The 50,840-nt window shown below is 68.6% G+C and carries 63 protein-coding genes (2 of these 63 only partly in view); 20 read left to right on the forward strand and 43 right to left on the reverse strand.

Annotated features, from left to right (window positions below):
• Both AC3A6X_RS18125 and AC3A6X_RS18130 read left to right on the forward strand, forming a co-directional pair.
• A protein-coding gene (locus tag AC3A6X_RS18125; RefSeq protein WP_487843709.1) for a hypothetical protein crosses the window boundary here: on the forward strand, positions 1-21 show its final stretch. It extends 114 nt beyond the left edge of the window; only the last 21 of its 135 coding nucleotides appear in the window; the start codon falls outside the window, past its left edge; it ends in the stop codon at positions 19-21.
• Positions 22-227: 206 nt separating this feature from the next.
• Positions 228-1,034, forward strand: coding sequence for a transglutaminase-like domain-containing protein (locus tag AC3A6X_RS18130; RefSeq protein WP_487843491.1), 807 nt, complete (start codon positions 228-230; stop codon positions 1,032-1,034).
• Positions 1,035-1,187: 153 nt separating this feature from the next.
• Here the strand turns inward: AC3A6X_RS18130 and AC3A6X_RS18135 are convergent, their stop codons facing one another.
• The gene (locus AC3A6X_RS18135) at positions 1,188-1,346 is read right to left on the reverse strand and encodes a DUF3309 family protein (RefSeq protein WP_487843492.1); all 159 of its coding nucleotides are present in this window, start codon (positions 1,344-1,346) and stop codon (positions 1,188-1,190) included.
• On the reverse strand, positions 1,343-1,855 hold the full coding sequence (locus tag AC3A6X_RS18140; protein ID WP_487843493.1) for a hypothetical protein: 513 nt from the start codon (positions 1,853-1,855) through the stop codon (positions 1,343-1,345). The genes AC3A6X_RS18135 and AC3A6X_RS18140 overlap by 4 nt, the downstream gene beginning before the upstream one ends.
• 414 nt (positions 1,856-2,269) lie before the next feature.
• Here AC3A6X_RS18140 and AC3A6X_RS18145 point away from each other — a divergent pair, with 414 nt between their 5' ends.
• The 3 genes from AC3A6X_RS18145 to AC3A6X_RS18155 all read left to right on the forward strand — a co-directional run bounded on the left by AC3A6X_RS18145 (position 2,270) and on the right by AC3A6X_RS18155 (position 4,311).
• Complete coding sequence (locus AC3A6X_RS18145; protein ID WP_487843494.1) at positions 2,270-2,653, forward strand: hypothetical protein; 384 nt, start codon at positions 2,270-2,272, stop codon at positions 2,651-2,653.
• A gap of 104 nt (positions 2,654-2,757) precedes the next feature.
• Complete coding sequence (locus tag AC3A6X_RS18150) at positions 2,758-3,477, forward strand: Crp/Fnr family transcriptional regulator (protein ID WP_487843495.1); 720 nt, start codon at positions 2,758-2,760, stop codon at positions 3,475-3,477.
• A gap of 141 nt (positions 3,478-3,618) precedes the next feature.
• Entirely contained in the window at positions 3,619-4,311 is a 693-nt protein-coding gene (locus AC3A6X_RS18155; protein WP_487843496.1) for a Crp/Fnr family transcriptional regulator, read from the forward strand.
• A gap of 23 nt (positions 4,312-4,334) precedes the next feature.
• Here the strand turns inward: AC3A6X_RS18155 and AC3A6X_RS18160 are convergent, their stop codons facing one another.
• The 3 genes from AC3A6X_RS18160 to AC3A6X_RS18170 form a co-directional block, all read right to left on the reverse strand.
• The gene (locus AC3A6X_RS18160; protein ID WP_309960368.1) at positions 4,335-4,589 is read right to left on the reverse strand and encodes a DUF1488 family protein; all 255 of its coding nucleotides are present in this window, start codon (positions 4,587-4,589) and stop codon (positions 4,335-4,337) included.
• Positions 4,590-4,789: 200 nt separating this feature from the next.
• Positions 4,790-5,113 (reverse strand): DUF1090 family protein, encoded by a 324-nt coding sequence (locus AC3A6X_RS18165; RefSeq protein WP_487843497.1) that lies wholly within the window; start codon positions 5,111-5,113, stop codon positions 4,790-4,792.
• A 238-nt stretch (positions 5,114-5,351) separates the two neighbouring features.
• Positions 5,352-5,912: a GNAT family N-acetyltransferase gene (locus AC3A6X_RS18170; RefSeq protein ID WP_487843498.1), complete on the reverse strand. Its 561-nt coding sequence runs from the start codon at positions 5,910-5,912 to the stop codon at positions 5,352-5,354.
• Between the two features lie 191 nt (positions 5,913-6,103).
• On the opposite strand from AC3A6X_RS18170, the gene AC3A6X_RS18175 reads away from it, so the two are divergent.
• Entirely contained in the window at positions 6,104-6,343 is a 240-nt protein-coding gene (locus tag AC3A6X_RS18175) for a hypothetical protein (protein ID WP_487843499.1), read from the forward strand.
• Positions 6,343-6,708, forward strand: coding sequence for a DUF1161 domain-containing protein (locus AC3A6X_RS18180; RefSeq protein ID WP_487843500.1), 366 nt, complete (start codon positions 6,343-6,345; stop codon positions 6,706-6,708). Before AC3A6X_RS18175 ends, AC3A6X_RS18180 begins: the two co-directional genes overlap by 1 nt.
• A gap of 1 nt (position 6,709) precedes the next feature.
• On the opposite strand, the gene AC3A6X_RS18185 is transcribed toward AC3A6X_RS18180, so the two are convergent.
• Positions 6,710-7,648, reverse strand: a complete 939-nt coding sequence (locus AC3A6X_RS18185; RefSeq protein ID WP_487843699.1) for a GlxA family transcriptional regulator — start codon at positions 7,646-7,648, stop codon at positions 6,710-6,712.
• 164 nt (positions 7,649-7,812) lie between these two features.
• On the opposite strand from AC3A6X_RS18185, the gene AC3A6X_RS18190 reads away from it, so the two are divergent.
• Positions 7,813-8,613 (forward strand): SDR family NAD(P)-dependent oxidoreductase, encoded by an 801-nt coding sequence (locus AC3A6X_RS18190; RefSeq protein ID WP_487843501.1) that lies wholly within the window; start codon positions 7,813-7,815, stop codon positions 8,611-8,613.
• Between the two features lie 47 nt (positions 8,614-8,660).
• Here AC3A6X_RS18190 and AC3A6X_RS18195 read toward each other — a convergent pair whose 3' ends face one another.
• Positions 8,661-9,629 carry a DMT family transporter gene (locus AC3A6X_RS18195; RefSeq protein ID WP_487843502.1) on the reverse strand — a complete coding sequence of 323 codons (969 nt, stop codon included), beginning with the start codon at positions 9,627-9,629 and terminating at the stop codon, positions 8,661-8,663.
• 135 nt (positions 9,630-9,764) lie between these two features.
• Between AC3A6X_RS18195 and AC3A6X_RS18200 the strand changes: the two genes are divergently transcribed.
• Positions 9,765-10,640 carry a LysR family transcriptional regulator gene (locus tag AC3A6X_RS18200; RefSeq protein WP_487843503.1) on the forward strand — a complete coding sequence of 292 codons (876 nt, stop codon included), beginning with the start codon at positions 9,765-9,767 and terminating at the stop codon, positions 10,638-10,640.
• Between the two features lie 125 nt (positions 10,641-10,765).
• A complete protein-coding gene (locus AC3A6X_RS18205) occupies positions 10,766-10,957 on the forward strand; it encodes a DUF3606 domain-containing protein (protein WP_487843504.1) in 192 nt (63 codons plus the stop codon).
• Between the two features lie 27 nt (positions 10,958-10,984).
• Here AC3A6X_RS18205 and AC3A6X_RS18210 read toward each other — a convergent pair whose 3' ends face one another.
• The 10 genes from AC3A6X_RS18210 to AC3A6X_RS18255 all read right to left on the reverse strand — a co-directional run bounded on the left by AC3A6X_RS18210 (position 10,985) and on the right by AC3A6X_RS18255 (position 19,732).
• Positions 10,985-11,716: a DnaJ domain-containing protein gene (locus AC3A6X_RS18210; protein ID WP_487843505.1), complete on the reverse strand. Its 732-nt coding sequence runs from the start codon at positions 11,714-11,716 to the stop codon at positions 10,985-10,987.
• Positions 11,717-11,945: 229 nt separating this feature from the next.
• The gene (locus AC3A6X_RS18215) at positions 11,946-12,068 is read right to left on the reverse strand and encodes a hypothetical protein (RefSeq protein ID WP_258187288.1); all 123 of its coding nucleotides are present in this window, start codon (positions 12,066-12,068) and stop codon (positions 11,946-11,948) included.
• Positions 12,069-12,296: 228 nt separating this feature from the next.
• On the reverse strand, positions 12,297-13,211 hold the full coding sequence (locus AC3A6X_RS18220; RefSeq protein ID WP_309960387.1) for a LysR family transcriptional regulator: 915 nt from the start codon (positions 13,209-13,211) through the stop codon (positions 12,297-12,299).
• Positions 13,212-13,241: 30 nt separating this feature from the next.
• Entirely contained in the window at positions 13,242-13,580 is a 339-nt protein-coding gene (fdxA, locus tag AC3A6X_RS18225; protein WP_487843506.1) for a ferredoxin, read from the reverse strand.
• A gap of 25 nt (positions 13,581-13,605) precedes the next feature.
• Entirely contained in the window at positions 13,606-14,382 is a 777-nt protein-coding gene (locus AC3A6X_RS18230; protein ID WP_487843507.1) for an enoyl-CoA hydratase-related protein, read from the reverse strand.
• Between the two features lie 58 nt (positions 14,383-14,440).
• The gene (locus AC3A6X_RS18235; protein ID WP_487843508.1) at positions 14,441-15,613 is read right to left on the reverse strand and encodes a CaiB/BaiF CoA transferase family protein; all 1,173 of its coding nucleotides are present in this window, start codon (positions 15,611-15,613) and stop codon (positions 14,441-14,443) included.
• The gene (locus tag AC3A6X_RS18240) at positions 15,610-16,989 is read right to left on the reverse strand and encodes an FAD-dependent oxidoreductase (protein WP_487843509.1); all 1,380 of its coding nucleotides are present in this window, start codon (positions 16,987-16,989) and stop codon (positions 15,610-15,612) included. The genes AC3A6X_RS18235 and AC3A6X_RS18240 overlap by 4 nt, the downstream gene beginning before the upstream one ends.
• 59 nt (positions 16,990-17,048) lie before the next feature.
• Complete coding sequence (locus AC3A6X_RS18245; protein WP_487843510.1) at positions 17,049-17,900, reverse strand: ABC transporter permease; 852 nt, start codon at positions 17,898-17,900, stop codon at positions 17,049-17,051.
• Between the two features lie 13 nt (positions 17,901-17,913).
• The gene (locus AC3A6X_RS18250; RefSeq protein WP_487843511.1) at positions 17,914-18,696 is read right to left on the reverse strand and encodes an ABC transporter ATP-binding protein; all 783 of its coding nucleotides are present in this window, start codon (positions 18,694-18,696) and stop codon (positions 17,914-17,916) included.
• A 4-nt stretch (positions 18,697-18,700) separates the two neighbouring features.
• Positions 18,701-19,732, reverse strand: coding sequence for an ABC transporter substrate-binding protein (locus AC3A6X_RS18255; protein ID WP_487843512.1), 1,032 nt, complete (start codon positions 19,730-19,732; stop codon positions 18,701-18,703).
• A gap of 344 nt (positions 19,733-20,076) precedes the next feature.
• Here AC3A6X_RS18255 and AC3A6X_RS18260 point away from each other — a divergent pair, with 344 nt between their 5' ends.
• Positions 20,077-20,319: a DNA-directed RNA polymerase subunit alpha C-terminal domain-containing protein gene (locus AC3A6X_RS18260; RefSeq protein WP_068686305.1), complete on the forward strand. Its 243-nt coding sequence runs from the start codon at positions 20,077-20,079 to the stop codon at positions 20,317-20,319.
• Positions 20,320-20,359: 40 nt separating this feature from the next.
• Here the strand turns inward: AC3A6X_RS18260 and AC3A6X_RS18265 are convergent, their stop codons facing one another.
• The 10 genes from AC3A6X_RS18265 to AC3A6X_RS18310 form a co-directional block, all read right to left on the reverse strand.
• The gene (locus tag AC3A6X_RS18265; protein ID WP_487843513.1) at positions 20,360-21,574 is read right to left on the reverse strand and encodes a beta-ketoacyl-[acyl-carrier-protein] synthase family protein; all 1,215 of its coding nucleotides are present in this window, start codon (positions 21,572-21,574) and stop codon (positions 20,360-20,362) included.
• The gene (locus tag AC3A6X_RS18270) at positions 21,571-21,825 is read right to left on the reverse strand and encodes an acyl carrier protein (protein ID WP_487843514.1); all 255 of its coding nucleotides are present in this window, start codon (positions 21,823-21,825) and stop codon (positions 21,571-21,573) included. Before AC3A6X_RS18270 ends, AC3A6X_RS18265 begins: the two co-directional genes overlap by 4 nt.
• A gap of 33 nt (positions 21,826-21,858) precedes the next feature.
• Positions 21,859-22,566, reverse strand: a complete 708-nt coding sequence (locus tag AC3A6X_RS18275; RefSeq protein ID WP_487843515.1) for a phosphatase PAP2 family protein — start codon at positions 22,564-22,566, stop codon at positions 21,859-21,861.
• 93 nt (positions 22,567-22,659) lie between these two features.
• Positions 22,660-23,985, reverse strand: coding sequence for a fumarylacetoacetase (fahA, locus tag AC3A6X_RS18280; RefSeq protein WP_487843516.1), 1,326 nt, complete (start codon positions 23,983-23,985; stop codon positions 22,660-22,662).
• Complete coding sequence (locus tag AC3A6X_RS18285) at positions 23,982-24,791, reverse strand: cyclase family protein (protein WP_487843517.1); 810 nt, start codon at positions 24,789-24,791, stop codon at positions 23,982-23,984. Before AC3A6X_RS18285 ends, fahA begins: the two co-directional genes overlap by 4 nt.
• A 16-nt stretch (positions 24,792-24,807) precedes the next feature.
• The gene (locus AC3A6X_RS18290; RefSeq protein ID WP_487843518.1) at positions 24,808-25,581 is read right to left on the reverse strand and encodes an ABC transporter permease; all 774 of its coding nucleotides are present in this window, start codon (positions 25,579-25,581) and stop codon (positions 24,808-24,810) included.
• 52 nt (positions 25,582-25,633) lie between these two features.
• Complete coding sequence (locus tag AC3A6X_RS18295; protein ID WP_487843519.1) at positions 25,634-26,416, reverse strand: ABC transporter permease; 783 nt, start codon at positions 26,414-26,416, stop codon at positions 25,634-25,636.
• Positions 26,409-27,185: an ABC transporter ATP-binding protein gene (locus AC3A6X_RS18300; RefSeq protein ID WP_487843520.1), complete on the reverse strand. Its 777-nt coding sequence runs from the start codon at positions 27,183-27,185 to the stop codon at positions 26,409-26,411. The genes AC3A6X_RS18295 and AC3A6X_RS18300 overlap by 8 nt, the downstream gene beginning before the upstream one ends.
• On the reverse strand, positions 27,182-28,126 hold the full coding sequence (locus AC3A6X_RS18305) for an ABC transporter substrate-binding protein (protein ID WP_487843521.1): 945 nt from the start codon (positions 28,124-28,126) through the stop codon (positions 27,182-27,184). The genes AC3A6X_RS18300 and AC3A6X_RS18305 overlap by 4 nt, the downstream gene beginning before the upstream one ends.
• Complete coding sequence (locus AC3A6X_RS18310; RefSeq protein WP_487843522.1) at positions 28,123-28,866, reverse strand: TetR/AcrR family transcriptional regulator; 744 nt, start codon at positions 28,864-28,866, stop codon at positions 28,123-28,125. The genes AC3A6X_RS18305 and AC3A6X_RS18310 overlap by 4 nt, the downstream gene beginning before the upstream one ends.
• Positions 28,867-28,965: 99 nt before the next feature.
• Here AC3A6X_RS18310 and AC3A6X_RS18315 point away from each other — a divergent pair, with 99 nt between their 5' ends.
• Both AC3A6X_RS18315 and AC3A6X_RS18320 read left to right on the forward strand, forming a co-directional pair.
• Positions 28,966-30,984 (forward strand): acetoacetate--CoA ligase, encoded by a 2,019-nt coding sequence (locus AC3A6X_RS18315; RefSeq protein ID WP_487843523.1) that lies wholly within the window; start codon positions 28,966-28,968, stop codon positions 30,982-30,984.
• 109 nt (positions 30,985-31,093) lie between these two features.
• The gene (locus AC3A6X_RS18320; protein ID WP_487843524.1) at positions 31,094-32,308 is read left to right on the forward strand and encodes an MFS transporter; all 1,215 of its coding nucleotides are present in this window, start codon (positions 31,094-31,096) and stop codon (positions 32,306-32,308) included.
• 67 nt (positions 32,309-32,375) lie between these two features.
• On the opposite strand, the gene AC3A6X_RS18325 is transcribed toward AC3A6X_RS18320, so the two are convergent.
• Both AC3A6X_RS18325 and AC3A6X_RS18330 read right to left on the reverse strand, forming a co-directional pair.
• Positions 32,376-32,777, reverse strand: a complete 402-nt coding sequence (locus tag AC3A6X_RS18325) for a phage holin family protein (protein WP_487843525.1) — start codon at positions 32,775-32,777, stop codon at positions 32,376-32,378.
• Positions 32,778-32,794: 17 nt separating this feature from the next.
• Positions 32,795-33,391, reverse strand: coding sequence for a hypothetical protein (locus AC3A6X_RS18330; protein WP_487843526.1), 597 nt, complete (start codon positions 33,389-33,391; stop codon positions 32,795-32,797).
• Between the two features lie 552 nt (positions 33,392-33,943).
• On the opposite strand from AC3A6X_RS18330, the gene AC3A6X_RS18335 reads away from it, so the two are divergent.
• Complete coding sequence (locus AC3A6X_RS18335; RefSeq protein ID WP_487843527.1) at positions 33,944-34,750, forward strand: hypothetical protein; 807 nt, start codon at positions 33,944-33,946, stop codon at positions 34,748-34,750.
• 13 nt (positions 34,751-34,763) lie between these two features.
• Here AC3A6X_RS18335 and AC3A6X_RS18340 read toward each other — a convergent pair whose 3' ends face one another.
• The 6 genes from AC3A6X_RS18340 to AC3A6X_RS18365 form a co-directional block, all read right to left on the reverse strand.
• Entirely contained in the window at positions 34,764-35,651 is an 888-nt protein-coding gene (locus tag AC3A6X_RS18340; RefSeq protein ID WP_487843528.1) for a LysR substrate-binding domain-containing protein, read from the reverse strand.
• A 46-nt stretch (positions 35,652-35,697) separates the two neighbouring features.
• Positions 35,698-36,513, reverse strand: coding sequence for a phytanoyl-CoA dioxygenase family protein (locus AC3A6X_RS18345; protein ID WP_487843529.1), 816 nt, complete (start codon positions 36,511-36,513; stop codon positions 35,698-35,700).
• Between the two features lie 70 nt (positions 36,514-36,583).
• Positions 36,584-37,624 carry an MBL fold metallo-hydrolase gene (locus AC3A6X_RS18350; protein WP_106561078.1) on the reverse strand — a complete coding sequence of 347 codons (1,041 nt, stop codon included), beginning with the start codon at positions 37,622-37,624 and terminating at the stop codon, positions 36,584-36,586.
• 14 nt (positions 37,625-37,638) lie between these two features.
• Positions 37,639-38,298, reverse strand: coding sequence for a peroxiredoxin (locus AC3A6X_RS18355; protein ID WP_487843530.1), 660 nt, complete (start codon positions 38,296-38,298; stop codon positions 37,639-37,641).
• A 170-nt stretch (positions 38,299-38,468) separates the two neighbouring features.
• Entirely contained in the window at positions 38,469-38,633 is a 165-nt protein-coding gene (locus AC3A6X_RS18360; RefSeq protein WP_309960442.1) for an FmdB family zinc ribbon protein, read from the reverse strand.
• Positions 38,634-38,744: 111 nt separating this feature from the next.
• Complete coding sequence (locus tag AC3A6X_RS18365) at positions 38,745-39,668, reverse strand: LysR substrate-binding domain-containing protein (protein ID WP_487843531.1); 924 nt, start codon at positions 39,666-39,668, stop codon at positions 38,745-38,747.
• Between the two features lie 174 nt (positions 39,669-39,842).
• Here AC3A6X_RS18365 and AC3A6X_RS18370 point away from each other — a divergent pair, with 174 nt between their 5' ends.
• From AC3A6X_RS18370 to AC3A6X_RS18380, 3 genes are all read left to right on the forward strand, one after another.
• Complete coding sequence (locus tag AC3A6X_RS18370) at positions 39,843-41,039, forward strand: acyl-CoA dehydrogenase (RefSeq protein WP_487843532.1); 1,197 nt, start codon at positions 39,843-39,845, stop codon at positions 41,037-41,039.
• A gap of 90 nt (positions 41,040-41,129) precedes the next feature.
• Positions 41,130-42,362 carry a CaiB/BaiF CoA transferase family protein gene (locus tag AC3A6X_RS18375; RefSeq protein ID WP_487843533.1) on the forward strand — a complete coding sequence of 411 codons (1,233 nt, stop codon included), beginning with the start codon at positions 41,130-41,132 and terminating at the stop codon, positions 42,360-42,362.
• 94 nt (positions 42,363-42,456) lie between these two features.
• Positions 42,457-43,587: a DUF4172 domain-containing protein gene (locus tag AC3A6X_RS18380; RefSeq protein WP_487843534.1), complete on the forward strand. Its 1,131-nt coding sequence runs from the start codon at positions 42,457-42,459 to the stop codon at positions 43,585-43,587.
• Positions 43,588-43,596: 9 nt separating this feature from the next.
• Here AC3A6X_RS18380 and AC3A6X_RS18385 read toward each other — a convergent pair whose 3' ends face one another.
• From AC3A6X_RS18385 to AC3A6X_RS18395, 3 genes are all read right to left on the reverse strand, one after another.
• Positions 43,597-44,055, reverse strand: coding sequence for a CopD family protein (locus AC3A6X_RS18385; protein ID WP_487843535.1), 459 nt, complete (start codon positions 44,053-44,055; stop codon positions 43,597-43,599).
• Between the two features lie 63 nt (positions 44,056-44,118).
• Positions 44,119-44,493, reverse strand: coding sequence for a VOC family protein (locus AC3A6X_RS18390; RefSeq protein ID WP_487843536.1), 375 nt, complete (start codon positions 44,491-44,493; stop codon positions 44,119-44,121).
• Positions 44,494-44,504: 11 nt separating this feature from the next.
• Positions 44,505-45,578 carry a threonine ammonia-lyase gene (locus AC3A6X_RS18395; RefSeq protein ID WP_487843537.1) on the reverse strand — a complete coding sequence of 358 codons (1,074 nt, stop codon included), beginning with the start codon at positions 45,576-45,578 and terminating at the stop codon, positions 44,505-44,507.
• Between AC3A6X_RS18395 and AC3A6X_RS18400 the strand changes: the two genes are divergently transcribed.
• Positions 45,577-46,044: an Lrp/AsnC family transcriptional regulator gene (locus AC3A6X_RS18400; RefSeq protein ID WP_487843538.1), complete on the forward strand. Its 468-nt coding sequence runs from the start codon at positions 45,577-45,579 to the stop codon at positions 46,042-46,044. The two genes, AC3A6X_RS18395 and AC3A6X_RS18400, sit on opposite strands and share 2 nt — an antisense overlap.
• Before the next feature lie 7 nt (positions 46,045-46,051).
• Here AC3A6X_RS18400 and pdxR read toward each other — a convergent pair whose 3' ends face one another.
• Complete coding sequence (gene pdxR, locus AC3A6X_RS18405) at positions 46,052-47,488, reverse strand: MocR-like pyridoxine biosynthesis transcription factor PdxR (protein ID WP_487843539.1); 1,437 nt, start codon at positions 47,486-47,488, stop codon at positions 46,052-46,054.
• A gap of 92 nt (positions 47,489-47,580) precedes the next feature.
• Here pdxR and AC3A6X_RS18410 point away from each other — a divergent pair, with 92 nt between their 5' ends.
• A complete protein-coding gene (locus tag AC3A6X_RS18410) occupies positions 47,581-48,318 on the forward strand; it encodes an NAD-dependent epimerase/dehydratase family protein (protein ID WP_487843540.1) in 738 nt (245 codons plus the stop codon).
• Positions 48,319-48,376: 58 nt separating this feature from the next.
• A complete protein-coding gene (locus AC3A6X_RS18415; RefSeq protein WP_487843541.1) occupies positions 48,377-48,892 on the forward strand; it encodes a cupin domain-containing protein in 516 nt (171 codons plus the stop codon).
• A 37-nt stretch (positions 48,893-48,929) separates the two neighbouring features.
• Here AC3A6X_RS18415 and AC3A6X_RS18420 read toward each other — a convergent pair whose 3' ends face one another.
• From AC3A6X_RS18420 to AC3A6X_RS18435, 4 genes are all read right to left on the reverse strand, one after another.
• Entirely contained in the window at positions 48,930-49,286 is a 357-nt protein-coding gene (locus tag AC3A6X_RS18420; RefSeq protein ID WP_487843542.1) for a hypothetical protein, read from the reverse strand.
• Between the two features lie 87 nt (positions 49,287-49,373).
• On the reverse strand, positions 49,374-49,523 hold the full coding sequence (locus AC3A6X_RS18425) for a hypothetical protein (protein ID WP_487843543.1): 150 nt from the start codon (positions 49,521-49,523) through the stop codon (positions 49,374-49,376).
• On the reverse strand, positions 49,520-50,647 hold the full coding sequence (locus AC3A6X_RS18430) for an XRE family transcriptional regulator (protein WP_487843544.1): 1,128 nt from the start codon (positions 50,645-50,647) through the stop codon (positions 49,520-49,522). Before AC3A6X_RS18430 ends, AC3A6X_RS18425 begins: the two co-directional genes overlap by 4 nt.
• A gap of 86 nt (positions 50,648-50,733) precedes the next feature.
• A protein-coding gene (locus AC3A6X_RS18435) for a tripartite tricarboxylate transporter substrate binding protein (RefSeq protein WP_487843545.1) crosses the window boundary here: on the reverse strand, positions 50,734-50,840 show its 3' end. The gene runs 877 nt beyond the window's last position; only the last 107 of its 984 coding nucleotides appear in the window; its start codon lies off the right edge, out of view — the gene reads right to left on this strand; its stop codon occupies positions 50,734-50,736.

The raw sequence follows: 50,840 nt of genomic DNA on the forward strand, positions 1-50,840 counted from the left end.
CTTGGTCTGGTCGCCAACTGAGATGGCACACGAACAGGACAACTCTCTGCGCGCGCTCCTCACTAAGGACCGGCTTCACGAGCTCGAAATGGCCTATTGCAGAGCGGCATCAGGAACTGACCCCCCGTTGTCACTCAAGATCTGATCTGCACGAGCAGGCGAGAATATTCTGCGACCCAACCCGAGCAGTTCCTGCGGAAGTGCGAATCTAGGCGCATCATGGGCTGATGAATATCCAGCTCGGTTTTGAAATCGCCTACCAGTTTCCCCGGCCGACGCCGATGATCCTGACCCTCAGCATTCATTACTCGCGCGCCTCGGATCTCCTGCGCCCGGACCATCTGCTCACGAAGCCGGCCGTGCCCACCACCGCCTACCGCGATCTGTTTGGCAACTGGTGCACACGCCTGGTCGCCCCCGCGGGCCGCTTTGTACTGAGTACGGATACCGTGATCCACGACAGCGGCGCGCTGGACATCGTCGTGCCCTCGGCGCCGCAGACGCCGGTGGAGTACCTGCCCGAGTCCACCTTGCTCTACCTGCTGGGTAGCCGCTACTGCGAAACCGACCTGCTGTCCGATTTTGCGTGGCAGCACTTTGGGACCGGACCGACCGGCTGGGGGCGCGTGCAGGCGGTCTGCGATTTCGTGCACCAGCACATCGAGTTCGGCTACCAGCACGCCCGGCGCACCCGTTCGGCCTTTGAAGCCTTCAAGGAAGGGCAAGGCGTGTGCCGCGACTATGCCCACCTGGCGATCACCCTATGCCGCTGCCTGAACATTCCGTCCCGTTATTGCACCGGCTACCTCGGCGATGTTGGGACCCTGCCGCCGTACGGCACGATGGACTTTGCGGGTTGGTTCGAGGCTTTCCTGGGTGACCGCTGGTACACCTTCGATGCGCGCAACAACGTGCCTCGCATCGGCCGCGTGCTGATTGCGCAGGGGCGCGACGCCAGCGACGTGGCGTTGTCAAGCACCTTCGGCCCCAACGAGCTGGATGGATTCAAGGTCTGGTGCGATGAGATTCAGTGATTGAAAAGGAAAGCAGCGAACCTCCGTCGTCAGCCTGCGCAATTTGTGACTCAAACGCAGCCGGCCATGTGAACCTCGCCACCTATATCGTCAGCAAGGGAAAGCCGCTCGTCGTCTTGGCCAAGTAGGAATTCCTGGCGACGATGGCCGTGGTTATATCTTGCCCATGAGCAGCAGAACGACCACGACCAGCAACACCAGCCCGATGCCACCACTGGGACCGTAGCCCCATCCCCGACTGTGGGGCCAGGTTGGAATCGTGCCGATGAGCAGCAGGACCACAATGATCAGCAGAATTGTTCCGAGTGTCATTTCATCTCTCCAGCCAGTGAGTCGTAGCAGCGCAGCGTCCGGGGAAACGCACGCAGCGCACCAATGCCGCTGTCCTCGGCGCGTCCGCACCAGTCTTCCAGCACGGCCGTCGGGCGCAAGGACCTCGCAAACTCGGCCAGCACGTCGTAGCGGTGGGTGATGACAGCCTGCACCGTACCCACGACGCAACGGGTCTTCGACGGGTCGTAGCGAACCCTCGGCGCGACGTTGCGCACCTTCGCCAGGTGGACCACTTCCAGCACACGGATGTACACCCAGCCGATGTCGAGCGCCCACCACCGGCTCGACAGCTTGGCGGAGGTCACATAGGCGTGGTGGCGCCACAGCCAGCAGCGGAAAAAGTGGCTGGCGAGCGGATGCAGTTCCAGCGCGCGGTGCGCTTGATGCCGATGCAGAAAAATAGTGACCGCGGCGATGGTGACTCGGGTCGAGCCCAGCGTGGCCAGCACAAGCCCCCACCAGGGCAGATCGAGCAGATTGAATTGCATCGCAAGGTCCATGCAAGACGACGCGGTGCCCCCGTCGATTCCGGAAGCCATCGCGACGCCCCGCCTTCGATGCTAGTCAAACGATGACGTTCGTCTGTGCGCTACCGCACGGTCAACCCATCGTGGCGTTCGCCGGATCTTGCGCTGGTGCACCGGTTTCTTGGGCCGTGCGCATGGCGGTGTGTGCGGCAGCGCACGGAGGAATTCGCTCGCCGGCGATAGGGTGGTGGCTTCCATTTCCCAGCGCCAAGGGGCGAGACGATGACCCCATTGCAACCATGGGCCGGTGCCGAGATGCATGACGCCGGCACCTGCATCCCACCCAGGGCTATCTGTACGCTAGCGCACCGACAGAAGATGCCGCGCGATCTACAAGGGGACATTAGGGCGCAGCCCGGATCCGAACAGACCCTCATGGAATACGACATCAGCGACGCGCGGCTTTCCTATCGCGGATGGGAGATACGCAGCCATCTCACATCCGTTTCAATCGACGGCACCGTGGGCGCGGGCGCGGTGCTGTTTGTCGGTGACGATTGCAAGTGCTACATCATCTCGTGCAAGCAATTCGTCAACGGCAGCGATGCCATCAGTGCCATCGAACAAAAAGCGACACGCTGGATCGATGTCCGAGAAGCCGGTTTGGAGACATCCCCGGTCTCGATCCAACCGGTCGCGTTGCGCCCATCCGAGCTGCACGAGCCGAACGGCAAACGCGTCGATCAGCCCGAGAGAGCACAGTGGCACCGGGAAGCGCCGGCAACGGCCGGCGCGTTGCAGGGCCTCGCGTCGGCCTGATCCGCTCTCCACGGCGGGCCGCACCATCGCTGCCTATTCTCTGTAAGCTCGAAGCAGCACCGCGTCGGCAATCCTCGATGCCAAACCCACCGGAGGACCCCCCGATGACCGCTTCGCCAGACCCAAGGAAGAACCGCCTGCTCGCGGCGCTTCCAGACGGCGAGTGGCAGCGCTGGCTGCCTCAACTCGAATGGGTCGAGATGCCGCTGGGCCAGGTGCTGTACGAGTCGGGCGGCACGCTCAGCCACGTCTACTTTCCGATCACCGCGATCGTCTCGCTGTTGTACGTGATGGAGAACGGCGCCTCGGCCGAGATCGCCGTCGTCGGCAACGAAGGCATCGTCGGCATCGCCCTGTTCATGGGGGGGCAATCCACGCCGAGCCGCGCGGTGGTGCAGAGCGCGGGCCAAGGCTTTCGGCTGAAGGCTCAGGTGATGAAGGAAGAGTTCGATCGGGCCGGTCCGGTGCTGCATCTTCTGCTGCGCTACACCCAGGCGCTGATCACGCAGATGGCGCAGACCGCGGTGTGCAACCGGCACCATTCGCTGGACCAGCAGCTGTGCCGCTGGCTCCTGCTGAGCCTGGACCGCCTGCAGGGAACCGAACTCGTGATGACGCAGGAGCTGATCGCCAACATGCTCGGCGTGCGCCGCGAGGGCGTGACAGAGGGCGCCCTGAAGCTGCAGCAAGCCGGCCTGATCCGCTATGCGCGCGGCCGCATCTCGGTGCTGAACCGGCCGGGGCTGGAGGAGCGTACCTGCGAGTGCTATGACGTGGTCAAGAAGGAGTACGACCGGCTGCTTCCGGAGAAGCTGGCGACCTGAGCCCTAGTTTGCTGCTCTGTGCGCCACCAGACAGTCACGTTGCGGCAGCTGCCGCAGACTGGTGGCACCGTCGGACATGTGTCCGATGGCAAAGCGATCCTGCGTCACCTGAAAGTGGTCGCAACACGCCGGAGAAACCCCGTGGCCACCGTCGAGAACCATCTCATCGAACTGCTTCCCCGCAACGATCGCCGAAGCTTGCTGGCCCAGTGCGAGCCGATTGAATTGGTGATGGCCGAGGTCCTGTGCGAGCCCGGCGAGCCGACCCGGCATGTCTATTTCCCCATCGACGGCTTCATCTCGCTCGTGGCGAAGATCGACGGCGATGCGGCGCTGGAGGTCGGCCTGGTCGGCCGCGAGGGGATGGTGGGTGCGCAGCTGGTACTGGGCGTGCCCACGGTGCCGCTGCATGCGGTGGTGCAAGGCCAGGGCGCGGCATGGCGCATCGCCGCCGCCGATTTCAGCCGCGAGCTGGTGCGCAGCGCGGCGCTGCGGCGCAGCATGAACCGCTACATCTACGTGTTGATGTCGCAACTGGCCGGCTCGGCCGCATGCCTGCGCTTTCACCTGATCGGGCCCCGCCTGGCGCGCTGGCTGCTGATGAGCCAGGACCGTGCCCACTCCGACAGTTTCCATGTGACGCACGAGTTCCTGGCGCTCATGCTCGGCGTGCGCCGAGTCGGGATCACGACGGCCGCCAGTGCCTTGCAGCGCGGCGGACTGATCGAATACCACCGCGGCGACGTGACGGTGCTCGACCGCGGTGGACTCGAGGCGATGGCGTGCGGGTGCTATGCCGCCGACCGGCGCAGTTACGCCGAACTGTTGCGCTGACCCGGCTCCGCGCGCGAACGCAGCTAGGCCGCAGGCAGGTCGAACTCTCGCAGCATCACCGGCTCCTTGGCACCTTGGGCCAGCCGGCGGCGAACGGCCGCCTCGATGTCCTCTGCGTGGCTTTGGTAGGTCTCCATCGGATCCTCGTCACGGCCATCGGGACGGTAGCGGTAGTGCAGGGTTTCCTTGCCGATGCTGGCACCGATCCACTGCGTATCGACTTGGACCCAGAAGCGCACGGTGCGGGAAGCCTCGTGGAAGAAGGGGGGCTGTGACATGACTGAACTCCAGATGGGACGGATCGACCGCCCGCCGTCGGTTCACGCCTGGGAGCGGCCCTGTGGCGAGCCACGAAGGCGCCTGCACCCGATTCGGCATGGCCGGCATTCCGGTGGTGCGCCCTTTGCGATCCAGGGTAGGGGCACGTAGGGTGCGCGTCTGTGCGGTAGCGCATGTTCGCATCGACGGGTGGCGCGTGCTAGTTCTTCACGGTGCGCAGTTGCTCTTCTGCGCGGTTGAGTTCCTGCCGCAGGTCCCGGATGACCTGCTCCAGCGCCTCGATGCGTGCGGCGCGGGTCTGCGCCGGATCGAGCGTCTTGCAACGCGCTTGCAGGGTGGCCAGGGCCTCGGCAAGCCGCTGCCGGTGCAGCATCTGCCCCTTGGAACGGGCAAGTTCCATGTTCCGCTCGATAGCGGCTTCCTCGGCCTTGCAATCGGCATTGCCCGCCGGGTCTGCGGGCTGAGCGATGGCGGGAACTGCCAGAGCCAATGCGATGGCCAGGACGTGCGGTTTCAGGATCATGACGCATCATGCGTCGGCAACGGACGCTTCCTCATCCTGTCGATGTTCGGGACAGTCGCCAGCATCGAGGATCCGCCCATTGCGGGCGAGCGCCGAAGCAACCTCTACCAGCGCCGGCAGACTGTCAACCGCAAGCATAGTCCGATCCTTCGCTTTCGTCGGTGCGCTTGCGCACAGTCGAAAAGCGTTCCAGGCGATAGCGTTGCGGCGCTGGACGCCCGGCACGACCCGGCCGCGCTCAGCGCGTGCGCAGGTTCATGCGAAACGCAATCACCGCCACATCGTCCACCACCGGCGACATCCCCAGGATGGCCGTGGCGCGCAGGTCGTGCTCGGGGCAGCGGACGAAGCCCATCTGGTGGTAGAGCTTGCAGGCCGTCGTCATGAACGAGGAGCTGTGGATGCCCAGCGTCAGCGCGCCAAGTTCGCGCGCGCGGTCCACGCAGTACTGCGCGAGCCGGCGCCCCAGCCCGCGGCCGCGGGCGTCCGGGTGCACCGCCAGCTTGCGGAAGCCCGCCCAGCCCTTGGGCAGGCCCATGCCCGCGAGGCCCGCGTCGGGGTAGAACACCACGCTGCCCACCACCCGGCCCTGCCATTCGGCGACCAGCAGCTGGGTGCCGTCCTCCGGCCTTTCGACGTGGCGCAGGTCGTCGAGGTACGCATCGAAGACGCCCGGAGCCGCGCTCTTGCGGTACTGGGAATAGGCGGCCATGCGGATCGATGCGATCGGCGTGGCCTCGTGGCGTGCAGCGGGGCGGATGCGGCTGCTCGCCGCCACGCGCCTCTCGAAATCCAGCATGGCTCTTTCTCCTTCACTCCCCGGGCGGTCGGATGACCGGCGGATGCAGTCAGCTTAGGCTTGCGCGCCGGCCCCTTCTTGAAGGAATGCGACATCTTGTCCGACAGGCGCATAGGCCATGCGGCCGATGTTCGCAGCCGCGCGCGTTGGCTAGATTGCTTCGGATACCGCAGAAGCCCCGGAGGATCTCCATGCTCGACACTGCCCAAAAAGCTTTGCTGCTGCGCCGCAACGGCGTTGCCGTTCCCGAGAGGCCGGCGGATGGCAGCATGGCGCGATGGCAGGCGGCGGTCGACGCACTTTTCGCCCAGTACGTGACGCAGCGCGCCGCCAGGAGCCTGCAAGAAGCCGAAGAGGCGCGCGAGCTCGAGCTGCTGAGCCGCCTCGCCGCCACCTCCTACCCGCGACGACGCAACACGAACTACGCCTGATGGTCATCACAAGTCGTTTCCTTATCGCCACGACGCTGTGGGTCTTCGCGGGCGCCACGCATGCGCAGGTCGCCGGCTGCGAGGCGCTCATGGCCCAGATCGACGCGAAGATCCGCGCGGGCGGCGTGACGCAGTTCACCCTCACCACGGTGGATGCCTCGGCCAATGCCGGCGGGCGCGTGGTCGGCACCTGCGACCTGGGCACCAAGAAGATCGTGTACGAGCCGGGGCCGACGCATGGCGCGGTCTCTGCGACCCGTCCGGCGCAGCAGCCGGCGCCCGCGCCCGCACGGCGGCGCGACGAGCCGATGCTGACCGAGTGCAGGGACGGCACGGTGAACCTGGGCGGCGACTGCCGCAGGTAGCTCAAGCCATCAGCCGCGCGCTGCGCCGGATGCTCTGCGGCGGCTGCCCCAGCGTGCGCAGAAAGGCCCGCCGCATCCGCTCCGGGTCGCCGAATCCCGCCTCGCGCGCCACCACGCCCAGCGCAAGCTCGCCCGCGTCGATCAGCGTGCGCGCAGCTTCCACCCGCAGGTTCTCCACCGCCTGCGCCGGCGACTGCCCGGTTTCGGCCTTGAAGGCGCGGCTGAACTGCCGCGGGCTCAGGTGCGCGACATCGGCCAGGTCCTCGACCGACAGCGGCTCGCGCAGGTGGGCGCGGGCATGGGCCAGGGTCTTCTGGATGCGGTCCGACTGCGGCTCCAGCTCCAGCATGGCGGAGAACTGCGACTGGCCACCCGGCCGGCGGTAATACACCACCATCTTCTTCGCGACGACGCGCGCGATCTCGGCGCCCAGGTCTTGCTCGACCAGCGCCAGCACCATGTCGATGCCGGCCGTCATGCCGGCGGAGGTCCAGACCGGGCCGTCGTTGATGAAGATGCGATCGGGCTGCACCTTGATGAGCGGATGGCGCTTCTGCAGCTCCTGCGCAAAGCCCCAGTGCGTGGTGGCGCGCCGGCCGTCGAGCAGGCCGGCCTCGGCCAGGGCGAAGGCGCCGGTGCAGATGCTGGTCACGCGCCGCGCCTGGCGCATGCCCGAGCGCAAGAAGCGGCACACCTTGGGGGTGATGGTGGTGGCGACCAGCGCGCCGGTCATCACCAGGGTATCGAAGCGCGCGGTGGTGAAGCGCCGGGAATCGACCGCCGCGCCGCTGGAGCTGGCCACAAGACCGCCGTGCTCCGACAGCATTTCGACGCGGTAATGCGCCTGGCCGAGCTGCATGTTGGCCAGCTCGAAGGCGGCGATGGCGGCCAGGTCGAGGATCTGGAAGCCGGGGAAGACGAGGATGCCGATGCGTCGCATGGGCTGGAGGGTACGTGCGGCGGGTCGGTTGGTCAATGGATCAGCATGTCCTGAAATGTGGGAAATATGGCATTCGGGACATCGCGGTGCAGCGCACACTTCGATTCAGCCCGTCGGTCGTTCGACGGCCCCGAATCCCGCATTCACCCCAAGGACCCGACGCCATGACTGCAGCAAACACCCGGGGCACCGCCCTCATCACCGGCGCTTCATCCGGCATCGGCGCCGTCTATGCCGACCGGCTGGCGCGCCGCGGCCACGACCTGATCCTGGTCGCGCGCAACCGCGAGCGGCTGCAGGCGCTGGCCGAGCGGCTCACCCGCGAGACCGGCCGCAAGGTCGAGACGCTGGTCGCCGATCTCAGCGACAAGGCCGACCTGGCGCGCGTCGAGGAGGTGCTGCGCAGCAACGAGAAGATCACGATGCTGGTCAACAACGCCGGCTTGGGCGCGACCGCGCCGCTGCTCGGATCGGACATCGGGAAGATGGAAGACATGATCGCGCTCAACGTGAATGCGCTCACCCGCCTGACCTACGCCGCGGTGCCGGCCTTCGTGAAGCGCGAGGGCGCGACGCTGGTGAACATCGCCTCCATCGTCGCGATCTCGCCGGAGACGCTGAACGGGGTTTATGGCGCGACCAAGGCCTATGTGCTGGCGCTGGGGCATTCGCTGCAGCACGAGCTGGCCGACAAGGGTGTGCGCATCCAGACGGTGCTGCCCGGCGCGACCGCCACCGAGTTCTGGGACATCGCCGGGCTGCCGGTGCAGCATCTGCCGAGCGAGATCGTGATGACGGCCGAGAACCTGGTCGACGCGGCGCTCGTGGGGCTGGACCGGGGGGAGGCGGTCACGATTCCGTCGTTGCAGGATGGGGCGGATTGGGATGTGTACGAGGCGGCGCGGCGGGCGATGTCGGGGCGGTTGTCGAGTTCGCAGGTGGCGCAGCGCTACGCCGCGGCCTGACCGCTCCCCGCCTTGTTCCCTCCCCCAGAGGGGGAAGGAGCAAGACATCAAGACGACGCGCGGCAAATCCCATCGACACGCGCCCTGACCGGCACAGCAGCAGCCTCCGCCGCCACCCGGCTCCCCGCCGTGTGAATCAACAACGCCCCCACCACCATCCCCATCCCCAGCAGCTCGCTCCCCGAAGGCAGCTTCCCCATCCCTACACTCATCAGCAGCGCCGACACCGGCACGAAGTTGATGAAGGCGGTGCCGGTTACTGTCCCCAGCGTGCGCACTCCGAAGTTGTAGGCCAGCACGGCAAAGGCCGAAGGAATGAGCCCCACGTACAGCAGCGCATGCCACGACAGCCGCAGCCCTTCCACCTGCGGAACCTCCGCCAGCCCGATCGCGCTCGCGCCCAGCGCACCGAGCACCAGCAGCGGCCAGGCGGCCAGCACGGTCAGCCCGGTGTACTCGACCACGTCCAGCTGCACCGCGAACTGCGTGGCGCCGCGCGTGTACCAGACCCAGCCCAGCGTGCCGGCGAAGGCGATGGCGTCGCCCCACGCGGTCGATGCCGCATCGCCGTTCGACGGCGCCAGCACGCCCGAGACGACGACCACGCCGGCCAGCGCCAGCGCGCTGCTCAGCAGCGTGGTGCGGGTGGGCCGCACGCCGTCGAGCACCCAGCGCAGCAGCTGCGTGCTGATCGGCGTGGTGGCCATGATGATGGCGCCGTGCGAGGGCACCGAATGCGCCAGGCCGGTCAGCAGCATCACGCTGAACACGCCGAAGCCGGTCACGCCGCGCAGGGCGAGCGGGCCGGCGTGGCTGCGCAGCTTGCGCCACGGCGCGGCCCCGCGCGGGGCCAGCAGCGCGGCGAAGATCAGGGCCGAGAGGCTGTAGCGGATCAAGGTGAACCAGAAGGGGTCGACGTGCCGCAGCACGTCCTTGCTGACCAGGAACATGGCGCCCCACGCGGAGGTGGCGGCGAGCAGCGCGGCGATGCCGAGCGGGGAGGATGGGGTACGCATGGGAACAAGCCTGAAGATGGATTCGATGCCCCGAAGAATGGGCGTCGCCCCTGCGGAAAACCATTCGTTTCTTTGGACGGGGGCCTCAGGATTTGCGAATGGCCCCGTGTGCGCGAGGCGCTCACAATCGCCGCCATGGAGCTCTACCAACTCAAGACCTTCGTCGCCATCGCCCGCGAAGGCAGCCTGACGCGGGCCGCCGAGCGGGTGTTCACCAGCGCGCCGGCGGTCAGCGCGCAGCTCAAGGCGCTGGAAGACGAGCTCGGCGTCAAGCTCTTCGAGCGCACGCCGCGCGGCATGGTGGCCACCGAGGCCGGCCAGACGCTGCTGGAGGAAGCCGAGCGCACCCTGGCCTCGGCGATGCGCATGCGCTCGGCCGCCGAGCAGATCCGCGGCGCAGCGCAGGGCGTGGTGCGCTTCGGCACGGTGGTCGACCCGGTGGCGCTGCGGCTGGGCGAGGTGCTGGTGAAGCTGGCGGAGCGCCATCCCCAGGTGTCGCTGCAGCTGCAGCAGGGCCTGTCGCATCAGACGCTGGCGGCGGTGCAGCGCGGCGAGCTGGAGTGCGCCTTGGCGCTCAACGACGCCGAGGCGATCGAGGGCCTGGCGCTGCATCGGCTGGGCGTGGTCGACCTGGTGGTGACGCTGCCTGCGGCACTGGCCGAGGCGAGGCCGGCGCTGAAGCTGGAGGATCTCACCGAGCTCTCATGGGTGGGCACGCCCAACTCCTGCGTGATGCGCAAGCACCTGGACCGCCTGTTCGCCAGCGCCGGCCGCGAGTACCGCCCCGGCCGCACGGCGGACAGCGAAGGCGCGATCCGCAGCATGGTCGCCAGCGGGCTGGGCCCGGGCCTGTTGCGCTTGGACCAGGCGGAGCAGGGCGAGCGCAACGGCGAGCTCAAGATCTGGCCGGGCTGGCGCTCGCACACCTGGCTGTGCTGGGTGGAGCCCGAGGGCCGGCGCGCGCCGGCGGTGGAGGCGGTGCGCACGGCGGTGCTGGAAACCTGGGCCTGATCCGGCGGGCCGGGCGCGCGTCCGCCTTTCGCGGGTAGGACGATGCAGGCTTTTCCTACGCGACCGGGCTCGGCGCCGGGGCACCCTGCGCAGTGAATTCAATTGAACTTCCACTGCCAGACGCCATGACCTCCGCCGCCCGCCTGTTCATTCCTTCCGTCGCCGACACGGCGAGCGTTCGCATCATCGACGTCACCGACCCGAGCGACGTCGACTATTGGACCGAGACGCTCGGCGTCAGCGAGACCGAGCTTCGGCTGGCCGTGGCCGCCGTGGGCAGTTCAGTGCAGGACGTGCGCGACCACCTCGGCAAGTGAACGCCTGGCGCCGGGCCAGGCTTCAGATCAGCAGTCGTAGCGCCGGTAGTTGACGTAGCAGAGCTCGCGGATGCGCTGCCGGTCGGCAGCGACCCGGCGCTGGCTCTCGTTGATGCGGCGTTGCTCGTCCGCCCTGAGTTCACTCGCCTTGCGCTGCTCTTCGCGCAGCTCGGCCGCGCGCTGCTGCGCGTTCAGCGAATCCTGGCGCGCCTGCAGGTTCTGCGCGCGCGCGATGGCGGCGTCGGACTCGCGGCGGAAGGCCCGGTCCTGGGCCAGCTGGTCCGCTTCGCGCCGGGCCTTCTCGCGGGTTTCCTGCTCTGCGGCCTGCCTGGATTCGGCTTCTGCGATGGCTTGCTGCCGGGCCGCTTCCAGCTGTTTCGCCGCGATCTCCGCCTGCGCCGCCTGACGGCGATGCTGGACGTACGCGCCACCCGCGAACAAGGCGATGGCCAGCAGGCCGATGATCACCAGGGCCCGAGGCATGCCGGATTCGCGCTCGATGACGGTGGCGGTGTAGGGGGCGGGGCGCGAGGGCGGCGACGAAGCCTGCCTGGCGAGCTTGCGGTCGTGCGCCTGCCGGGATTCCGGGTCGCGCAGCACCTTGTGGGCATCGTTGACCTCGCTGAGCTGCTCGGCAAAGCGCGGGTCCTCGGCCATCTTCTGCGGGGTGTAGAACGCGCGTGCGCGCTCGACGGCTTCCTCGATGTCGGCCGCGGTCGCGTTGCCCGGGACACCCAGGACCTGGTATGCAGACTTCACTCTTCTTCCTCGGTTTTGCTTGCTTTTCCAGCCCGATGCGGACCGACTCTTTCGCCCGCGGAGGATCTTATCGGGAGGGGGCCGAAAAAAGTAACGGAGAGTGAGTTTTGAGCAAGGCGCTGCGAGATTCGCAAGCGCGGGCGAGGCATTTCTCACACCCGCGGCCGGGAGGGGCGGGAAAGCACGCCAGCCGACAGCCGCGGACGGGGCCGCGGCTCAGGCGCGAGGTTCAGGCGATGGCCTGCAGCGAGGGCAGGGCGCTTGCCTTCGGCGGCTGCGGCTTGGGGTCGCAGGCGGACAAGGCGGCCATGGCGATGATGACGAACGCGAGGGTGATGCTTCGATGCTTCACGGTCCTCTCCTTGGTTGGCTTCTTCGCGACGGGTGATCGCCGTCGGTCTCCCTGGCGGGAGCTCCTCGATTCTGCGGCTGGCCGGCGGATGTGCATGTCAGCCGACACGCCGCCGGTCTTGCCCCTTCCCCCTCCGGGGGAAGGTTGGGATGGGGGCACCGGGCGTGCCCACCGCCAACGCCGCGCGTGCCCCACCCCAGCCCTCCCCCAGAGGGGGAGGGAGCAAAGTCACAACGCCGCTGCAGTCAGCTCCAGCTGCGTCAACCTCCTCGCCATCCGCCCCACGAAGTTCTGCGTCACATGCGGCAGCGCCCGCTGCGTCGGCACCACGATGCCCACCAGCAGCTGATTCAGTGCCGGCAGTGCAAACGGCCGCCACAGCAGCTCCCCGCGCTTGAGCTCCTCGATAAAGGCGATCTTCGAAAAGCAGGAGATGCCCTTGCCGCCCATGATCAGCCGCTTGAGCAGGGGCGTGGAGTTGCAGGTCGCGGCCGGCTCCATGTCGTCCCAGAAGGCCGCAAACTCGGCCGACAGCGAGGCGCTGATCACAGGGTGCGAGCTGGAGCGCAGGAAGGGATAGCCCGCGCAGTCCTTCAGCGCGATGCGATCGTGCTTGGCGAGCGGATGCCCGGGCGGCAGCACGATGCCGATCGGCAGATTGGCCAGGCTCACCGCCTTCACCCCCCCCGGCAACCGGGCCACGAAGCTCATGCCCACGTCCGCCTGGCCCGACATCACCAGTTGCGGCACCTCCATGGGCTGCGTCGAGGTGATGGTGTAGGTCACGGCGGGGAAGATCTGCAGAAACTCCTCCACCGCGGCCGGCAGCAGCTCCTCGAAGAAGGAGTCCATCGCCGCCACCTTCACGTGGCCGGTGCGCTCGCCCTTGAGCGCATCGAGCTCGGTGCGCATCACCTGGAACTGGTGCAGCGTCTCCTGCGCATGCTTGAGCAGCCGTTCGCCCGCGGGGTTGAGCCGCAGCCCGTTGGGCAGGCGGTCGAAGAGCTCGACGCCCAGCTCGTCCTCCAGCTTGTGGATCTGGCGGTTGACCGCGCTGGCCGCGACGAACAGCCGCTCCGAGGCCTTGCGCACCGAGCCGCAGCTGGCCACCTCGATGAAGTACTTCAGGATGCTGGCGTGCATGGCCGCACCCTCCCGAAGAAGGCCTCGCCGCTACCCCGCGGGCGCTGCGCTCGGCGCCTCCAGCGCGATGCGCGGATGGTCGCAGGCGATGCGCCGCCCTTCGGCGCCGCCGGGCGAGCCGAGGCCGCTGACCTCGGCGCCGAAGAACTCGCGGTTGATGGCGATGTAATGCGTGAGCTCGGGCGGCAGCCGATGCTCCTCGTAGATCGCCTGGGTCGGGCAGGCGGATACGCAAATGCCGCAGTCGATGCATTCATCCGGGTGAATGTACAGAGTGCGCTCGCCTTCGTAGATGCAATCGACGGGGCAGCAGGGGACGCAGGCGCCGTCCTTGCAGTCGATGCAGGCGGTGGTGATGACGTGGGCCATGGCTGTGCCTGTTGCGACGATCAGCTCAGCGGCCCAGCCACTGCGGCTTGCGCTTCTGCTGGAAGGCCAGCACGCCCTCGTCGGCGTCTTCCGAGCGCAGCGCCGCCATCAACGCGGGCAGGCGCTGGCCGTGGGCCTCGGAAGGCGACAGCATGCCGGTGCGCCGCACCACCTGCTTGATGGCCTTGAGCGAGAGCGGCGCGCAGGCCAGCATCTGCTGCACCCAGCGCTCGACGGCGGTGTCGAGCTCGGCGCGCGGCACCACTTCGTTGATCAGCCCGATCTCGAGCGCGCGCCGGGCGTTGACGCGCTGGCCGGTGAGCATCATCCCCATCGCATGACGGAAGCCGATCTGGCGTTGCAGCAGCACCATGCCGCCGTCCAGCGGCAGGCGGCCCACCAGCGGCTCGGGCAGGCCGAAGCTCGCCTCCTCGCAGGCCACGACCAGGTCGCAGCCCAGCACCATCTCGAGACCGCCGCCCAGCGCGAGGCCGTTGACGCGCGCGATCACCGGCACGTCCAGCGTCTCGCGCAGCGCGATGCCGCCGAAGCCGCCGGGACGGGCGGCGGCCCAGTACTCGACGCCCTTCAGGTTCGAGGTGTTCTTGAGGTCGGCGCCGGCACTGAAAGCGCGCTCGCCGGTGGCGGTGAGCACGACCACGCGCACGTCGTCGCGGCGCTCGATGTCGTCCCAGATGCGCAGCAGCTCGCCCTCGGTGGCCATGTCCACCGCGTTGAGCACCTCGGGCCGGTCGATGGTGACGGTCGCGACGTGGTTCGCGACGTCAAAGAGTACGGTCATTGGGAAACCTCCGCGCTTCGCGCTGCGGTGCTGTTCGACTTGGGAGCGGCCCGGCGTCTCATGCGTCGGCCTCCTCGATCAGAGCGCGCGCCTCGGCGAGCAGCTCTTCCGTGTGCTCGCCCAGCCGCGGCGGTGCGCGCCGCAGCTCGGCCTGCGCGCCCGACATGCAGATCGGGCTGGCAATGAACTTCAGCTTGCGGCCGGAGGACGAGCTGCCCTCCAGGATCATCTCGTTGTGCAGGGTCTGCGCATCGACCAGCGCCTCGCGCATGTCGCGCACCGGTGCCGACAGCAGGTCCTGCTCTTCCAGGCGCGCCAGCCAGTGCTCGCGCGTGTGGCTGGCGAAGCGCTCGCGGAAGATCGCATGCAGCTCGGCCTTGTTCGCGAACTGCGCGGTGAGATCGGCGAAGCGCGCATCCAGCGACAGGTCTTCGATCTCCAGCGCCGCGCAGATGTCGCGCAGCGGGTTGGCCTTGAAAGCGCCGACCAGCACCAGCGGCCCGGTCTGCGTGTCGAACACGCCCGACAGCGGCATCGCGGCCCAGTTGACCTCCGAGTCTTCCATCATGACCATGGCCGCTTCCTGCATCTGCATGGCGAGCATGGAGTTGTAGAGCGAGACGGCGATCTTCTGGCCTTCGCCGGTGCGCTCGCGCTGCAGCAGCGCGAACAGGATGCCCTGCACCATGTGCATGCCGGCGGTGTAGTCGGCCAGCGCCGTGGGGTAGATCGAGACCGGCACGGTGGCGTCGGCACGCCGCGCCATCACGCCCGTGAGCGCCTGCGCCAGCACGTCCTGCCCGCCCTTGTGCGCGTAGGGCCCGGTCTCGCCGAAGCCCGTACCCACCGCATAGACGATGCGCGGGTTGATGCGCCGGCAGTCCTCGTAGCCCAGCCCCAGCCGCTCCATCACGCCGGCGCGGAAGTTGTTGCAGACCACGTCGCTGTCGGCGATCAGCGCCTTCACCAGCTCCATCTGGGCCGCGTCGCGCAGGTCGATCTCGACGCTGCGCTTGTTGCGGTTGAGGCTGCAGAAGATCGGGTTGTCCTCGCCCGCCACCGGCGCGAAGGTGGAGCGGCTCAGGTCGCCGGCGCCCTTGCGCTCGATCTTGATCACGTCGGCGCCGTGGTCGGCCAGCATCTGGGTGCAGACCGGGCCCATCATGACCTGCGTGAAGTCGATCACGCGGATGCCGGCCAGCGGCAGGTTGTTGCCGTTCGAATGGATCATGCGGCCTCCGCGAAGGAACGGGCGATGGCCGGGGTATCGGCATTCGGGCCCTTCTGGTCGCCGGGGTCGGCGCCTTGCGCACGCAGCGTGCGCTGCAGCTTCGCGATGTCCACGTTGCGCACCGCGATGCCGGCATCCAGCGCCAGCGCGGCGGCGGTGCCGGCGGCCTCGCCCATCGCCATGCAGGGCGGGATCTCGCGCGAGATCTTCTGCGCGGCCGAGGTCGACGAGTAATGGCGCCCGGCCACCAGCAGGTTCTCCACGCTGCGCGGCACCAGCGTGCGGAAGGGGTAGTAGTAGTCGCGGCCACGCGCCACGCTGTCCGCGAAGCGGGCGCGCTGCGCCACGTCTTCCTTGGTCATCACGTACTCGCCTTCCAGCAGGCGGGTCTGGCGGATGCCGGTCTGCGGCGCCAGGTCGACCAGGTAGCAGTCCTTGAAGCCGGGCAGCTTGGCGCGGATGAACTCGATCACTTTGTGGATGGTGGCGCGGCCCTGCACTTCGGCGCGCGTCAGGTCGGTCACCTTGAGGCCGTCCAGGCCCGCCATGTGCGGGCAGTTGCACCACACCACGCCGGGCAGCGGCGTCTTGAGCCACCACGAATCCCAGGCGCCGCCCAGGATGTGCTTGACCTCGCGGTCGAGCGCCGCGAAGGCCTCCGGCTCCTCGTGTTCGAAGCGCTCGGCTTCGTCGGTGTCGACGCCGCCCAGGCGGAACACCGTGGTCACGATGTAGGCGCCGCTGATGTGCGGCGCACCGGCCGAGGCCGCGACGTCGAGGTCGCCGGTGGCGTCGATCACCACCTTGCCCAGGATGGCTTCGCGCCCGCTCTTGGATTCGACCACCACGCCCTTGACCCGGCCGTCCTCCACCAGCGTGCGCGAGAACCAGGAGTGCAGGCGCAGGTTGATGCCGGCCTGCTGCACCATCTCGAGCGAGGCGCGCTTGAAGGCGTCCGGGTCGAAGGCGGCGGCAAAGCAGATCGGGTGCGGCTTTTCCTTGCTGTGGAAGTCGAATGTCCCCCAGCGCTTCCAGCGGCGCACCGACTCGGGCAGGGTGCCCCAGTCCTTCTGCTTGGGGTACTCGGCCAGGCCGCGTTCGGCCATGCGCTCGATCATCTCGAGGCAGATGCCGCGCACCGAGATCTCACGCAAGTGGCTGTCCCACATGTCGTCGAGCACCAGCACCATGCCGCCGGAGGCCAGGCCGCCCAGGTGGTTGTAGCGCTCCAGCAGCGTCACGCTGGCGCCGTTGCGCGCGGCAGCCACGGCGGCCGCCTGGCCGGCGGGGCCGCCGCCGACCACCACCACATCCGATTCGGCTGCGACGCGAATGTCGTGCGCAGGTTCTTGCATCCAGTCGCCAATACGGCTCATAGGGGTCTCCTAAAGAAATTTCGAGGCGGGGCGGCGTTGGAGTCGCCCCTTGAGGTCGTTCAGTGCTGGCCTTCGGGTTGCCAACGGATGATCCAGCGCTCGGCCAAGGTGACGAGCAGGAAGAACAGCCCCGACAGGGTGGCGCTCATCACGATCGCGGCGTAGAGCAGCGGCGAATCGAAGTTGAAGGTGGCCTGCAAGATCATGGCGCCGATGCCCACCGTGGCACCCACCCACTCGCCCACCACCGCGCCGATCACGCTCATCGACGCCGCGATGCGCAGGGCCGAGAACAGGTAGGGCAGCGAGTTCTGCAGGCGCAGGCGGAAGAAGATCTCCGTCTTGCTGGCCGACAGCACCCGCATCAGTTCCATGGCCTGCGGGTTCACCGACTCCAGGCCGCGCACCATGTTCACCAGCGTCGGGAAGAAGCACACCAGCGCCGCGATGGTGATCTTGGGCTCCATGCCGTTGCCCATGATCAGCACCAGCACCGGCGCCTTGGCCACCAGCGGGATGGCGTTGAACATCAGCACGACCGGAAAGAAGATGTCCTGCAACGTTTTGTTGTGTACGAAGACGGTGGCGATGGCGATCGCCGCCAGGTTACCCAGCAGGAAGCCGCCGGCCGCCTCCATGGCGGTGGGCAGCAGGTTGTCGAGCAGCACCGCGCGCTTGGCGTAGAGCGTCTCCACCACCGCCCAGGGCGAGGGCGCGATGAAGGGCTTGACGTCGAAGATCGCGATCACCGCCCACCACAGCACGATCAGGCCGGTGATGCCCAGCGCGGGCAGGAGGCGGCGGCGCCAGAGGCGGCGCTGGCGTGCCGTGGCCCAGGCCTGGTACTCGGGGTCGGCCGCGGCGAGGGTGGCAGCGGATGCGCTGCTCACGTCGAGAGAAGAAGTGCTCATGAAAGGGCCTCGCTCAGCAGGTTTCCAGCACGCGCCGCAGATGGGCGGTGAGGCGCACGAATTCGGGGGTCTCGCGGATGTCCAGCGTGCGGTCCTCGGGCATGTCGACGGGAACGATCTCGCGCACCCGGCCCGGATTCGCCGCCAGCATCAGCACGCGCTGGCCCAGGAAGGCGGCCTCGTGGATGCTGTGGGTGACGAAGAGGATGGTCACGCCGGTTTCCTTCCACACGCGCCGGATCTCCTCGTTGAGGCGGTCGCGCGTGATCTCGTCGAGCGCGCCGAAGGGCTCGTCCATCAGCAGGATCTTCGGATCGCTGGCGAGCGCCCGCGCGATCGACACGCGCTGGCGCTGGCCGCCCGACAACTCGTGCGGCCAGGCGTTGGCCTTGTCCTTGAGGCCGACCAGCTCCAGCAGCTCCTTCGGCGAGCGGCGGCCCTTGCGGCTGGCACCCCCGCCCACCTGCAGTGGCAGCTCCACGTTCTGCAGCGCGGTGCGCCAGGGCAGCAGCGCCGCGTCCTGGAAGACGAAGCCGATATCGCGGTTCTTGCGCGCGGCCAGCGGGCTGGTGGAGAGCACCTCGATGCGGCCGCGGCTGGGCTCGAGCAGGTCCGCCACCACGCGCAGGAAGGTGGACTTGCCGCAGCCCGAGGGGCCGAGCAAGGTCAGGAACTCGCCTTGCGCGACGTCGAGGTCCAGGCTCTTGATCGCGGTGACATCGCGGCGCTCGGTGAAGAAGCGCATGCCGATGTCGCGGCAGGAGATCGCCGGCGTGGCGTTCATGACGGCGGCCATGGGGTCAGGCCTTTCCCATGCGCAGGCCCGTGGTCGCCTTGAGCGCGTCGAGCGTGATCACGTCCTCCACCTTCGGCGTGCGGGCGGTGAACTGGCCCAGCTCCGAATAGGTCGCGATCTGTTGTTGCCAGACGGCGGGGTCCATCGCACCCCAACCCTGCGTCTGCGCGAGGCCGCCGAAGCTGTAGTCGAGCATGACGTCGACCGCCACGCGCTCGTCCTCCGCCTTGAGGTTGGGGTACTCCTTGACCAGCAGCTCCACCGCCTGGTCGCGGTTGGCCCGCACGTGCTGCCAGCCCTTCGCCGTGGCGCGCAGGAAGGCCTCGATCACCTTGGGCTGCGTTTCCAGCGTCTTGGTCGAGGCGTAGTAGGGCAGGGCGTAGAGCTGCACGCCGGCGTCCCACAGCGTGAGGTCGATGCGGTCGGGGCCCAGCATCTTGAGCGCCGTCGTGCTGGTCAGCCAGCCGGTGACCACGTCGACCTGGCCGGTCAGGAGCGGCGCCATGTCGGAGCCGACGGTGACGACCTTGACGTCCTTCTCGGGAATCTTGTTCTTCGCCAGGAGCGCGCGCAGCAGGATGGCCGCGGTGGACGGAATGCCCACCTTCTTGCCGACCAGGTCGGAGGGCTTGCGCACCGGGTTCTTGGCCAGCGAGAAAAAGGTGAAGGGATGCTTCTGCGCGCCGATGGCGAAGCACTTGATCGGCAGGCCTTGCGACACCGCCAGCATCACCGAGGGGCTGGACGACACCTGCCCGACCTCGTAGCGGCCGGAGGCGACGATGGCCACGCCGTCGATGTTGGGCCCGCCCGGCTGGATCGCGAAGTCGATGCCCTCCTGCTCGTAGAAGCCCAGCCGCTTGGCCACGACCTCGCCGATCTGGTTGACGCCGACGATCCAGCCGAGCTGCATGTTGATCTTTGCCTTGCCCTGGGCCAGCGCGTCGATGGAGAGCAGGCCGCCGCTGCCGAGGCCGGCGGCGATGAGCGAGGTCTTGAGAAGGCGGCGGCGACCGGGATCCCGGAGATTGGCCATGGCAGATTCCTTTGCGTTGGAGACAGGAAAAATGAAAGCGTCGACCTGGGCCTTCGATGTCGCGAAACATGCGACGGCGAAGACGTCATGACAGGAATGCTAGGAGCCGGAGGCGTTGCCTCCAAGCACCGTTTTTCGCAACGGGTGCGCTAAAAATTAGCTCGGAGAGCCCTCTGGAAAACCCTGTGTGCTGGCAAGACAAATGCCTGAAATGAAGGCATTTCGCCTGCTTGGATTTCAGCCTTGCGTGGCATCTTTTCCAGTGAAAACCTCGGTGCGCCAAGGTGGCGGGCCGATGGCATGAACTGTGCAAGTTCCAGCCATCGTTTCCCGGAGACACCCCCATGGATGATGGTCAAGCCATCGCAGTCCGGCCCGCGACGGAGTCGCTGCTGGATGCCGACATCGAAGTCCTGAAGCTCTCGCTTCGCACCACCAACGTGTTGCGCCTCAACCAGCTGCATACGGTCCGCGATGTGACCCGCGTGCCGGCTAAAAAGCTCTTCGTGCTTTCGCGGCTGGGCCGCAATTCGCTGCGGGAGATCGTGGAAAGCATGAACCGGCGTGGGCTGCGGCTGGCGGACTGATCTTCTCTCTATCCCAAGGGGAAAGGGAGCAAGGCGCGCATCAAGCGCGGCGGAACAACAGCACCGAATTCGTTCCGCCGAAGGCGAACGAGTTGCTGATCGCGGCTTCCAGCCGCGGCGCCGCGGCGCCTTGCTGCGGCACCAGGTTGAGCCGGCATTCCGGATCGACCTCCGTGCAATGGGCATTGGGCGGCAACTGCTGCCGGTGCAGCGCCAGCACGGTGATCACCGCCTCCAGCGCGCCGGCGGCGCCGAGGAGGTGGCCGTGCAGCGCCTTGGTCGAGCTCACCTGCAGATCGTCGAGCGCGGCCTCGCCCCAGACCTCCGCCAGCGCATTGCGCTCGACCACGTCGCCGATGCGCGTGGCGGTGCCGTGCGCATTGCAGTAGCCCACGTCGTGCGGCGCGAGCCCGGCCGATCGCAGGGCGGCGCGCAGGGCACGGGCCTGGCCCGCCGCGTCGGGCTTGGTGAGGTGCGCGGCGTCGCAGCCGATGCCCCAGCCGGCCAGTTGCGCGTAGGCGCGCGCGCCGCGGGCGCGGGCACGCTCGGCCGACTCCAGCACCACGAAGGCGGCGCCCTCGCCGAGCGCGAAGCCGCTGCGGTCGCTCGCGAAGGGGCGGACGGCGCGGGCCGCCTCGCCCGGCGCGAAGGCGGCCAGCGTCTGCATGGCCTGCCAGGCGAGCACCACGCCGGGCACGACCAGCGCCTCGCTGCCGCCGGCGATGGCGATGTCGACCTCGCCGCGCTGCACGGCCTTGGCCGCCTCGGCAATGGCGACGCCCGATGAAGCGCAGGCCACCGAGTAGGTGAGCACCGGCCCCTGCGCCTGCCGGCGCATCGCCACCTGCGCGGCCGGCGCGTTGGGCATGAAGGCGGGAATGGTCAGCGGCGGCATGCGCGCATTGGCGCCGCGGTAGGCGGCCTCGAGCGCCGCGGCGCCGCCCATGCCGCAGCCGGCGTAGACGCCGATGCGTTCGGGATCGGCATCGCCCAGCGCGCCGGCGTCTTGCACCGCGAGCTCGGCGGCCGCCACGGCGAGCTGGCTCACGCGGTCGACACCGGCCAGCTGAAGCTTGGTGAACCAGCGGGCGGCGTCGAGGGGCGCGAGCGCGGCGGCGGTGGGTTTGGGCAGATCGGGGAAGACGGGCTGAACGGCCGACTCGCCGCGCATCAGCGCGTCGAACATCGCGCCCGCATCGTCGCCATGCGGGCTCACGACGCCCAGCCCGGTGACGGCGACCTGCACGGCGCTCACTTGGCCTGGGCGGGTGCGGCCTGAGCAGCCAGGGCCTTGTCGACCATGGCGGCCAGCTCGGCGAGCGTGTCGATGTTCACGTCCTGGTCGGGCATCGAGATCTTGAAATGGTCTTCGACGGCGAACACGAATTCGACCAGTGTCAGTGAATCCATGCCCTTGTCGCGCATCGACGCGTGGGGGTCGAGCGCCGCGGGGTCGAGGCCGTATTTCTCTTGGATCAGATCCTGTAATTCTTTAAGCGAACTCATTGGGCGGTGTCCGTCTTCACGGGGGGCCAAGGGTCATCTGTGAGGGATGATATCCGCTCCCCCGAAGACTGCAGAGGCCCTGGCGCCGGGCGTCGGCCGCCAGCGCATCGAGGGCCATGCAAACGCGATGCCCAGCAGCGCGCCGGCCAGCGCGTCCAGCACCACGTGCTGCTTCACGGCCAGCGTCGAATAAGCAATCGCGGCGAACCAGAGCCAGTTGGTGAGGCGCAGCGACAGGGGCGTTCGCGTGCGGTGCAGCACGTCGTCCACCCGGATGGCGGTGAAGATCGCGACCGCCACGTGCATCGAAGGGCAGGCGTTGCCGGGCGCGTCCACGCCCTGCATCAGTGCGAAGCCGGGGAAGTCCGAGCCGCCGGCCATGAGCGGCGGCACCTGCGTCGGCCAGAAGTGGAACAGGGCCAGGCCGCTGAGGCACAGCGCGCCGACCCACAAGCCGTAGACCACCAGCTCGCTGAAGCTGCGCTGCAGCCCGGGCGCCAGGCCCACGTAGAACCACAGCGAGAAATACGCGATGAGCATCTCGGGCTGGAAGGGGACCAGCAGGTCGAGCGCCGTGAGCGGCATCACCGTCATCGCATGCACCGGATGGCGCAGCAGCTGGAAGTAGCCGATGAAGAAGAGCCAGGTGAAGACCGTGACGCCCACGATCTTCAGGGCCAGCAGATGGCGGATGCGAAAGCCGAGCTCGGAAGTCCAGTGCGGGGGTGCGGAAGAGGGCATGTGCAAGTGGATGAGCGTGCGTCGACGTCGTTCATCGTTTGCGGCACGAGCACCGAGCATGCCTGTTTTCGTGCCGGCACGATACCCTCCCTCCTAACCCCGCGCCGGCAGCACCATGCCCCGGCTCTCGCCGAAGCCGATGCGCGCATGGCCCGGCTTCTCGCACCAGCCGCGCAGCAGCACCGCATCGCCGTCGTCGAGGAAGCGGCGCTCCTCGCCGTTGGGCAGCGCGATGGGCTTCTGGCCCCCATGCGTGAGCTCGATGATCGCGCCGGCCTCGCCCGGCCCCGGGCCCGAGATGGTGCCGCTGCCGAACAGGTCGCCCGCGTTGAGGCTGCAGCCGCCCACCGTGTGGTGCGCCACCATCTGCGCGATGCTCCAGTACTGGTGCTTGAAGCTGGTGGACGACAGGCGGGCCGGGCCGCTGCCTTCGGCGCGCGCCTTCTCGCTCTCCAGCCAGACCTCGAGCCGGATGTCGATGGCGCCGGCCGCGCGGTTGGCCTCGTCTTCCAGGTAGGCCAGCGGCTGCGGGTCCTGCGCGGGGCGCGTCCACGGCAGGCGGTAAGGCGCCAGCGCCTCCAGCGTCACGATCCACGGCGAAACCGTGGTCGCGAAATTCTTGGCCAGGAAGGGGCCGAGCGGCGCCATCTCCCAGAACTGGATGTCGCGCGCCGACCAGTCGTTGAGCAGGCCGATGCCGAAGATGTGCTGCTCCGCCTTCGCCAGCGGGATCTGCTCGCCGGGTGCGTTGCCCTTGCCGATGTAGATCGCGAGCTCGAGCTCGTAGTCCAGCCGCGCGCAGGGCCCGTAGACCGGCGCCTTCGCGCCCGGCGGCAGGGCCTGCCCCATCGGCCGGTGGAAGCGCTGGCCGCTCACGCCCAGTGTGGAGGCGCGGCCGTGGTAGGCGATCGGGATCCACTGGAAGTTGGGCGTGATCGGGTCCTCCGGACGCAGCAGCCGCCCGACGTTGAGCGCATGGTCGATCGAGGTGTAGAAGTCGGTGTAGTCGCCGACGTTGGCGGGCAGCTTGAACTCGGCCTCGGCCTGCGGGACCAGGCAGCCGCGCACGGCCTCGGCAAGCGCGGGGGCCGCATCGTCCTTCAGCAGCGCGAACAGGGCATGGCGCAGCGCACGCCACACGCTGGGGCCGAGCGTGAAGAATTCGTTGAGTGCGGAGGTGGCGCAGGCGCGCGCCCCATCGAGCGCAGCGCCTTCGAGCTGCCGGCCGACGGCGAGGGCGCCGAGGTCCAGCACCTGGTCGCCGATGGCGACGCCGGCGCGGTAGGGCTCGCGGCTGCCGGTGCGGCGGAACACCGCGTAGGGCAGGTTCTGGATCGGGAAGTCGCAGCCCTCGGCCTGGGCCGAAGCCAGCCAGCTGCGCGCTGCGGGATCGTGCGTGTGGTTGAGCATGGCGTTCACCCCGCGCTGGCCATCAGCGCGTCGTCGAAGATCGCGACCGCGCGCGTCCAGCCCGCCGAGGCGCCGCGGATCTTGTGCGGGAAGCAGCTGATGAAGAAGCCGTCGGCCGGCAGCGCCTCGAGGTTGTGCAGCTTCTCGAGGTGGCAGTAGCCGATGTCGCGGCCGGCCTTGTGGCCCTCCCAGATCAGCGAGGCGTCTTTCGATTCGCCGTACTTCTTCGCGGTATGGACGAAGGGCGCATCCCAGCTCCAGGCGTCGGTGCCGGTAAGGCGCACGCCGCGCTCCAGCAGGTACATGGTGGCCTCGTAGCCCATGCCGGCGCCGGCCGAGACGTAGTCGCTGTGGCCGTAGCGCGAGCCGGCGCGCGTGTTGACCACCACGATCTCCAGCGGCTTGAGCGCATGGCCGATGCGCTTGAGCTCCGCGTCCACGTCGTCGGCCGTCACCACGTAGCCGTCCGCGAAGTGGCGGAAGTCCAGCTTCACGCCGGGTTGGAAGCACCATTCCAACGGCACGTCGTGGATGGCGATCGCGGGCTTCTTGTCGCCGAGCGCCTTGTCCATGGTCGAGTGGAAGTGGTAGGGCGCATCGAGGTGCGTGCCGTTGTGGGTCGAGAGCTGCACGAACTCCACGGCCCAGCCCTCGCCATCGGGCAGGTCTTCCTTCTTGAGGCCGGGAAAGAAGGGCTCGATCTGCTCGTAGGTCTGCTCGTGCGTGAAGTACTGGATCTTCGGCGCGAAGGCGGGCGGATCGGAGAGCACGTCGTTCTCGAGAAAGATCGACAGGTCGACGAATGTGCGGGTCATGGGGGCTTCCTTTTCTTCAGGGGCGCTGCCAGCTCAGCAGCTTGTTCTCGGCGAGGGCGAGCAGCGCGTTGCTGGCGAAGCCGATCAGGCCCAGCAGCACGATCCCGGCGAAGAGATCGCTCGCGCGGAAGGCGCGCGCCGCGAGCAGGATGGCCTGGCCCAGGCCGCTTTGCGAGGCGATCATCTCGCCGACCACCGCCACGATGAGCGAGATGGTCAGCGCCAGCCGCATGCCGGCCAGGATGTCGGGCATGGCGTTGGGCAGCCCGATCTTCCAGATGAAGGCGGCGCGTGGCATCTGCAGGCAGCGCGCCACTTCCGCGAGGCGCGGCTCGACGGCGGCGAAGCCGTGCACGGTCGCCAGCAGCACCGGCCACATGGCGCCGAAGGCGACCACGAAGAGCACCATGCCCGGGTTGAGGCCGAAGATCGAGATCGCGAGCGGCAGCAGTGCCGAGGCCGGCAGCGGCCGGATGAATTCCAGCGTGGGCTGCACCCAGGCCCGCACGGCCGGCGAGACACCGATGGCGGCGCCCAGCAGCACGCCGAACAGCGAGGCGAGCAGCCAGCCCTCCAGCATGCGCAGCACCGTGGCGCCGGTGAAGGCCAGCAGCTCTCCGTTGGCGCCGCCGCCGAGGTTCAAGCCCTCGGCCAGGCTGGCGAGCGTGGCCTGCGGGGTCGGCAGGAAGACGCGGCTGACCCAGCCTGCGTTGCTTGCCACCCACCACAGCGCGACCAGCGCCGCGAGCAGGGCGGTCGAGCCCAGCCAGCCGTGGATGCGCGCGGTCATGGACTACCTTCGCTTTCGGCTGCGGTATTCGCCTTGGGAACGGCCCGGCGTCTCATGGCGCGCTCCCCATGCGTCGCGCCACATGCCGCTGCAGCCGCAGCATGGCCGCGTTGACCGCGAAGCCCACCACGCCGATCCAGCCCAGCCAGGCCAGCATCAGCGCCGGGTCGAAGCTCTGCTGCGCGATCATCATCGCGTAGCCCATGCCGTGAGGATTGGCCGCGATCTCCACCGTGACCGCGACCACCAGCGCCACCGCCACGCCGAGACGCAGCGCGACGAACAGGCGCGGCACGATGGCCGGCAGCACGATCTTGAAGGCGCGGTCGCGCGCCGAGAGGCCGAGCACGCGGCTGAGCTCGAGCAGGCGCGGCTCCACCTGCTGCGCCGCCGACTGCACCAGGACCAGCATCGGCCAGAAGGTGGCGAAGGCGACGATGGCGAGCTCCATGCGCACGCCGAAGCCGAACATCAGCATCGACAACGGGATCAGCGCGACCGAGGGTACCGGCCGCAGTACCTCGATGGAGAGCCCGCCCAGCTGCGCGGCGCGGCGCGACAGCCCCAGCACGATGCCCAGCGCGACGCCGAGCACGGCACCCAGCAGCAGGCCCAGCGCGGCCGTGCCCAGCGTGAAGCCCGTGGCCTGCCACAGCGAGCCGTCCAGCGCCGCGCCGGCGAAGGCCTCGAGCGCGGCGCTCGGCGGGGCCAGCGCTTCGCTGCCCAGCGCGACGGCGCGCCGTGCGTACCACTCGAAGAAGGCGAGCAGCAGGGCCGGGAAGACCCAGGGCCGCAACAGCGGCAGCAGGCCGCGCCTCGCGCCTTCGTCAGTCATGGCTTTGCTCGATGAAGGCGAAGAGCTCGCGCCGCAAACGCAGGAACTCGGGATGCTCCTTGGCCGTGAGCTGGTCGCGCGGCCGCGGGATGTTCACCTCGATCATGCGCGCCAGGCTGGGCCGCCCGGGCCCCGGGTCGGCCTGCAGCGCGATGACCCGGTCGCCGAGGTAGATGGCCTCCTCCAGGTCGTGCGTGACGAAGAGCACGGTGAGCCCATCCTCGCGCACCAGGCGCGCGAGCTCGTCCTGCAGGCTCTGGCGCGTGAGCGCATCCAGCGCGCCGAAGGGCTCGTCCATCATCATCAGCTCGGGCTGCTGCGCCAGGCAGCGCGCAATCTGGGTGCGCTGCTGCATGCCGCCGGAGAGCTGCACCGGGAACTTCTGCGCATGCGCGGCGAGCCCGACCTTGGCCAGCACCTCGGCGATGCGCGGCGCATGCTGGTGCCTGGGCACGCCGGCCGCCTCCAGTGCCAGCGCCACGTTGCCCGCCACCGTGCGCCAGGGCAGCAGCGCGCGGCCATAGTCCTGGAACACGAAGGCCACCTCGCGCGAAGGCTCCGTCATCGGCCGCCCGTTGCGCCGCACTTCGCCGGCCGTGGCGCGCACCAGGCCGCTGGCCGCACGCAGCAGCGTGGTCTTGCCGCAGCCGCTGGGGCCGACGATGCACACGAACTCGCCGCGCGCCACCTCGAAGGAGGTCGGCGACAGCACCTCGCGCGCGCCGTAGCAGATGCGCACGCCTTCGACGCTCAGCAGTTCCGCGCTCACTTGGCGACCAGCTTCGTCACGTCGATCGGGGTCTTGAGCATCTCCTGCTCCTTCATCAGCTCGACCCAGTAGGCCATCTGCTTCTCGCTGACTACAGGGCCGGGCGGCGAGATCTGGACCTTGGCCAGCACCTCCGGCGGCAGCTTGATGTACTTGCCGATGCTGGCGCGCACACGGGCATCGTTCTTCGGCTGCTGCATGAAGGCGCCGCTTTCCTGCACCGCCTCGCGGAAGGCGCGCGCGGCCTCGGGGTTCTTCTGCACCCATTCGCGCTTGGCCGCATGCACGATGGTCTGCTTGCCCTCGGGCAGGAAGGTCGAGTAGTACGACGCCACGTAGCCCGCGCCGCTGTCGGTGATGCGGCTCATGAACGGATCGGCCGACACCACCGCATCGACCGAGCCGCCGCGCAGCAGGTCCGCGTGCTGCGGGAAGGCGGCCTCGACGAAGTTGACCTTGCGGTAGTCCACGCCCTGGTCCTTGAGGTAGGCGCGGAAGGTCACGTGCAGGAAGGCGCCCAGGCCGGGCACGCCGACCTTCCTGCCGATGCAGTCCTGCGGGGTCTTGATGCCCGCGCCTGCGCGCGCCACCAGGCCGAAGCCGGTCATGGTCTTGGAAGTGAGCCCGCCGCCGGCCACCAGCACCAGGTCCATCCCGCCGTCCACCGCCTGCAGGAAGACCGAGGGCGTGGGTCCGCCGATCTGCAGCGAGTCGGACTGCAGCGCGGCCGGAATGGTGGAGTTGAGCGGGATGAACTTGAGCTCGACATCGAGCCCGCGCTTCTTGAAGTAGCCCTCCTCGGCCGCCACGAAGACCGATGCGAAATCGGTCACCGCGGTGTAGCCGAACACGATCCGGGTGCCGGCCTGCGCCCGCGCGGGCAGCGCGGCCGTGCCGGAAGCGGCGGCCAGCGCCGCGAGCAGGGTGCGTCGATTCATCATGGCTTGTGTCTCCTGGTCATGGGCTTTTTCTGCGCGGCCCGGGGGCGAGGCAGTGCCGCGCGCAGGCCGCCGACGATGAAGTTCACCAGCATCGGCGCGACCGCCGGGTCGCTGCGCCGGTTTTCGCCGCGCGAGAGCCGCTCGATGCGGTTGTCGTTCAGGTGGTGCAGCAGCGTGCCCAGCGCGAACTGGTAGCCCCAGGCCGCCTGGGCGCGCGTGGCATGCGGCAGCGCGAGGTGCAGCGCGTCGATGTAGGCCTCGGCCAGCGGATCGAAGTAGCCGCGCAGCACGCGGTCGGCCTCCTCGGTCGCGTGGTAGAGCTCGCGGGCGACGAGCAGCGCGTAGTACTCGCCCTCGGCGCTGGCGCGCAGCGCGAGCACGGGCGCGGTGAAGGCTTCGATGATGCGCGGCAGCGTGCGCGCGTAATCGGGGTCGATGGGCACCGCGCGCAAGCCCGCGAGGCGCTCCTCGATGGTGTGGCTCCAGTGCTCGAAGATCGCGTGGAAGAGCTCGTGCTTGGGGCCGTAGTAGTAGCCGACCAGCGCCAGCGGCACGCCCGCCTCATCGGCGATCTGGCGGATCGTCACGGCGTGGTAGCCGTGTTGGGCGAAGAGCTTTTCGGCAGCCAGCAGAATCGCATGGCGGCGGTCGGGCCGCGCGCCCTCGGCCGCGGCGGCTGCGCCTGCGGCACGCTGCGGTGATCGATGAAGAGGGGCAGCGCGGGGCGCACGTGAAACCATGCGCTGTATTGAACAAGCGTACAAAGTTCTTGTACAGCAGTGCAAACCCTGTGCTTTCCCGCATTGAAGGCACAGGCGCAGGCGCGTTAGGCTGCAACGGTGAAACCCACCTCCACCCCCTGCGTTCCCCAAATCCGCCTCTACCAGGACTGGCTGCGCGAGCAGCGCGGCCTGGCCTTCGATTCCTACGACGCGCTGTGGCGCTGGTCGGTCACCGACCTCGAGGCCTTCTGGCGCAGCGTCTGGGACTGGAGCGGCATCCGCTCGCCCGCGCCGCCGACGGTTGCGCTGGCCGATGCGCGCATGCCCGGTGCGTGCTGGTTCCCCGGCACGCAGGTCAACTACGCGCATGAGGTGCTGCGCCATGTCGATGCGGCGCATGCGGCCGGCATGCCGGCGATCGTGAGCGAGAACGAGCTGGGCGAGGTGCGCGAGATCTCCTGGCCCGAGCTGCGCCGGCAGGTCGCGTCCTGCGCGCTCGCGCTGCGTGCGCTGGGCGTGCAGCGCGGCGATCGCGTCGCGGCTTATCTGCCCAACGTGCCCGAGACGATGGTGGCCTTCCTCGCCTGCTCGAGCATCGGCGCGGTGTGGAGCCTGTGCGCGCCCGACATGGGCACGGCCGCGGTGGTCGACCGCTTCCGCCAGATCGAGCCCCGGCTGCTGATCGCGGCCGACGGCGTGCACTACGGCGGCAAGGCGCTGGACCGCAGCGCGGTGGTGCAGGAACTGCGTGCCGCGCTGCCCAGCGTCGAGAAGCTGCTGCTGCTTCGCACGCCCTTCGCGGCACAGCAGATCCCGGCCGAGGCCGCCTGGAGCGAGGCCGTCGCGCGAGACGACCGCGAGACCGCGGCCTTCGAGCCCGAATGGCTGCCCTTCGACCATCCGATCTGGATCGTCTATTCGAGCGGCACCACCGGCCTGCCCAAGCCCATCGTGCATGGGCAGGGCGGCATCCTGCTGACCATGTACGCCTGCGGCCTGCACCACGACCTGGGCCCGAGCTACGGCGCCAACAACTTCGGCGAGCGCTACCACTGGTACAGCTCGACCGGCTGGGTGATGTGGAACTCTCAGCTCTCGGGCCTGGCCTTCGGCACCACCGTGTGCATCTACGACGGCAATCCATCCGGCAGCAAGGAGAAGCCCGACTGGGGCGTGCTGTGGCGCTTCGTGGCACGGCACAAGGTCACTTTCTTCGGCGCCGGCGCAGCCTATTTCTCCAACTGCATGAAGGCCGGGCTCGAGGCCAAGGCCTCTGGCGACCTCTCGCGGGTGCGCGCGCTCGGCAGCACGGGATCGCCGCTGTCCGAGGAGGTTCAGCGCTGGGGTACGGCGCAGCTGCGCGCGGCCGGCGCGCCCGAGGTCTGGTGGTACAACATCTCGGGCGGCACCGACTTCTGCGGCGCCTTCGTCGGCGGCAACCGCGAGCTGCCCGAGGTGCCGGGGCAGATGCAGTGCCGCTTTCTCGGCGCTGCGGTCGAGGCCTGGAACGAGCAGGGGCAGCCGGTGATCGGCGAGGTCGGCGAACTGGTGTGCACGAAGCCGATCCCGGCGATGCCGCTGTGCTTCTGGGGCGACGAAGGCAACGCGCGCTACCTGTCGAGCTACTTCGACACCTATCCGGGCGTGTGGCGGCACGGCGACTGGCTTCTGATCGGCGAGGACGGCGGCTGCATCATCTACGGCCGCAGCGACGCCACCATCAACCGCCAGGGCCTGCGCATGGGCACCAGCGAGATCTACAGCGCGGTCGAGGGCCTGCCCGAAGTGCTCGACTCGATGGTGGTGGACCTGGAGTACCTGGGCCGCGAGAGCTACATGCCGCTGTTCGTCGTGCTGCGGCCCGGCGTCGCGCTCGATGCGGCGATGCGCGCGAAGATCGAGGGCACGATCAAGACCCGGCTCTCGCCGCGCTTCGTGCCCAACGACATCTTCCAGGTGGCGGAGATCCCGCGCACCCTCTCGGGCAAGAAGCAGGAGCTGCCGATCAAGAAGCTGCTGCTGGGCCAGCCGATCGAGAAGGTCGTGAACCGCGAGGCCATGGCCAACCCGGGCAGCCTGGATTGGTACGTGGACTTCGCGGCGCAGCGGGGCGGAGCGCACAAGAGCGGCGCGTGAGCCCGCGGCTGAAATTGCCGCAGTGCAGCAAGGGTGGGTGGGGCGTGCTAAGGTCGCGCGGGTCTAGGGTTAATACCTAACCCGCCGTCCCCCGCCGTCCCCGCCGCCCATGTCCGCGCCCTCCCTGCCTGCTTCTGTATCCACACCCGGCTTTGCGCGCGCAATGCTGGCGCTCGGCGTCGGAGGCTTCGCCATCGGCACCGGCGAGTTCGTCATCATGGGCCTGCTGCCCGAGGTCGCACGCGACATCGGCACCACCATCCCGCAGGCCGGCCATGTGATCAGCGCCTATGCGCTGGGCGTGGTGATCGGCGCACCGGTGCTCGCGGTGCTGGCCGCCGGCTGGGCCCGGCGCGCATTGCTCATCGCGCTGATGGCCGTGTTCGCTGCCGGCAACTTCGCCAGTGCCCTGGCGCCCGGCTACCTCTCGTTGAACCTGCTGCGCTTCGCCAGCGGCCTGCCGCACGGCACCTACTTCGGTGTGGCGGCCCTGGTGGCTGCGGCGCTGGCGCCGCCAAACCGGCGGGCGCGCGCCGTCGGGCTGGTGATGCTGGGGCTCACCGGCGCCACGCTGGTCGGCGTGCCCATCGCGGCCTGGCTGGGCCAGCACTTCGGTTGGCGCGCGGCCTTCGTCTTCGTCGGCCTGATCGCCGTGCTCGCGATGGCGATGCTGCGGCGCGACCTGCCGGACCTGGCCGCACCCTCGGGCGCCAGCCCGCTGCGCGAGCTGGGCGCGCTCAGGCGCAAGCAGGTCTGGCTCACCCTGGGCATCGGTGCGATCGGCTTCGGCGGGATGTTCGCGGTCTTCAGCTACATCAAGCCCACGCTCACCGAGGTAGCGGGCCTGCCGCTGGGCGGCGTGCCGCTGGTGCTCGCGCTCTTCGGCTGCGGCATGGTGGGCGGCAACCTGGTCGGCTCGCGGCTGGCGGACAAGGCGCTGATGCCCACCATCGGCGGCCTGCTGGTGTGGGCCGCGCTGGTGCTCACCACCTTTTCCTTCGCGGCCCACCATGTGGCGACGGCCGCGCTCAACGTATTCCTGATCGGCACCATCGTCGCCATCGGCCCGGCGTTGCAGATCCGCTTGATGGACGTCGCCGGCGACGCGCAGACGCTGGCCGCAGCCCTCAACCATTCGGCCTTCAACATGGCGAATGCGCTCGGGGCCTGGCTGGGCGGCGTCGCCATCACGGCGGGCCTGGGCTGGACCTCGACCGGCTGGGTCGGCGCGCTGCTGGCGCTGGCGGGTCTCGGCGTGTTCGGCTGGTCGCTGGCCAGCGAGCGCGGGCGCCTGCGTGCCGTGGCGGCGAGCGCGAGCCGCTGAGCGGGCCTGGAGCCGGGGACCGGCCGCGCGCGGAGCTGCGCCGCACGCACGCGAAGCAAGGGCTAACCTACAGCCAGTTGCCGCTGTCCGGCATCTGGATGGTGGTGGCCGGATCGCTGCCGCCGACCAGCGCGCCGAAGACGATGCTCAGCAGCGAGACGAAGAGGCTGGCGAAGAGGGCGGTCCAGAAGCCCGAGACCCTGAAGCCCTTCACCAGCGCCGCCACCAGCAGCAGCACCAGCGCGTTGATCACCAGCAGGAACAGGCCGAAGGTCAGCAAGGTCAGCGGCAGTGTCAGCAGGATCAGGACCGGCTTGACGATCGCGTTGGCAAAGCCGAGCAGCAGCGCGGAGACCACCAGCGCCGAGGTGCTTTCGAAGCGGATGCCGCTGAAGATGTGGCTGGCCACCCAGAGCGAGAGGGCGATGATGGCCCAGTGGAGGAGAAAGGCCGCCAGGGTGCTCAGCATCGGTTTCCCGTGCGGCCTCAGCGCTCGCCGTCGTCGGTGCCGGTGCGTTGCGCTGCCCCGGGAATGAAGCGCCGCACCCACGCGCCCAGGCCCGGGCGGCGCGCTTCTTCGGCCGTCGCAGTCCGCCCGCCGTAGTAGGTGTCGCGCTCGTGCCGCAGCACCGAGGCGAGCGCCTCGAGGTTCACGGGGTTGTACTCCCACAGTCCGCTGACGATGAAGTGGCCCATGTGCTCGGCGTTGGGCTTGGGCGCGATCACGATGTGGCTGGCACCCAGGCTCTGCAGAAAGGCCGAACGGGCGCCGGCGAGCCGCATGCCGTCGCCGTAGCCTTCGACCTGGCGGCTCAGCGACAGGCTGATGGCCTGGACCGAGGTGAAGTTCTCGGCGATGAAATACACCATCTCCACCAGCGCCAGCTTGCTGATCTCCAGCTTCTGCTGCGTGACGACGGCGGTCGGCGTGAAGTGCTCGATGTGAACCTCGGTGCCTTCGCGGTTCACCGGAACCGGGTCCAGGGTCGCGATGTGAAGCGACCCGTCGTACAGGTACATCGGCTCGCCCAGCACATAGGGGCTCGAGTGCGGCCCCGTGATTCGCAATTTCGCTCTGGTCATGATTCCCTTGGGTGCCCCACTGTAGTTCGGCGCATGCCCTTGCAGGCGCTCTTGATCAACGATTTCGTCGATTTCTGCGGGCAATTACCGATGATGGATGGCCGGCGCAAGGGCGTCTTCCCCCATACGGCCTATAGCGCCGGTGGCTGTGTATAGCTTTGGCTTACACAGCCGGCGCTGCGAGGCCGCATCATGTCTGGACGCAGGCGCGGTGCAGGTTCCGGGTTGGCCGCGCAGGGACGGCGCGGGGTTCGCCGACCTCTTCGACCTCCGGGCGTCCCGAGCGGTGAAGACAGGGTCCCGGTCAGCGCTGCTTTCAGGAGTACACAAAAGCATTAGCACGAACTCGTTGCAAATGAAAAGGTGATTACTTAACGTAACACTTCGTATTCTCCGCCCAACTACTTTTTGGACGAGCGTCACATACAACTTGCATCATGTCTGTGCAAGTGGAGTAATGCGCAATCCGTTGTCGGAAATTCGCTTGTTACGGCTCGTGGAGGGCCTGGGCAGGCCCCCTCGGCACCCGTCATCACTCTCAAGGACAAAGTCATGCAACTCTCCGAGATCACCGAATACCAGGATCAACTCGTGCAGCAGCTGGAGGAATCCGGCCTGAACGTCAGTTTCGGTGACGATCTCTCGGTGCTGCTGAAAACCTACGAGGCGGCCACTGGAACCGGCTACGTTCAGTTGCCTTTCGTGATCGACGACCCCAAGGACGCCAACCCCTACAACTTCTGGGTCTGCTTCGACGACGGCAACGCGCCCGTGGCCCTCAGCGGCTTCCGGACCATGCAGAACGGCAGCGCAGTCCGTCGCGTCGGGGAGGCCTATAACGAGGGGGCGCTCTACCGCTGCAAGCAGAAAGAGGGCTGGCTGCCGGAGACGGGACCCAAGCTCCATCCCCACGCGCTCTTCGGTTACATCGGCGCAGGCTGGGTGCACCCGCGCTATCGCGGCCACAACCTCGCCGGCTTCATCGCCCGCATCACTCAGGCCGAGGCCCTGCTGCGCACCCGCGGCACCCTGGCCATGTCCACCGCCATGACGGCCGAAGCCCTCTACCTCTCCGGCATGAACCTGCGCGCCAGCGGCCTGCACCACCTGCACGTCGAGCTGGTGCTGGACGGCTACCTGGGCATCGCCGAGCACGACATGCGGCTGTACCTGTCGCACAGCACCGGCGCCGAGCTGATGAGTTTCTACGAGCGCGAGCTGGCCATGCTGCGCAAGGACGAGACCATTCCCTGGCTGCACCAGCACGACAAGATCCATGCGTCGGCGGTCCTGGCCGGCGAGGAAAGCACCTCGGCCGACGCCAGCGTGCCGACGAGCGGCCTGGCAGCGCTCGCCTGAGCGCGGGCTCCGCTCAGCTGCTGCCCAGCAGGTGGCGCAGCAGCAGCTGGGTATTGGCGGGCAGGGCATTGCTGCGGCGCACGCAGACCGCCAGGTTGCGCACCGCCCAGGGATCGGTCAGCGCGATGCACGCGATCGCCATCGACTTCGCGCAGCGTGCGGCCACCGCTTGCGGCACCACGCCGACGCCCACGGCCTGCCCGACCATGTGGCACACCGCTTCGAGGTTGCGCACCCGCACGCGGTAGGCCAGCCGTCGGCCCAGCCGCAGGGCGTTGCGCGACACCAGTTCCTGCAGGGGGGCGGCGCCGCCCAGGCCGACGAACTCGCGGTCCAGCACCTCGCGCAGCGCGGCGCGCCGCCGCCTGGCCAGCGCATCGCCGCGCGGCACCACCAGCACCAGGTGATCCTGCCGGAAGGTGAAGGCCTCCAGCCCGGCCAGGTCCACCGCGTCCGAGACGATGCCGAGGTCGCCGAGTTCGTTGCGCAGCGCGTCCACGATTTCGTGGCTCGCGCGCTCCTCCAGGTCGACCGAGATGTGCGGATGGTGCGCCAGGAAGCCGCTGAGGGCCTCGTACAGGTGTTCGGTGAGGGCGGATGTGTTGCACAGCAGGCGCACATGGCCCTTGAGGCCCGCACCGTACTCGCCCAGCTCGCTTTGCATCTGCTCCATCTGCAGCAGGACCGCGCGCGCGTGGTGCAGCAGGGTGCGGCCGGCCTCGGTGGGCTGCACGCCGCGCGGGTCGCGCAGCAGCAGCGCGACGCCGATGTCGGCCTCCATGCCGCGCACCCGCTCGCTCGCGGAGGCCAGCGTCATGTGCGTGCGCTCCGCGCCGCCGGTGATCGTGCCGGCCTGCACCACGTTGACGAAGAGGCGCAGGTCGGTCAGGTCGAATCGCATGGCGCCGACCGTAGCACGGGCGTCTCAGCCCTGGCCCGGCGCGCCGTCAGCCGGCGCCGTGCCGGCGGTGGCCCACCTCGAAGTCGTTGCGCCCGCTGCGGTCCACGCCCCTGAGCAGCCACAGGGGCCGCTGCGCGAAGTTCACCGCCACGCCGGTCTTGCCGTCCGCCGGCCGGAGGTCGCGCTCGAATACCGAGGTCGATGGCATGTAGCGCAGCGCGACGCCGGTGCGCCGCTGGTTCGAGGTGTTGGCGCGGGCGCCGTGAATCATGTAGACGTCGTGCAGCGACATCTGGCCGGGCTGCAGCTCCAGATCCACCGCCGCGGCTTCGTCGAAGCTGCCGGCGGCCATGCGCTGGTTGAGCGTCAGGTCCTGACGCTCCTCGTGCAGGTGCGGATGCAGCACGCCGCCGCGGTGCGAGCGCGGAATGACGCGCAGGCAGCCATTGGCGCGCGTCGACGGCTCCAGCGCCACCCACACCGTGCAGTTGGCCAGCGGGCGGATTGGCCAGTAGTGGCCGTCCTGGTGCCAGGGCGTCTCGAAGCCTTCGCTGGCCGGCTTGCAGAAGACGTGGCAGCCCCAGAGGATCACGTCCTCGCCGATCACGCCGGAGACCAGCTCGACGATCTCTCGGTCCATCGCCAGGTCGAGGAACTCCCGGCTGCCGCGCACGCCTTCGCCGTTGTCGCCTTCGATGTGGGCCGAGACGAGCTTCTCGGGCCGCACGCCGGGGTTGCGGTGAATCAGCTCGTTGAGCGCATCGTGCATCTGCGCCACGCGACGCGGCGACAGGCGGAACTCGGGGATGACCCAGCCTTCACGCTGGTAGTGGGCGATCTCGTCGGGGGAAAGTCGGGCCATGGCTGTGTTGTCTCACTTTGTCGTGGGCGGCACGAGAGCCGCTGCGCCTGCGATGGGCGGGCTCGCCTGGCTAGGGCTCTTTTCCGGTCTTCACCGGGTAGCCCGCCTCGCGCCACGCCTTCATGCCGCCGTCGAGGGCGACCGCGTGCAGAAAGCCCATGTCGCGCAGCGTGGCCGCCGCCAGTGTCGAGATGTAGCCCAGCTCGCAGCAGCTCAGGATGCGCCGCGTCGGATCGGGCAGGTCCTGGTTGACGCGCAGCTCCAGCTGGCCGCGCGGCAGCAGGCGCGCGCCCGGCACATGGCCGGCCTCGTAGGCGTCGCGCTCGCGCACATCGAGCACGATCAGGTCGTCCTCGCCCGCCTCCACGCGCGCCTTGAGCTCGGCCAGCGACATGAAGGGCACCGTCGCGCCCGCCTCGGCCAGCAGGCGCGCCACCGTCTTGCCGCCGCTCATGTTGGTGCGCAGCGCCTCGGTCACATGGGTGGGCATGGTGAGGTTGAGACTCCTCATCATTTCGACGAACTCGGCGCGCTCGCGTTTCTGCAGGCGCGGGTTGGTCGCCAGCTCGTCGCCGATGGTCGAGTGCGTGCGTCCCTTGTAGTCGTGCGCCGGGCAGACCTTGAGCGCCGGGTCCAGGCGCAGCACGCGGTTGAAGAGGCTGTCGTAAAGCGCCTCGGGATCGCCGCTCGGCAGGTCGGTGCGGCCGGTGGCGCCGATCAGCAGCGTGTCGCCGGTGAACAGGCGGTCTTCCACCTGCAGGCACATCGAGTCGGCCGTGTGGCCCGGCGTGTGCAGCACCGAGAGCCTGAGCTTGCCAAGCACCAGCATCTCGCCGTCGGCCAGCCGGAGCTCGACGAAGGGTGCCGGGCTGGCGCGGTGCATCACCACCGGCACCTTGAGCTGGCGCGCCAGCTCGCGGGTGGCGGAGAAGTGGTCGGCGTGCGTGTGGGTGTCGATCAGGTAGCGGATGCGCACGCCGTGGCGCGCCGCCAGGCCCAGGTAGTGGTCGATCTGGCTGAGCTCCGGGTCGATCAACGCGGCGCCGCAGCTCTGCTCGCAGCCGACCAGGTAGGACTGGCAGCCGCCGGTCGCGACCTGCTCGAAGACCATGCGGCCCGCCGGGCTCAGCCGGGTTGCTTCACCACGCGCAGGTAGGGCTTGGGCGACTCCCAGCCGCCGGGGAAGAGCTTCTTGGCATCGTCGTCGGAGACCGAGCCGGCGATGATCACGTCCTCGCCCTGCTTCCAGTTCACCGGCGTCGCGACCTTGTGCTTGGCGGTCAGCTGCATGGAGTCGAGCACGCGCAGGATCTCGTCGAAGTTGCGGCCGGTGGTCATCGGGTAGGTCAGCATCAGCTTGATCTTCTTGTCGGGGCCGATGACGAAGACCGAACGCACGGTCGCGTTGGTCGCGGCGGTGCGGCCCTCGGAGGTGCCCGGCTCCTCGGCCGGCAGCATGTTGTAGAGCTTGGCCACCGCGAGGTCGGTGTCGCCGATCATCGGGTAGGTGGGCCGGTGGCCCTGCGTTTCCTCGATGTCGTCGGACCAGCGGTCATGGGCGTCCACCGGGTCGATGCTCAGGCCGATCAGCTTGGCGTTGCGCTTGGTGAACTCGGGCTCGATCTTCGCCATGTAGCCCAGCTCGGTGGTGCATACCGGCGTGAAGTCCTTGGGGTGGGAGAACAGGACCGCCCATTGGTCGCCGATCCATTGGTGAAAGTCGATGTCCCCCTTGGTGGTCTTGGCCTTGAAGTTGGGGGCCTCGTCGTTGATGCGCAGTGACATGTTCGCTCCTCTGAAAAGAATGACTGACGACAAACGCTGTTGCCGCGCCGGACGGCAAGACTCACAGCATAGAAGACTGGCGCGCCGGATGCCAGCGTCGGTTCCGTGACAGCACGAGGCGCGGGCCTTTGCCGCGGCGCACAAGGGCGGGCGCCGTGGCGCCGCTCGGCTCAGCTCTTCTTGGAGGTCTTCGCGAAGAACTGCGTCGGCTTGTGCTCTACCGAGTCGCTGCCGCACTTGGGGCAGCGCAGCTGCACGGTCTCATGCTCCGCGATGTGCTCGGCGTGTTCGAACACCTCGCCGCACTTCTGGCAGCGGTACTGATAGGTAGGCATGGCGCGTCTCCATCGTGATGACGGCCGGAGGCGGCGATTTCGCCCCGCAGGCCAGCGGGCTCCGGTGCACGGGGCCGATGCTAAACCCAACGAGCACCGGGGGCCAGCCGTTCAGCGGCGCGCGGCGGCGTTGGCCTCGGCCGAGGCCTGCGCCGCCAGCCAGCCGCGAAAGGCCGCGAGCGCGGGCCGCTCGTCCGCGCTGGCCGGCGTGACCAGGAAATACCCTCGCTCCGCCCGCAGCGGGCGGTCGCAGGCCACGATCAGCTCGCCGCGCGCCAGCTCGGGCTCGATCAGCATGCGCGGCATGAGCGCCAGGCCCAGGCCGTGCGCGGCAGCGACCGCGATCATCGAGAACAGCTCGTAGCGCGGACCGCTGCGCGCGCGCGGTGCGTCCACCTTCTGGGCGTCGAACCACTGAGCCCAGCCGTCGGGACGGGTGCTCTGCTGCAGCAACGGCATCCGCGCGATCGCGGCCGGCGACAGCTGCGCCTTGGCGCCGAGCAGGGCCGGGCTGCACACCGGCAGCACGTCCTCGTGCAGCAGCAGGACCGAGTGCGTGCCGGCCCAGTTGGCGGCCTGCGCGGGCGTGCCGGCGTAGAGGGCGGCGTCGAAGGGCGTGTCGTTGAAGAGAAAGGGGCGGGTGCGCGTGTCGATGTGGACCGTGATGTCGGGGTGCTTCGCGGCGAAGTCCGGCAGCCGCGGGATCAGCCAGCGGGTGGCGAAGGTCGGCACCGCCGCGAGTTGCAGCGCGCCGCCCAGGCCCTGGCGCGCCATGGCGTCGAGCGTGTCGCGCTCCATGCTGTCGAGCTGGCGCGCGGTCTGGCGTGCGTAGTCGGCGCCGGCCGGCGTGAGCGCCACGCCGTGGCGGGTGCGGCGGAACAGCGCCATGCCCAGGAAGTCCTCCAGCGCCGTGATCTGGCGCGAGACCGCGCTCTGCGTCAGCGCGAGTTCCTGCGCCGCGCGCGTGTAGCTCTCGTGCCGGGCGGCGGCCTCGAAGCAGATCAGGGCCTGGGTGGAAGGGAGTCTTCGGCGCATGGTATGCGGGTGCTACATAGTTGATCGAGGCCGCTTGCCAATGAGGCTCGATCCGGCATTGTGCGATGAAGTGAGAAAAGCGCATAACTGGGTGCCGAATCTTCGTTTGCGCTCAAAGGATCGGACGCTTAGGATCGCATCAGCTACCCCCGCCACCTACACCGGAGACCGCACATGGCCCACGCCGCATTCCATTGGGACGACCCCCTCCTGCTCGACCAGCAGCTCACCAGCGAAGAGCGCCAGGTGCGCGACGCCGCCCACGCCTACTGCCAGGGCCAGCTCGCACCGCGCGTGCTCGAAGGCTTCCGCAACGGCAAGACCGACCCGAAGATCTTCCGCGAGATGGGCGAGCTGGGCCTGCTCGGCCCGACCATCCCCGAGCAGTACGGCGGCCCCGCGCTGAACTATGTCTGCTACGGCCTGATCGCGCGCGAAGTCGAGCGCGTCGACTCCGGCTACCGCTCGATGGCCAGCGTGCAGAGCTCGCTGGTGATGGTGCCGATCAACGAATTCGGCACCGAGGCGCAGAAGCAGAAGTACCTGCCCAAGCTGGCCACCGGCGAATGGATCGGCTGCTTCGGCCTGACCGAGCCCGACCACGGCTCCGACCCCGGCAGCATGGTCACCCGCGCCAAGAAGGTGCCGGGCGGCTATGCGCTCACCGGCGCCAAGATGTGGATCAGCAACAGCCCGATCGCCGACGTCTTCGTGGTCTGGGCCAAGGAAGTGAGCGAGGGCGGCGCCGTCGGCCCGATCCGCGGCTTCGTGCTGGAAAAGGGCATGAAGGGCCTGTCGGCTCCCGAGATCCACGGCAAGGTCGGCCTGCGCGCCAGCATCACCGGCGAAGTCGTGATGGACAACGTGTTCTGCCCCGAGGAGAACGCCTTCCCCGAAGTGCGCGGCCTGAAGGGCCCCTTCACCTGCCTCAACAGCGCGCGCTACGGCATCTCCTGGGGCGCGCTCGGCGCGGCCGAGGACTGCTGGCACCGTGCCCGCCAGTACACGCTGGACCGCAAGCAGTTCGGCCGCCCGCTCGCCGCCAACCAGCTGGTCCAGAAGAAGCTGGCCGACATGCAGACCGAGATCACGCTGGGCCTTCAGGGCTGCCTGCGCCTGGGCCGCATGAAAGACGAGGGCACGGCTTCCGTCGAGGTCACCTCCCTGCTCAAGCGCAACTCCTGCGGCAAGGCACTGGACATCGCCCGCCTGGCGCGCGACATGATGGGCGGCAACGGCATCAGCGACGAGTTCGGCGTGGCGCGGCACCTGGTCAACCTGGAAGTGGTCAACACCTACGAGGGCACGCACGACATCCATGCGCTGATCCTCGGCCGTGCCATCACGGGCATCGCCGCCTTCGCCAACTGACCATGGGCCCCCACGCTCATCACTTCGTGTATTCGCTGCCCCCCGAGGGGGCGCAGGCCTCCCTTGGGGCGGCCCGGCGGGAGGCCTGACATGGCCACGGCAGCACTCGACGGCATCAAGGTTCTCGATCTTTCGCGCGTGCTCGCGGGCCCGTGGTGCACGCAGATCCTCGCGGACCTGGGTGCCGACGTGGTCAAGATCGAGCGCCCCGGCGTCGGCGACGACACGCGCACCTGGGGCCCGCCCTTCCTGAAGGACGCCCAGGGCCGCGACACCGACCAGGCCACCTACTTCACGTCCTGCAACCGCAACAAGCGTTCGGTCACCATCGACATGGCGACCGCGGAAGGGCAGGCGCTCCTCAAGAAGATGGCGGCGCAGGCCGACATCGTGGTCGAGAACTTCAAGACCGGCGGCCTCAGGCAGTACGGGCTGGACTACGAGAGCCTGCGCGCCATCAACCCGCGCCTGGTGTACTGCAGCGTGACCGGCTTCGGCCATGACGGCCCGCATGCCTCGCGCGCCGGCTACGACCTGATGATCCAGGCCACCAGCGGCATGATGAGCATCACCGGCCGCCCCGACGACGCGCCCGGCGGCGGCCCGCTGCGCGTGGGCGTGGCGCTCACCGACCTCTTCACCGGCGTCTACGCGGCCACGGCGATCCTGGCTGCGATCGAGGTGCGGCACCGCTCCGGCGAGGGCCAGCACATCGACATGGCGCTGCTCGACGTCGGCATGGCCATCCTCGCCAACCAGGCCAGCGCCTTCCTCAACACCGGCGTCGCGCCCGAGCGCCAGGGCAACAGCCATCCGAGCCTCGCGCCCTACCAGGACTTCCACACCAAGGACGGCGCGATGCTGCTGGCCATCGGCAACAACGGCCAGTTCACGCGCTTCTGCGAGGCGGCCGGCCAGTCCGAATGGGCGAGCGACCCGCGCTTTGCCACCAACACCCTGCGCGTGCGGCATCGCGAGGTGCTGATCCCGATGATGGAGACCGTCACGCGCACCAGGACCACCGCCGAGTGGATCGCGCTGCTGGAAGACAAGGCCGTGCCCTGCGGCCCGATCAACAACATCGCCCAGGCCTTCGAGGACGAGCAGGTCAAGGCGCGCGGCCTCGCGGTGACGCTGCCGCGCCAGGCCGGCGACGGCATCGCACAGATCGTGGGCGTCGCCAGCCCGTTGCGCCTGCAGGGCACGCCGCCCGTGCTGCGGCACGCGCCGCCGGCGCTCGGGCAGCACACGGACGAGGTGCTGGCGGAGATGGGGCTCGACGAGCAACAGCGCGCGGCGCTGCGCGATGCGGGCGTGATCTAGAGGCACTGCCGTTGCGGCGAATGGAGGCCTTATTCACCGCGTTATTTGCGGTGAATAGCCCGCCGTGTGCGGCGAATGGGCGCACAATCTCCGCATGAACGGCGGAGAAAGCGTTGAAGGCCTCTACATCTGGGAGAACCCCGGCTGGCCGCGCCTGCGCTACGACCTCACCGTTCTCGCCGCACCGCTCGCTGCCGTTCACGCTGCCCAGGGGCATCTTCGAGGCCGCATGGCCGACGTGGGCCTGTCGCAGCGCGACGCCACCACCTTGCGGGTGCTGACCGACGATGTCGTCAAGACCAGCGAGATCGAGGGTGAGCGGCTCAACCCCCAGACCGTCCGCTCGTCCATCGCCCGCCGGCTGGGCCTGGACATAGGCGCATTGGCGCCCGCGGACCGGCATGTCGACGGCGTGGTCGACATGGTGCTCGACGCCACCGGCGCGCATGCGCAGCCGCTCACGCGCGAGCGCCTCTTCGGTTGGCATGCCGCGCTTTTCCCCACGGGCTACAGCGGCCTCGCGCCGATCCGCACCGGCGCCTGGCGCGACGATGCGGCCGGACCGATGCAGGTGGTCTCCGGCCCCATCGGCCGGCGCAAGGTGCACTTCGAAGCGCCGCCCGCGCCGCGGCTCGAAGCGGAGATGGCCCGCTTTCTCGAGTGGTTCGAGTTGTCCACGGATGGCGATCGGCTCGTGCATGCAGGCCTCGCGCACCTCTGGTTCGTCACCTTGCACCCTTTCGACGACGGCAACGGCCGCATCGCACGTGCTGTCGGCGACATGGCGCTGGCTCGCGCGGACCGCTCCGCGCAGCGCTTCTACAGCCTTTCGGCCCAGATCCAGCGCGAGCGCAAGGACTACTACGACATGCTGGAGCGCACGCAAAAGGGCCCGATGGACGTCACGCCCTGGCTCGCCTGGTTCCTGGGCTGCCTCTTGCGCGCCGTCGAGGGTGCGGAAGCCTCGCTGTCCGCCGTGCTGGCCAAGTCCCGCGTTTGGCAGCGCTGGGCGGAGCTGCCGCTCAACGAGCGGCAGATCAAGCTGCTCAATCGCCTGGTCGACGGATTCGAGGGCAAGCTCACGAGCAGCAAGTGGGCCGCCATCGCCAAGTGCTCCGCCGACACGGCCTTGCGCGACATCGGCGACCTGGTGGCGCGCGGGGTGTTGAAGAAGTCCGGGTCCGGCGGGCGCAGCACCAGCTACGAGCTGGTCATGCCGTCTTGAGGCGCGGCGTCACAACACCCGCCCCACGACCGCCAGCGCGAACACCGCCACGCCCAGCGCGAGGTTCAGCTCCACCAGCCGGCGGATCGTGTTGAGCTGGCCCGCGGCCACCGGCCACTCGCGGGCGGCGACGGCGCGCAGCAGGCGCGGATAAGGCGCGAAGCGGGCGTGGAGGAACACCGCCATCATCACCAGGCCGATGGTGAGCATGGCATGCACGCTCCAATGCACGCGGGCGAAACCGCCCGCCAGCCAGACCATGCCGAGTCCGCTGGCCAGCAGCACGACGATGGCGACGGAAACGCCGGCGAAGAAGCGCGACAGCGCCTGCGCCATCAGCGGCAGCCGCAGCGGCGGCTCGAGCACCGCGACGGCGGAAGGGCGAACGGCGAAGTGCATGACGGCCATGCCGCCCACCCAGAAGGCGGCGGCGAGCAGATGCAGCAGGAGCAGGAGGGCTTGGGGCATGGCAGCGCGCAGCTTAGTCCACAAACGCGTGCGGCGTGCCATGGGGCACGCAGCGATGCCAGGTCAGTCCGCGTTCGTCAGCACCTCGATCCGGTGACCGTCGAGGTCGAGGAAGATCGCGCCGAAGTAGGTGGGGCTGATATCGGGCCGCTCGCGCGGCGTGAACACGTCCTTCGCCGATGCAGCCATCGCCGCTTCATGGACCGCCGACACCTCGGCGCGCGAGGCCGCACCGAACGCGAGGTGGGTGCCACGTGCCGTCACCCTTTCCTCCACGGGAACGGGGTAGAGAAAGAACGACCAATGCGAGGGAATGCCGAAGGATGCTTCGGCACCGGTATCCCGCAGCAGGGTCAGGCCCAGCGGTTCCAGCACGCGCTGGTAGAAGGCCACCGCCTGGGCATAGCGGTTCGTGCCGAGCGAAACGTGATCGATCATGTGGGGTGTCCTCAGTTGAGCCAGCGAACCACCTGCTCCTGCGTGAGATTGCTGCCGCACAGCACCGTGGCGAGGCGGCCGGAGCGCAGAGACGGGTGCTCCAGCACCGCAGCGACGCCAACGACGCCGGCCGGCTCGATCACCAGCCCGGCCGTGGAAAAAACGAGGCGCATCGCGCGCTCGATGGCCTCTTCGCCCACCAGCACGACGTCGTCGATGGTGCCGTGCATGTCAGCCAATGCACCGGGCACCGGGCGGCGAACCGCGATGCCGTCCGCGATGGTGCGCACGGCCTCGCGTTCGACCATGCGGTCCTGCTGCCACGAGGCCGCCATCGCGTCGGCGCCTTCGGCACAGATGCCGACCACGCGAACCCCGGGTGCGTGGGCCTTGATCCAGCGGCCGGCACCGGTGGCCAGTGCCCCGTTGCCCAGTGGCAGGAGCACGGTGTCGAAGCGGTGCTGGCGCAGCAGTTCGCGCCCGATCGTTCCCGCGCCCTCGGCGATGCTCGCTTCCTGGCCGTCTTCGACGAACGCGGCGCCGGTGTGGTCACAGAAACGCCGGGCCTCTTCCTTGGCCGCGTCGAAATCGTCGCTGTGCAAGCGCACCTCGGCGCCCATCGCGCGCATGCGCTCGACCTTGAGCGCGTTGGCCGTCGTCGCGCTGTAGACGACGAGCGGCCATTGCCGCGCGCGGCACACATAGGCCATGGCCTGGCCCCAGTTTCCGGCGGTCGCGCACACCAGGGTTCGGCCGCGCAGGCGGGCGGCGTTCTCATGCATGAAGAAGTCCGCGCCGCGGCCCTTGAACGAGCGCAGCGGATTCAGCGTCTCGACCTTCAGGAGGAGCGACGCACCCAGCGCTTGCGACAGCGGTTCGCACTCGAACTGCGGGCTGTCGCGGAACAGCGGGTCGATCAGCGTGGCTGCGCGCTCGATGCTGGCGAGCGAGAGTCGGTGGGGGGTCTCGATAATCGGCATGCAGGGAGTGTGCACAAGCGGCCGGTGCTTTCGGCCTCGATTCGACCCCCGCTTTCGCGGCCACGCCGCATCTTGAGTGCCGCCGATGCGGCCGACCGACACCATGAACCTCGACACGCTCGATCGCCAGATCCTTGCCCTCTACCAGCACGACACACGCGTGCCGAGTGAGCAGATCGGCGCCCAGGTCGGCTTGTCGGCCGCCGCGGTGCAGCGGCGGCTGAAGCGTCTGCGTGACACCGGCGTCGTCGTGGCCGAGACGGCGTCGCTCGACTGCGCGAAACTCGGCCTGGGCTTGACCGCGATCGTGCATGTCGATCTTGTCGATGAATCGGCGCGCGCGACGCAGGCGTTCCGCGACAAGGTGATCCAGCGCGCCGAGGTCCAGCAGTGCTACGGTGTCGCGGGCAACGTCGACTACGTGCTGGTGGTCATCGTGCCGGATCTCGCTGCCTACGACGCGTTCTGCAATGCCTGCCTGTTGCACGACGCGAACGTCAGGAGCTTCACCACGCAAGTCGTGCTCGACGCGGCGAAGCGCGGTGGCCCGCTGGAAATTCCGAAGCGGTGAGCGGGGCCTAGCCCACAAGGAGCGCCCTGCGCAGCCTGGCCACCAGGCGCCTCGCCTCGGCCTCCGAGGCGATGTTGGCGAAGCCCATGAGCAACCCTTCGAGCGCAGGCTTGCCCGCATAGCGCTCCGACAGGGCCCGGCAGTTGAGGCCGGCCTCCTGTGCGCGCAGGCTCGAGGCGGTGTCGCTGCCCAGCCCTTCGAAGCCGGCGATCAGATGCATGCCGCCGCTGCGAAGCTCGATGTGCACCGCCTCGCCGAAGACGCGCTGCAGCTCCGCGGCCAGCATCGTCCGCCGGCGTGCGTAGAGCAGCCGCATCTTCTTGATGTGGCGGGCGAAATGGCCTTCCCGGAGGAAGTCGCTGACGATCGCCTGGCCGAGCGTCGAACAGCCGTTGGACCCCATGCGGGCGGCCCGCGCGAAGCGCTCGACCAGCGGCTCGGGCACGACCAGGTAAGCCAGCGCCAGGCCCGGGTGGAGCACCTTCGAGAAGGTGCCGGCATAGAGCACCCGGTCCTGCCGGTCCAGGCTCTTCAGTGCCGGCAGCGGATGCCCGGCATAGCGGTACTCGCCGTCGTAGTCGTCCTCGACGATCCAGGCCTTCGCGGCCCGGGCCCAGGCGAGCAGCTCGAGCCGGCGCGCCATGCTCATCGAATAGCCCAGCGGCGCCTGATGCGAGGGCGTGACCACCGCCAGCCTCGCGTCGGCCGCGCGGCGTCGGCCCACGGCGACGCGCAGGCCTTGCGCATCGACCGGCACCCGGACCACACGCAGGCCGGCGCTCTGCAGCACCTCGCTCGTCGGCGGAAAGCCCGGCTCTTCGACCCAGACGCGCTCCTGCGGGGCGAGAAGCACGCGCGAGACCAGGGCCAGGCTCGCGCGGTGCCCCGCGGTGACGAACACCTGCCCCGGGCTGCAAGCCACGCCGCGCGACACCAGGAGGTAGGTCGCGATGGCCTCGCGCAGCGGCGCATGGCCGACGGGGTCGCCGTAGTTCATGTCGGCGATGGTGGTCGCGCGGATCCTGCGTGCCGCCAGCCGCGCCCACAGCTTGCGCGGAAAGGCGTCGAGGGCAGGGATGCCGAGCTGAAAAGGCGGGGGCGCCGAGACCGGCACCAGCGGCAGTTCGCGAGGCGCCGGCGTGCCCGCACGCGCGGGGGGCGGCGCTGCGGAGTGCGGCAGCTGCGGCGACACCACCGTGCCGGCCTGCCCGCGCGCGAGCAGATAGCCCTCGCCGGCCAGCTGGCCGTAGGCGAGCTCGACCGTGCCGCGCGCCACCCCCAGCTCGCTGGCCAGGGTGCGCGCCGAGGCGAGGCGTTCGCCCGGCTGCAGCAGGCCCTGCTCGATGGCCCTGCGCAGGCGCTGGCAGATCTGCCGGTACAGCGGTGCCGCCTGCCGCCGGTCCAGCCGGAGCAGCTCGGCGCGGAGAGAATGCGCGTCCATCATGGCCCAGTCGTTTCTGCAATTCTTGGATCTTTGTTCTGGTGCATCGTAGACCTAAGCTGAAGCCTCCGAAGATCGTGGAAAGGCCCTGCAAGATGAAGATATTCCTGGCCGGTGCCACGGGCGCCATCGGGTCGGTGCTGGCTCCCCTGCTGGTGGATGCCGGCTACGCGGTGTACGGCACGACGCGCCGCTCCGAACGGGCCGAGGCCCTGGAGGCGCAGGAGGTGACGCCGGTGGTGGTCGACGTCTTCGACGCGCCAGCCCTGGCATCGGCCGTGAAGCGGATCGCTCCCGGCATCGTGATCCATCAGCTCACCGACCTTCCGCGCGACCTGGACCCGGCGCGAATGGCCGAGGCGGTGGTGCGCAACGCGCGGGTGCGCAGCGAAGGCACGCGCAACCTCGTCGCCGCGGCGCTGGCCGCCGGCTGCGGCCGCCTGATCGCGCAGAGCGTCGCCTGGGCGTATGCGCCCGGCCCGAGGCCGTGGCGCGAGGAGCAGCCGCTGGACATCACCGCCGCGGAGCCGCGCGGCATCACCATTCGCGGAGTGGCGGCCCTGGAAGAACTGACGCTCGGGACGCGCGGCCTGGCCGGGACGGTGTTGCGCTACGGCCAGATCTACGGCCCGGGCACCTCGACGCCCACGCCCCGGGGCGCCAGCCCGGTCCACGTCGAAGCGGCGGCATGGGCGGCTCTGCTGGCCGTTCAACGCGACGCCCGCGGCATCTACAACATCGCCGAAGACGGCCCCGAAGTCAGCAGCGACAAGGCCTGGCGCGAGCTCGGCTGGCATGCGGCGCTGCGCTGGCCGGCGGAGGTCCTGCGATGAGCCGCCGGGCCGCTCCCAAGGCGAATAGCACCGCAGCGCGCAGCGCGGAGCTTACCCAATGAGCGCGCTGTTCATGGCCCCGCGCCGCGCCGCCGCGCTCGCCACGCTCGGCCTGGCCGCCGGATGGCTCCTGCTCGTGCCCGCCGCGCCGCGCTCGGCCGTGCAGTGGTTCGACGATCTCTGCAGCAGCCTCGGCCGGCCGATGTTCGCCTCCGCCCCCGCGCCGGCCGGCGCCGCGGCACGGCCCGCAACCGTTGTGAAGCGGCTGTCGTGCGAGCCCTTGCCCAACGTGCCCGGCAAGTCCCAGACCACGGTACTGGTGGAGTTCCCGCCGCTGGCCTTCTCGCCGGCGCATCGGCATCCGGGCTCGGTCACCGCGGTCGTGACCGAGGGCACCATCCGATCGCAGTTGCAGGGCACGCCGGCAGCGGACTACCAGGCCGGCCAGAGCTTCTTCGAGCCGCCCGGCACGCTGCACGTGTTCGCCGAGAACCCGGACCCGTCGCGCACTGCGAAGCTGATCGCCTTTTTCGTCACCGACGAGAACTGCGGGCCGCTGGTGGTCTACGAGTGAGGGAATGTGCTTTCGTGGCTGATGGCTGCTTGCGTTTTCAGCTTGCCTTCGGCCCAAAGATCTTCGCAAAGATGATGTGCTTTGCTTCTAGCCACGATCTCGGCATGTCGCCGTTGACCTCAAGCGCCTCATATATCTCCCGGATCAGCGGCCCGTTGACGACCTTGGCGGACCGAAGCTTGTCCAGGAGTTCGAAGCCATGCCAGACGGCGATGCCGAACTCCTCAGCCAGCGCATGCATGCCCAGGTCATCCGTCACGACGATGGCCGGCTTGACTTGGCCAAGTGCCAGCAGCCAGCAATCCGTCGGCCCTGGTGGGGATCGGCCGGCCGAGGTGTACTTGTCGGGGTCCGCCAGAACCCATCCGCGCAGCACGCTCTGGGCGGCCTGCACGCTGGCTTTCTCCTCCTCGCTGAGGCGAATCTGCTTTGCAAGGCGCTCGTCGGCAAATTCCTGCCCGTCGAACCACGGATAGGTCGCTCACAATCGGGCGCTGCGATGAACCTCATCCTCGACCGACTTGTGAACCGTGAGCACGTAGCCCTTCTGACCGAACTTGATCCCCACCGCAGGCCTGACACGCTTTGCCAGCCGGAGGCAGGCATTCGTGTCGAGCAGAACCAGCGTCAACGACTCAGCTCTCCATGAAGCGCCGTCGCATCCTGCATCGGGATGTCCATGATCTGCTGGAGGTAGCCTGGACCTGTGCCTTTGCTCTTGATCATCCGCTGCAGCGCAGGGAAGAACGCGCTTCGAAACACGCTCTGCGCAGCTGCGACATAAGCTGAAGGTTCCGGTGGCGCCGGCGCGAACAAGCTTTCACTGACCAGCTTGCCTCGCCGGTTGTTGCGAACGGCGTGGATGTCGGTGTCCTTGCTGCGCAGAGAAGTCAGCCCTTGAGCCTTGGCATAGCGGTTGACCTCGCAGAACACACTGAACAACGAAATGCTGTGCGCAACGGCGTGCCGCTGCAACTCCTTGATCTCGCCTGCTGCACTGCCTTGTCTGGCGGCCTGGGCATAAGCCACTTCTGCCAGGGACTTCGGAAAGAGCAACGCCCCAGCCAACGCATCCGCGAAGTCCTCACCAGTATCTTTGCCGGCCAGGTCTGGTGTGTAGACATGCGCCAGTTCATGCGCCATCCAGAACTTGAAGTCTTCCAGTCGCGTATCGAGGTTCAAGAAGATGAACGTGACCTGCTCCTGAGGAAGCAGGATGTGCAGCGCATTCTTGTGATTCTGCTTTTCACCCCAGAGGACGGGCACGATGACAGCGCCGTTGGTTTCGAATTCGCCTATCAGGTGTTGGTAAGACAAGACCGCTTGACCACCCAGTCCGATACGGGTCCGAACCTCTGACGCAACGGCTTGCAATGCGTCGTACTGTGTCGTCGGAGATGGAATCTGGACCCGAAGTGAGCGGAGCTCGGGAAGGAACGGCACTAGCGGCTTCAGCAGCGACCCCATGCCCATGGCCTTGAGGATGTGCGCATCCGTTGTCTTGGCGCCGCCCTTCTTCCGAAACGCAATGACCGGTTGATCCTTTGCCGAGCTGGAGACCACCAGGTCGGCGAAATTCAGCTTCAAGGTTGTGGCCAGCTTGAGAAGCTTGTCGGGCCGAGGAAAGTCGGCGCCCTTCATCCAGTTGGTCACGGCTTGGGCTGTCACGTCCAGCTCGGTCGCCAGATCTTTCTGGGTCCACCCGCGAGCCTGCAGCGCCTGCTTGAGCTTTTCGCTGTGGATAACTTTGTGCATAGCCAGTGAATTATCGGCAAAGCGTCATGGAAATCAACTTTAATCAAGTGGAGGGATTTGCTTGGCCGGTGGATGGGAGCGATGCGTCAATCCACCTTGATCCCGGCCGCCTTCACCACCTGCTGCGCCTTGGCGGTCTCGTCGACGAGGAACTGATCGAACTGGGCCGAGGGCATGGTGAAGGCCTCGGCGC

This window comes from Variovorax sp. Soil_C_12, from assembly GCF_057657375.1.

What these genes read in the sequence shown, in the direction of transcription:
- AC3A6X_RS18250 (WP_487843511.1), bottom strand. Translation starts at nt 18,696, where the DNA reads ATGGCCGCCGTCATGAACGCCACGCCGGCGATCTCCTGCCGCGACATC.
- AC3A6X_RS18375 (WP_487843533.1), top strand. Translation starts at nt 41,130, where the DNA reads ATGGCCACGGCAGCACTCGACGGCATCAAGGTTCTCGATCTTTCGCGC.
- AC3A6X_RS18355 (WP_487843530.1), bottom strand. Translation starts at nt 38,298, where the DNA reads ATGTCACTGCGCATCAACGACGAGGCCCCCAACTTCAAGGCCAAGACC.
- AC3A6X_RS18175 (WP_487843499.1), top strand. Translation starts at nt 6,104, where the DNA reads ATGCTCGACACTGCCCAAAAAGCTTTGCTGCTGCGCCGCAACGGCGTT.
- AC3A6X_RS18310 (WP_487843522.1), bottom strand. Translation starts at nt 28,866, where the DNA reads ATGGTTTCACGTGCGCCCCGCGCTGCCCCTCTTCATCGATCACCGCAG.
- AC3A6X_RS18165 (WP_487843497.1), bottom strand. Translation starts at nt 5,113, where the DNA reads ATGATCCTGAAACCGCACGTCCTGGCCATCGCATTGGCTCTGGCAGTT.
- AC3A6X_RS18180 (WP_487843500.1), top strand. Translation starts at nt 6,343, where the DNA reads ATGGTCATCACAAGTCGTTTCCTTATCGCCACGACGCTGTGGGTCTTC.
- AC3A6X_RS18320 (WP_487843524.1), top strand. Translation starts at nt 31,094, where the DNA reads ATGTCCGCGCCCTCCCTGCCTGCTTCTGTATCCACACCCGGCTTTGCG.
- AC3A6X_RS18335 (WP_487843527.1), top strand. Translation starts at nt 33,944, where the DNA reads ATGCAACTCTCCGAGATCACCGAATACCAGGATCAACTCGTGCAGCAG.
- AC3A6X_RS18415 (WP_487843541.1), top strand. Translation starts at nt 48,377, where the DNA reads ATGAGCGCGCTGTTCATGGCCCCGCGCCGCGCCGCCGCGCTCGCCACG.
- AC3A6X_RS18135 (WP_487843492.1), bottom strand. Translation starts at nt 1,346, where the DNA reads ATGACACTCGGAACAATTCTGCTGATCATTGTGGTCCTGCTGCTCATC.
- AC3A6X_RS18345 (WP_487843529.1), bottom strand. Translation starts at nt 36,513, where the DNA reads ATGGCCCGACTTTCCCCCGACGAGATCGCCCACTACCAGCGTGAAGGC.
- AC3A6X_RS18365 (WP_487843531.1), bottom strand. Translation starts at nt 39,668, where the DNA reads ATGCGCCGAAGACTCCCTTCCACCCAGGCCCTGATCTGCTTCGAGGCC.
- AC3A6X_RS18140 (WP_487843493.1), bottom strand. Translation starts at nt 1,855, where the DNA reads ATGCAATTCAATCTGCTCGATCTGCCCTGGTGGGGGCTTGTGCTGGCC.
- AC3A6X_RS18290 (WP_487843518.1), bottom strand. Translation starts at nt 25,581, where the DNA reads ATGACCGCGCGCATCCACGGCTGGCTGGGCTCGACCGCCCTGCTCGCG.
- AC3A6X_RS18330 (WP_487843526.1), bottom strand. Translation starts at nt 33,391, where the DNA reads ATGACCAGAGCGAAATTGCGAATCACGGGGCCGCACTCGAGCCCCTAT.
- AC3A6X_RS18185 (WP_487843699.1), bottom strand. Translation starts at nt 7,648, where the DNA reads ATGCGACGCATCGGCATCCTCGTCTTCCCCGGCTTCCAGATCCTCGAC.
- AC3A6X_RS18230 (WP_487843507.1), bottom strand. Translation starts at nt 14,382, where the DNA reads ATGACCGTACTCTTTGACGTCGCGAACCACGTCGCGACCGTCACCATC.
- AC3A6X_RS18350 (WP_106561078.1), bottom strand. Translation starts at nt 37,624, where the DNA reads ATGGTCTTCGAGCAGGTCGCGACCGGCGGCTGCCAGTCCTACCTGGTC.
- AC3A6X_RS18430 (WP_487843544.1), bottom strand. Translation starts at nt 50,647, where the DNA reads ATGCACAAAGTTATCCACAGCGAAAAGCTCAAGCAGGCGCTGCAGGCT.
- AC3A6X_RS18255 (WP_487843512.1), bottom strand. Translation starts at nt 19,732, where the DNA reads ATGGCCAATCTCCGGGATCCCGGTCGCCGCCGCCTTCTCAAGACCTCG.
- AC3A6X_RS18245 (WP_487843510.1), bottom strand. Translation starts at nt 17,900, where the DNA reads ATGAGCACTTCTTCTCTCGACGTGAGCAGCGCATCCGCTGCCACCCTC.
- AC3A6X_RS18190 (WP_487843501.1), top strand. Translation starts at nt 7,813, where the DNA reads ATGACTGCAGCAAACACCCGGGGCACCGCCCTCATCACCGGCGCTTCA.
- AC3A6X_RS18195 (WP_487843502.1), bottom strand. Translation starts at nt 9,629, where the DNA reads ATGCGTACCCCATCCTCCCCGCTCGGCATCGCCGCGCTGCTCGCCGCC.
- AC3A6X_RS18395 (WP_487843537.1), bottom strand. Translation starts at nt 45,578, where the DNA reads ATGGTGTCGGTCGGCCGCATCGGCGGCACTCAAGATGCGGCGTGGCCG.
- AC3A6X_RS18270 (WP_487843514.1), bottom strand. Translation starts at nt 21,825, where the DNA reads ATGAGTTCGCTTAAAGAATTACAGGATCTGATCCAAGAGAAATACGGC.
- AC3A6X_RS18340 (WP_487843528.1), bottom strand. Translation starts at nt 35,651, where the DNA reads ATGCGATTCGACCTGACCGACCTGCGCCTCTTCGTCAACGTGGTGCAG.
- AC3A6X_RS18160 (WP_309960368.1), bottom strand. Translation starts at nt 4,589, where the DNA reads ATGTCACAGCCCCCCTTCTTCCACGAGGCTTCCCGCACCGTGCGCTTC.
- AC3A6X_RS18390 (WP_487843536.1), bottom strand. Translation starts at nt 44,493, where the DNA reads ATGATCGATCACGTTTCGCTCGGCACGAACCGCTATGCCCAGGCGGTG.
- AC3A6X_RS18235 (WP_487843508.1), bottom strand. Translation starts at nt 15,613, where the DNA reads ATGATCCATTCGAACGGCAACAACCTGCCGCTGGCCGGCATCCGCGTG.
- AC3A6X_RS18130 (WP_487843491.1), top strand. Translation starts at nt 228, where the DNA reads ATGAATATCCAGCTCGGTTTTGAAATCGCCTACCAGTTTCCCCGGCCG.
- AC3A6X_RS18410 (WP_487843540.1), top strand. Translation starts at nt 47,581, where the DNA reads ATGAAGATATTCCTGGCCGGTGCCACGGGCGCCATCGGGTCGGTGCTG.
- AC3A6X_RS18380 (WP_487843534.1), top strand. Translation starts at nt 42,457, where the DNA reads ATGAACGGCGGAGAAAGCGTTGAAGGCCTCTACATCTGGGAGAACCCC.
- AC3A6X_RS18260 (WP_068686305.1), top strand. Translation starts at nt 20,077, where the DNA reads ATGGATGATGGTCAAGCCATCGCAGTCCGGCCCGCGACGGAGTCGCTG.
- AC3A6X_RS18285 (WP_487843517.1), bottom strand. Translation starts at nt 24,791, where the DNA reads ATGACCCGCACATTCGTCGACCTGTCGATCTTTCTCGAGAACGACGTG.
- AC3A6X_RS18275 (WP_487843515.1), bottom strand. Translation starts at nt 22,566, where the DNA reads ATGCCCTCTTCCGCACCCCCGCACTGGACTTCCGAGCTCGGCTTTCGC.
- AC3A6X_RS18325 (WP_487843525.1), bottom strand. Translation starts at nt 32,777, where the DNA reads ATGCTGAGCACCCTGGCGGCCTTTCTCCTCCACTGGGCCATCATCGCC.
- AC3A6X_RS18305 (WP_487843521.1), bottom strand. Translation starts at nt 28,126, where the DNA reads ATGATGAATCGACGCACCCTGCTCGCGGCGCTGGCCGCCGCTTCCGGC.
- AC3A6X_RS18150 (WP_487843495.1), top strand. Translation starts at nt 2,758, where the DNA reads ATGACCGCTTCGCCAGACCCAAGGAAGAACCGCCTGCTCGCGGCGCTT.
- AC3A6X_RS18145 (WP_487843494.1), top strand. Translation starts at nt 2,270, where the DNA reads ATGGAATACGACATCAGCGACGCGCGGCTTTCCTATCGCGGATGGGAG.
- AC3A6X_RS18240 (WP_487843509.1), bottom strand. Translation starts at nt 16,989, where the DNA reads ATGAGCCGTATTGGCGACTGGATGCAAGAACCTGCGCACGACATTCGC.
- AC3A6X_RS18170 (WP_487843498.1), bottom strand. Translation starts at nt 5,912, where the DNA reads ATGCTGGATTTCGAGAGGCGCGTGGCGGCGAGCAGCCGCATCCGCCCC.
- AC3A6X_RS18400 (WP_487843538.1), top strand. Translation starts at nt 45,577, where the DNA reads ATGAACCTCGACACGCTCGATCGCCAGATCCTTGCCCTCTACCAGCAC.
- AC3A6X_RS18205 (WP_487843504.1), top strand. Translation starts at nt 10,766, where the DNA reads ATGACCTCCGCCGCCCGCCTGTTCATTCCTTCCGTCGCCGACACGGCG.
- pdxR (WP_487843539.1), bottom strand. Translation starts at nt 47,488, where the DNA reads ATGATGGACGCGCATTCTCTCCGCGCCGAGCTGCTCCGGCTGGACCGG.
- AC3A6X_RS18295 (WP_487843519.1), bottom strand. Translation starts at nt 26,416, where the DNA reads ATGACTGACGAAGGCGCGAGGCGCGGCCTGCTGCCGCTGTTGCGGCCC.
- AC3A6X_RS18220 (WP_309960387.1), bottom strand. Translation starts at nt 13,211, where the DNA reads ATGCACGCCAGCATCCTGAAGTACTTCATCGAGGTGGCCAGCTGCGGC.
- fdxA (WP_487843506.1), bottom strand. Translation starts at nt 13,580, where the DNA reads ATGGCCCACGTCATCACCACCGCCTGCATCGACTGCAAGGACGGCGCC.
- AC3A6X_RS18200 (WP_487843503.1), top strand. Translation starts at nt 9,765, where the DNA reads ATGGAGCTCTACCAACTCAAGACCTTCGTCGCCATCGCCCGCGAAGGC.
- AC3A6X_RS18370 (WP_487843532.1), top strand. Translation starts at nt 39,843, where the DNA reads ATGGCCCACGCCGCATTCCATTGGGACGACCCCCTCCTGCTCGACCAG.
- AC3A6X_RS18360 (WP_309960442.1), bottom strand. Translation starts at nt 38,633, where the DNA reads ATGCCTACCTATCAGTACCGCTGCCAGAAGTGCGGCGAGGTGTTCGAA.
- AC3A6X_RS18385 (WP_487843535.1), bottom strand. Translation starts at nt 44,055, where the DNA reads ATGCCCCAAGCCCTCCTGCTCCTGCTGCATCTGCTCGCCGCCGCCTTC.